Source organism: Ruegeria sp. N8, from assembly GCF_056531325.1.
This window is the reverse complement of sequence record NZ_JBQFLQ010000003.1, coordinates 219,905-276,903: the sequence shown is the minus strand read 5'-3', so window position 1 is coordinate 276,903 and position 56,999 is coordinate 219,905. Positions and strand designations below refer to the sequence as shown.

Genomic DNA, 56,999 nt, shown 5'->3' with positions numbered 1-56,999 from the left:
TGCGGGCGAGGGTCACATCAAAGGCGGTTCCATGTCCGACAACGCAACAGCAGCGCGACGCAGCGCGATCTATCTGTTGGATCAGATTCTGGGCGAAGGGCGGCTTTTGTCCGAATGCCTGGCGGCTGGCGCATTGGATCGGTTGGACCGCGAAGACCGCGCGCGGGCGCAACGCCTGACGCTGGAAACCCTGCGCGGGTTGGAACGCGCCGACCGTCTGCTGGACAATCACCTGAACCGCACGCCCGCGCTGACCGTCCACAATGCTCTGCGTCTCGGCGCGGTTGAGTTGTGCCACGGAGAGGCCGCGCATGGTGTAGTGAACTCGATGGTCGAGATCGTCGGCCGGTCCCGCAAGCATGGTCGCCTCAAGGGGTTGGTCAATGCGGTGCTGCGCAAAGTGGCCGCCGAAGGGCCGGATGCGTGGCCCAAGATGCGCGTGCCGCGCCTGCCCGAATGGCTGCGCGACCCGCTGACTATGGCCTGGGGCGCGGATGCGATCACGGGTATTGAACAAGCCCATTTCGCAGGTGCGCCGCTGGATATTACCGTCAAACCCGGTGCCAATGGTCCTGGCGAGGCGCTGCCTACGGGCTCGCGCCGGGTGCAGGATGCGGGGCAGGTCTCGGCCCTGCCGGGATTCGATGCGGGCGATTGGTGGGTGCAAGACGCGGCGGCGGCGCTGCCGGTGCAGGTGCTGGCCCCGAAGGCCGGAGAGAAGATACTCGACCTCTGTGCCGCACCGGGGGGCAAGACGCTGCAACTGGCGGCCGCCGGAGCACAGGTCACGGCGTTGGACATCTCGGAATCGCGGCTGGAACGGGTGCGCGAGAACCTTGCTCGCACGGGGCTGACGGCGCAGGTCATCGCAGGCGACGCATTGGACCATCAAGGCCAATACGACGCCATCCTGCTGGACGCGCCCTGTTCGGCCACGGGCACTATTCGCCGCCACCCGGACCTGCCCTATGCCAAGGATGGCGCGGAATTTGGCGGGTTGATCGAATTGCAGGCGCAGATGCTGGCCCATGCGTGGGGTCTGCTTAAACCTGGCGGGCGGCTGGTCTATTGCACCTGTTCCTTGCTGCCGGATGAGGGCGAAGTGCAGATCGAAGAGGCGCTGATTATGTTCCCCGACATGCAGGTAAACCGGCAGGCTCTGGCCGTGACCGGCGTTGAAAAGGGCTGGATCACTGAAGAGGGCGGGTTGCGGCTGCGGCCCGATTATTGGTCTGATCGCGGTGGTATGGATGGCTTCTACATCGCCTGTCTGAACAAATCGGAATAATCCAACGCTTTTCGGTGACTTGACGTGCGGCGCGGTCTATCGTTGGGTCTCAGGCGCCAACAGAGCGCAAGGGGCAGAGTAACGAGCGCAATGTCTAACTCCGATTCCATGACAAGCCGGTGGACCCGGTTCCAGAACCGTCTTTATGCGCGGCTGAGCCAGCGTCGCAAGGCGGCAGCGGGATTCGTGAAAGAGCCCGAGCCGCGCACGGTTGGTTCATTCGCACGTGGGCGGCAGTTGGTGGCGGGAAATCTGCTGTTTGCCGGGTTTCTGGTCGAGGCGCAGGATACCGGCCTTTGGGACGTGACTGCCCCGAGCGCCGGTTTTGACCACGAACGCCACGGCTTTGCCTGGCTGGACGATCTGGCCGCTGTTGGTGATATGCGCGCACGCGACAAGGCCCAGCGATGGGTCTGGGGCTGGATCGAGGCGCATGGCCGCGGGCAGGGGCCGGGCTGGGTGCCCGATCTGACCGGACGGCGGGTGATGCGCTGGATCAATCACGCGTCCTTTTTGCTGCGCGGAATGGATGAAAAGCAGTCTCAGCTCTTCTTTCGTTCGCTGGCGCAGCAGACATGGTTTCTGTCCAAGCGGTGGAAAGCTGCCACTCCCGGCTTGCCCCGGTTCGAGGCACTGGCTGGTCTGGTGCAGGCCGGTCTGGCGTTGCAGGGGCTCGAACAATTGGCCGAGCCGGCCCTGCGTGCTTTGGCCCGCGAATGCGACAGCCAAATCGACGCACAAGGCGGCATTCCCACGCGCAATCCCGAAGAACTGCTGGAAGTTTTCACCTTGTTGGCCTGGACGTCGGCTGCGCTCAGCGATCTGGGGCGGGGGACGCCCGGCGCGCAGGCCAATGCGATCAAGCGCATCGCCCCGGCGCTGCGCAGTTTGCGCCACACGGATGGCGGTTTGGCCCGGTTTCACGGCGGCGGACGCGGAGTTGAAGGGCGGCTGGATCAGGCCCTTGCCCAAAGCGGGGTAAAACCGCAACGCGCCAAGGGGTTGTCGATGGGGTTCGGGCGTCTTTACGCGGCCCGGACCAGTGTGATTATCGACGCCGCTACGCCGCCGAAGGGGGCCAATTCTTACAACGCCCACGCATCGACGCTGGCTTTCGAGCTGACCTCGGGGCGGCGGCCATTGGTCGTGAATTGCGGATCGGGTGAGACATTCGGGGTCGAGTGGCGTCGGGCAGGGCGGGCAACCCCATCGCATTCGACCCTGTGCCTGGACGGTTATTCCAGCGCGCGGCTGGCGGACCCGGTTCCGGGGACTGAGAAAGAGGCGCTGATGGATGCCCCGCGCGAGGTACCCAATGAGTTTGAAGAGGCGTTCGAAGGCGCGCGCTTCATGGCTGGGCATGACGGCTATGCCAAGGTTTTCGGTCTGACGCATGCCCGTACCTTCGAACTGCGCTTTGATGGCCGTGAACTGACCGGCGAAGATATTCTGCTGGCCACAAGTGACAAGGCCAAGCGGCAGTTTGACCGGGCGATGGATGCCTCGGGGTTAAAAGGTCTGGGCTTTGATATCCGCTTTCACCTGCATCCTGACGTGGATGCGGCGCTGGATTTGGGCGGTGCGGCGGTGTCGATGGCGCTCAAAAGCGGTGAAATCTGGGTGTTTCGCCATGATGGCGTTGGAAAATTGGGTGTCGAGCCAAGCGTTTACCTTGAAAAAGGGCGGCTAAAGCCGCGCGCGACAAAACAGATCGTTCTATCTGGCCGCGCAATGGAGTATGCGACGCGCATCCAGTGGACGTTGAGCAAGGCGCAGGATACAGCCTATGCCGTGCGCGATGTGCACCGGGACGAGCCCGATTTCGACTGACGCCAAAAGGACCTTTGGACCCATGACCGACTTTCACCCCGTGCGCCGCGCGCTGCTTTCCGTATCCGACAAGACCGGATTGATCGACTTGGGCAAGGCGCTGGCCGAGCGCGGGGTCGAGCTGTTGTCCACAGGTGGTACCGCAAAGGCGCTGCGCGAGGCGGGGCTGGATGTGAAGGATGTCAGCGAGATTACCGGTTTTCCCGAAATGATGGACGGCCGGGTCAAGACCCTGCACCCCATGGTGCATGGTGGCCTGTTGGCGCTGCGTGACAACGACACTCACGTTGCCGCAATGACCGAACATGGCATCGGCGCGATCGACCTTCTGGTGGTGAACCTCTACCCGTTCGAGGCCACAGTCGCCAAAGGTGCAAGCTATGACGAATGCATCGAGAATATCGACATCGGTGGCCCGGCGATGATCCGGGCGGCGTCCAAGAACCACGCCTTTGTAAACGTAGTGGTGGATGTCGAAGACTACTCCTCACTGCTGGACCAGTTGGAGGAGAATTACGGAAAGACGTCGTATGGTTTCCGCCAATGGCTTGCCCAAAAGGCGTATGCTCGCACCGCGGCCTACGACACGGCTGTGTCGAATTGGATGGCTGACGCGCTGCAGCTAGAGGCTCCGAAGCGTTGCGCTTTTGCAGGAGAGTTGAAACAGACCCTGCGCTATGGTGAGAACAGCCACCAGCAGGCAGCGTTCTATACCGATGGCACAAATCGTCCGGGTGTCGCCACCGCCGTGCAGCATCAGGGCAAAGAACTGAGCTACAACAACATCAACGACACCGACGCCGCGTTTGAGTTGGTGGCCGAGTTCGATCCGGCGCAGGGTGCTGCCTGTGCCATCATCAAACACGCCAACCCCTGCGGTGTAGCGACAGGTGCCACGCTGATCGAGGCCTATAAGGCGGCGTTCGACTGCGATCGCACCTCGGCATTTGGCGGGATCGTGGCGCTGAACCAACCGTTGGATGCCGAAACCGCGCAGGAAATCACTGGCATCTTCACCGAGGTCGTGATCGCCCCAGGCGCGTCCGATGAGGCGAAAGCCATTTTCGCCGCCAAGAAAAACCTGCGCCTGCTGACCACCGACAGCTTACCTGATGTAATGGCCGGTGGTAAAACCGTCCGTCAGGTTGCCGGAGGTTTGTTGGTACAGGACAAGGACAATGGTTTTATCGGTATGGATGACCTGAAGGTCGTCACCAAAAAGGCTCCGACCGAAGATCAAATGCGCGATTTGCTGTTCGCGTGGAAAGTGGCGAAACACGTCAAGTCCAATGCCATCGTCTACGTCAAAGATGGCGCGACCGTAGGCGTGGGTGCTGGACAGATGAGCCGCGTGGACTCTGCGCTGATCGCAGCCAAGAAAGCCGAACGTATGGCCGATGTGTTGGGCTTGGCTCAACCGTTGACCATCGGCTCGGCCGTAGCATCGGACGCGTTCTTCCCCTTCCCCGACGGTCTGATGGAGGCCGCTGAGGCCGGTGCCACCTGTGTGATCCAGCCCGGTGGTTCAATGCGTGATGACGAAGTGATCGCAGCGGCGGACGAGGCCGGTCTGGCCATGGTCTTCACCGGCATACGGCACTTCCGCCACTGATGCGCTATCGGTTGCTCATTTGGGCTGCACTAGCGGCGTTTGCGATCGACCAGATCAGCAAAGTTCTGGTCGTTCACGTCATGCGCGTGGCCGACGGCGATATCGACGTCCTGCCGCCCTTGCTTATGTTCAAATATGGCGAGAATCGCGGCATCAACTTCGGCTTGTTTCAGGGCAATACCGAAGCGGCACGCTGGGCGTTGATCGGCGTTTCCATTGCGATCTCGGCTGCTGTGCTAGTCTGGCTGATGCGGTCAGCGCCCTCGAAAATCATGCTGCTTTCGGGCGGGCTTTTGATCGGCGGCGCGCTGGGTAATGTGCTGGACCGGGTGCTTTACGGCTATGTTCTGGATTTCCTGAACATGTCCTGTTGCGGTATCAACAACCCGTTTGTCTTCAATCTGGCCGATGTGTTTATTTTCGCCGGTGCCATCGGGTTGATCCTATTCGACGGCAAAAAGCCCTCGTGACGCGCCGGTGGAAATGCGATAAAAGCGCCTCAAACAGGCTGGAGACTACGATGCGGTTGCCGCGTTCCATTTTTGCAGTGACGCTTGCCTTCACGGTGGCGGGATGTTCCGATATCGGTCTGCGCCACCTTCAGGCGCCGGGTCCGGGACCGGATGAATTCTCGGTCCTGCCGGTCAAGCCGCTGACACAGCCCGAAGATTATCAATTCCTGCCCGCGCCGACACCGGGCGCAGGGAATCTAACCGACCCGACCCCCAAGGGGGATGCGATTGCGGCACTGGGCGGCAACCCGGATGCACTGAATCCTAACACGGCGATTCCCGCGGCGGATGGCGCATTGGTGACGGCCTCGAGCCGGTATGGCGTGACCGAGAATGCTCGTCAGGTGGTCGATGCCGAAGACGCTGAGTTCCGCCGCAAGCAAAGCCGTTTTACCCGACTGCGTCTGTTTAACGTGGACCGCTATTCGCAAGTTTACAAACGATGGGCGCTGGATTCGTCGCAGGTAAATGAACAGGCACGGCAGGCTGGGGTCGAAACTCCGTCGGCTCCGCCGCCAGGTGAATAATCCTTAACTTTTCGTCATCACACTTGAACCTGCGCCGCGCCACCGTAGTTTGAAACTCAGACAACAAACGGAGGATGCCCCATGGTTCGGGCCCTTGCCCTGTCGGCTGCCCTGATTGCTGCCACCCCGGTCTTTGCCGAAGATGGCCAGGAGGCGGTCACAACCTTCACGCTGGAAAACGGCATGGATGTCGTCGTGGTCGAGGATCACCGCGCCCCTGTCGTGCAGCATATGGTCTGGTATCGCGCAGGTTCGGCGGATGAACCCGTCGGATCGTCCGGTGTGGCGCATTTTCTGGAACACTTGCTGTTCAAAGGAACCGATACGCTGGCACCGGGTGAGTTCTCGGCCACGGTGGCGGCCAATGGCGGCAATGACAACGCATTCACTTCGTATGACTACACCGCCTATTTCCAACGCGTCGCCGCCGACCGGCTGGAACTGATGATGCGAATGGAGGCGGACCGGATGCGCAATATCCGCCTGTCCGAGGATGATATCGTGACCGAGCGTGATGTGATCCTTGAGGAACGCAACCAGCGCACCGACAATAACCCCCGCGCCCTGTTCGGCGAACAGATGAACGCGTCGCAATACCTCAACCACCGCTACGGGGTTCCGATCATCGGCTGGCGGCACGAGATGGAGACGCTGGACATGGAGGACGCTCTTTCCTTCTACCAGACGCACTACGCGCCCAATAACGCCATTCTGGTTGTGACAGGCGATGTCGAGCCCGATGAGGTCAAGGCGCTGGCCGAAAAATACTATGGCGTGATCCCCGCCAACCCGGACCTGCCCGAGCGCATCCGTTCGCAAGAGCCGCCGCAGACGGCCGCGCGGAGGCTGACCTTCAAGGACGCACGCGTATCGCAGCCCTACGTGCAGCGCAGCTATCTGGCGCCTGAACGCAACGCGGGCGAACAGGAAAAGGCCGCAGCCCTGTTCATGTTGGCCGAATTGCTGGGTGGTGGGAACACGTCATACCTGACCGAAAAACTGCAATTCGAGCAACAGAAAGCCGTTTACACCGGGGCGTTCTATCGCGGCGTGTCGTTGGATGACACGACCTTTGATCTATTTATCGTTCCGGCGCAGGGCGTTTCCCTGCAAGAGGCCGAAGAAGCCATGGATGCAGCCGTGGCCGGGTTCATTGCCGACGGTGTTAACCAAGAGGATCTGGACCGGATCAAGATGCAGCTTCGCGCTTCGCAAACCTATGCGCGCGACAATGTGGACGGGATCGGCAATCGCTATGGCCGGGCCCTGACCAGCGGATTGACGGTCGAGGACGTGCAGGCCTGGCCGGATGTCCTGCAGGCCGTAACCGGAGAAGAAATCATCGCTGCCGCCCGCGAGGTTCTGCAACCGGAAACCTCGGTAACGGGCTGGCTGATGCGCGACGATGAGGTGACGCAATGAAACGGATTTTCGCGACCCTGATTGCATTCGTGATCGCATTGCCCGCTTGGGCCGAGATCGAAATTCAGGAGGTGACATCGCCTGGTGGTATCACCGCGTGGCTGGTTGAGGATCACTCGATCCCGTTCACCGCATTGGAATTGCGGTTCCGTGGTGGAACTTCACTGGACGACCCTGACAAGCGGGGGGCCGTTTATCTGATGAGCGGCCTGATCGAGGAAGGCGCGGGCGACATGGATTCCCGAACCTATGCGCGTGAGCTTGAATCGCTGGCAGCATCGTTTGGCTATAACGCCAGTGACGATACCGTCTCGGTCTCGGCGCAGTTCCTGACTGAAAACCGGGACGAAGTGATCGACCTGCTGCGTGTGACCCTGCACGAGCCGCGTTTCGATCAGGACGCGGTGGATCGTGTGCGGGCGCAGGTTCTGTCCGGCTTGCGGTCGGATCAGACCAGCCCGAACGATATCGCCGGACGCAATTTTGCGCGAATGGCTTATGGGGATCACCCCTATGGAACCGAGGGCAAGGGAACGATCGAAAGCGTGACCGCCCTGACCCGAGACGACGTGGTTGATGCCTATGAGAACGTCTTTGCCAAAGATCGGCTCTATGTAGGGGCTGTGGGCGATATCACGCCCGAAGAACTCGGCAGGTTGCTGGATCACCTGCTGGCCGGTCTGCCCGAAACAGGCAAACCGATCCCCGGACCGGCGCAAGTCAACATCCCCGGCGGGGTCAGTGTTGTCGAGTTTGACACGCCGCAATCTGTGGCTCTGTTTGGTCATGCGGGTATCGATCGTGACGATCCCGATTTCTTTGCAGCCTTCATCCTCAATCACATGCTGGGCGGCGGTGGGTTCGAAAGCCGTCTGATGCAGGAAGTGCGCGAAAAACGCGGGTTGACCTATGGGGTGTCGACCTTCTTGGTGCCCAAGGATCTGGCCTCGGTCTATCTGGGTTCGGTCTCATCTTCGAATGACCGGATCGCGGACGCGGTGTCCGTCATCCGGGATGAATGGGCACGTGCGGCCAATGAAGGCTTCACCCAGAAAGAGCTGGACGATGCCAAGACCTATCTGACGGGCGCCTATCCTTTGCGGTTCGATGGCAATAGCCAGATCGCCGGGATCATGGTCGGGATGCAGATGGAGGATTTGCCCATCGACTATATCGCCACCCGCAACGATCAGGTGAACGCGGTCACGCTTGAGGATGTGAATCGTGTTGCCTCGGAACTGCTGGACCCGGAGGGGCTGCATTTCACCATCGTTGGTAAGCCCGAAGGGCTGGATGGCTAACGCCTAGGCTGCGACCGAGCTGTTCTGCGCCCGAAGGGTGTGTTTGTTGCTGCTCAGCAGTTTTTGCCGCGCATGTCTGAAATGCGCGGCCTTCAACGCATCGTCGATATGGCGATTCCGGCGCAGCAAGCGCGTGAGTTGGATATTGTCGAATACCAGGCAGGTGGTGGGCTCGGTGGCCTTTACCGTGGCCGTTGCGGGCAATCCCAGGCTAAATGTCAACTCGCCCAGTATTTCGTCAGCCCCGCAGCGGTTGATCACCTGATCGTCCTTCAGGATGGTTGTTTGTCCGCTGAGGACGAAACCCAGAAAATCGGTGGTCTTGCCCTCTTCGATCAGCTTGCTGCCCGCCGGGAACTCCTGAATAGTTGCGGTGTTCAGCAGCCGCCGGGCTTGATGCGGTTTCAACGTCTCCAGATGATGCGCGATGAACTGTCGTTCGGCGTTGGAAAAACGCACCAGATGACGTGACAGGTACCCGCGCAGCAAGCCTAGAACTGAGATCGAGATATAGGCCATCTGGATGATCGAGCCTGCCAGATTGAACTCGCGCATCATACTGATCAGCACGCAACTGGCAGCGACAATCACCAGCACCGGATAGGTCACACCAGTGCCGCGCACGATGCCCATCTGAAGCAGAAAATAGTTCAGGATATAAAGCCCCGCGCCGAAGACACCGACCATTGTGGTCAGTTGTATGTAGTCAGGAATTTCAAACGGGATATTCAGCATGATCGGGCCCACCCTCATCTGGAATGGGTCCACGCTGAGGGACGTGGGGTTATCTGTATATGAACGAATTCACATGTTAATAGGCGATATGCGCGTGTTTTCGCGCATATGCACCACTGGGTTTGGTTCTGGGGGCCTATTCCCCGTAGGGTACCCAGATGTTTTTGACTTCCGTCGAGGCTTGCAGGAAGCGGCGCGTCTGATCCGCGTTCCAGTCTGTCGCGGCCCCATTGTTGACCCATGTCCGCTTGAGATTCCCCGCCGAGGCTTTCTGAATCTCGGCCGACAGATCGGTCGATGAGAATGACCAGACCGCATCCACATTCAGATGCGCGGCCAGGGGTTTGGCCAGCTCCGCGTGGCTGCCGGTCAGGATATTGACCACGCCCGCAGGCACGTCCGAAGTTTCGAGGATCTGGTAGAAATCCGTTGCTGCCAGCGGATAGGGCTCGGAGGCCGCCAGCACCACCCGGTTGCCCATCGCAATCGCCGGGGCCATGGCCGAGATCAGGCCCAGCAAAGGCGCCTCATCCGCGCACAGCGCGCCAATCACACCAACGGGTTCCTTCATCGCAAGGGCAACACCCCGGATCGGAACGCCATGCACCTGACCGTCATATTTGTCGGCCCATGCAGCGGCGGTGAACAGGCGCTGGATCGAGGTCTCAATCTCAGCCGCGCCGGTCTTGCCGCCGGTCATGGCGTCGATCCGCGCGGCGAATTCATCTGCGCGGGCCGAGAGGTTTTCGCCGATATAATACAGGATCTGCGCCCGCAGATGGCCGGTGGTCTTGGCCCAGCCTTTCGCGCCCGCCGCGGCTTCTACCGCGTTGCGCACGTCTTTGCGGTTGGCCAGACCCACATGACCCAGAAGGCCTGATTTGCCCCAGACGGGTTTTGAATATCCGCTGTCCGGTCGCGCCTGCTTGCCGCCAACATACATTTTGGCGGTGCGGTCAATGGGATCAACCGGCGCGCCTTCACCCGTCGCGGCCTCGACCTTGGTCAGAGGCTTGGTCTTGCCTTTGGGTTTGGTATAGGCGGCCAGGCCTTCCCATCCGCCCTCACGGCCAAAGCCGCTTTCGCGTACTCCGCCGAACCCGGCGGCGGCGTCGAACAGGTTGGTGGCATTCACCCAGACCACGCCCGCAACCAGCTTGGGCGCGATATCGAGCGCGAGGTTCACATTCTCGGTCCAGACTGTCGCGGCCAGCCCGTAGCGGGTGTTATTGGCCAGTTCGACCGCCTCAGTAGGCGTACGGAATGTCGAGGAGACCAGAACCGGGCCAAAGATTTCCTCCTGCATCAGAGGGTCCGAGGTTTCGAGGCCGGAAATCAGTGTAGGCGGGTAAAAACAGCCATTTTCGGGCAGCGCGCAGGCCGCCTGATAAACCTCACCTAGGGTGTTGCTGTCGACCATGCCTTTGATCGTCTGCAACTGGATCGGGTCCACAACTGCGCCCACGTCGATGCATTTGTCCAGCGGATTGCCAATGCGTAAGCCGTCCATCCGCGCGCGCAGCTTGGCGTGGAAGCGATCGGCGATGCCTTCCTGCACCAGCAGGCGCGAACCCGCGCAACAGACCTGACCCTGATTGAACCAGATCGCATCGACCAGCCCCTCGATAGCTGAATCGATATCGGCATCGTCGAACACGATATAGGCGGACTTGCCGCCCAGCTCCAACGTCAGTTCCTTGCCGGATCCAGCGGTTGCCTCGCGGATGTGCCGCCCCACGGCGGTCGAGCCGGTAAAGGCAATCTTGTCCACGTCAGCGTTTACGATCATCTCACCCACCGCGCCATCACCGGTGACGATATTGACCACACCCTTGGGCAACCCAGCCTGCGTGCAGATATCGGCAAACAGCAGGGCTGTCAGCGAGGTATACTCTGCAGGTTTCAGAACCACCGTATTTCCCATCGCCAGCGCAGGTGCGATCTTCCACGCCAGCATCAGCAGCGGGAAGTTCCACGGGATGATCTGTCCGCACACGCCCAAAGCTTGTGCATCAGGCAACTCGCTCTCCATCAACTGCGCCATGCCTGCGTGGTAATAGAAATGCCGCTGGGCTAAGGGGATGTCGATGTCCCGCGATTCACGGATCGGTTTGCCGTTGTCGAGGCTTTCCAGCACCGCAAACAAACGCGAATGTTTCTGCAGCAGGCGCGCAATGGCATAGAGATACCGCGCACGTCCCGCGCCGCCCAGTTTCTCCCACTTGGGTTGTGCTTTGCGGGCGGCCGCCACGGCGGCGTCCACATCGGCCTGTTTGGCTTGGGTCAGCTTTGCCAACACCTCTCCGGTCGCAGGGTTGCGGCTGTCAAAGCCTTTGCCGGGCTTGGTGAAGGCCCCGTCGATATAGTGGCCGAATTTGTCACCCTGATCGACCAGCCAAGCCAGCGCCTCGGCGGCGCTTTCGGGGGCAGGGCCGTAGTCCATGGTTTCGAAAATCTCTTTGACTGTCATTGTTCTTTCCTTTTCCCGGGGCTTCGCCCGTTCGGCACTGAAATCGCTCTACCAGAGCGATTTCCGGGCGTGCCTCACCCCATAGAATGACGGTAGCCAGCCGAGTACGCCCCGGTGACATAATGTTCCAACTGCCGCTCGATATCGCCCAGCAGTGACGAGGCGCCGAACCGGAACAGGTCCGGCTCCAGCCAGCGATCGCCCAACTCGTCCTTGATCAGCGACAGATAGACCAGCGCATCCTTGGCCTTGGAAATCCCGCCCGCAGGTTTGTAGCCGACGCGGTATCCTGTGCGGTCATAGTAATCGCGGATCGCACGGATCATCACCAGCGACACGGGCAGTGTGGCGTTGACGCTTTCCTTGCCGGTCGAGGTCTTGATGAAATCCGCCCCCGCCATCATGCACACGACCGAGGCGCGAGCGACATTGCGCAGGCTGCCCAATTCTCCGGTCGCCAGAATGGCTTTGACATGGGCGTCGCCACAGGCGGCACGGAAAGCCTTCATCTCGTCATATAGAGCCTGCCAGTCGCCTGACAGCACGTGACGGCGCGAGATCACGATGTCGATTTCCTCGGCCCCGGCCTTTACGCTTTCTTCGATCTCGGCCACGCGCAGATGGAAGGGGGACAGACCCGCAGGGAACCCGGTTGAGACAGCAGCCACCGGAATGCCAGTGCCTTTTAGCGCCGCAACAGCTGGTTCGATCATGTCGTGATAGACACAAACCGCACCCGTGGTGATCGGCGGCATGTCCATCGCTTGCAATAGCGCGGGGGCTACAGGCTGACGCGCCTTGGCGCACAAGCGGCGCACGCGGCCCACCGTGTCATCGCCCGACAAAGTGGTCAGGTCGATCATCGTGATTGCCTTCAGCAGCCAAGCGGCCTGATAATCTTTCTTTACCGAACGACGACCGGGCAGGGTGGCGGCACGGCGTTCAATGGCTGAGGTGTTGGCCTGCACGGCGCGCACCCAGTCCAAATCCAGATCCATACCCGGATTGCGGGGTTCGGTCACTTGCGGCAGATGCGCGGTGCGCATGGGGCTCTGCGTTTCCATCATCGCGTCCTTTGGGAGATTTGCGCCAAAATCGCATGGGTTGCGTCTAAAGAAAAGGGCAAGCGAGTGCGTTTCAGTCATTTTTTTGACCAAATGGACAAATATTGCCGCCTTTTTTGCGAATAATTCGCAATAGCATTGACTAAGTTGCGAATGGTTCGCATATTAACGGTCATGGGGATATCAGATCGGGGTCTGACATGATTCGTCGTAGCTTTCTTGCAGCGCTGGCATTTGCCGTTGCTCTGCCTATCTCGGCGCTGGCCGAAGCGCCGCTTAAAGTGGTGGCGACAACCGGTATGATTGCAGATGCCGTGCGTCAGGTCGGTGGGGACCAGGTCGAGGTCAAGGGCCTGATGGGCCCCGGTGTAGACCCGCACGCTTATCGCCAGACCCGCAGCGATATCGTCGCGATGACCCGCGCAGATCTTATCCTATGGCACGGCCTGTATCTTGAAGCGCAAATGGAGGATTTCTTCCACGACCTTTCTCGCAAGCGCAACGTGGTGGCCGTTGCCGAAGGGATCGACACGTCCAAGCTGCGCGCCCATGATGATTACGCCGACAAATTCGACCCGCATGTGTGGATGAGCCCGGCCCTGTGGCGCGACATTGTAGTTCAGGTGCAAAATGCGCTGACTGACACCCGCCCCGAAGCGGCCAAGTTTTTCGCCGCCAATGCGCAGGCCCATCTTGCCGAGATTGCCCAGTTGGAAGCCTATGGGAAACGGATGCTGGCCGCCGTCCCGAAGGACAACCGCATTCTGGTGACGGCCCACGACGCATTTGGCTATTTCGGTGCGGAATACGGCTATGCGGTGCTGGGCATTCAGGGCATCTCGACCCAGTCCGAGGCTGGTCTGAACCGGATCGGCGAACTGGTCGATACGCTGGTTGATCAGAAATTGACGGCGGTGTTCGTGGAAAGCTCGGTTTCGGACCGATCCATTCGTGCGCTGATCGAAGGTGCCGCGGCCAAGGGGCATCAGGTGGATGTGGGCGGAGAGCTGTATTCCGACGCCATGGGCGAGCCGGGCACCTATGAGGGCACCTATATCGGAATGCTGGATCACAATATCACCGTCATTGCCACTGCATTGGGTGCGGATGCGCCGGCGCTGGGCATGAACGGCAAACTGTCGGCGGGGTTTTGAGCGATGCTGGAGCTTGCAGCACATCAGGGCGTATCCGTTCAGGACAACGGGATTGAACGAAGTCCGCTGGCCATTCGCGGTCTGACTGTGTCCTACGGTCAGAAACCCGCTGTGTTCTCGGTGGATATGACGGTGCAGCCCGGCGCGATGACAGCCATTATCGGGCCAAACGGCGCGGGCAAGTCGACTTTGTTGAAAGCCGCGCTGGGGATCGTGTCGCCGCTTTCGGGGCTGGTAACGGTCAACGGTCAACCGCTCGAGTCCCAACGCGCCCACATCGCCTATGTCCCGCAGCGCGCCAGCGTGGATTGGGATTTCCCGACCCGCGTGATCGACGTGGTCCTGATGGGTCTGTCGCGTCAGTTGGGTCTGTTGGGCCGTGTTCGTGCTCGGCATATGGCTTGTGCGATGGATTGCCTGAACCGTGTCGGCATGCGTGATTTCGCGGACCGTCAGATCGGTCAGCTTTCGGGCGGTCAGCAACAGCGGGTGTTTCTGGCGCGCGCTCTGGCGCAGGATGCTGATCTGTACCTACTGGACGAACCCTTTGCCGGGGTCGATGCGGCCACCGAAAAGGCCATCATTGCAGTGCTGAAAACGCTGAAAGAGGCTGGGAAGACCGTGGTCGTCGTGCATCACGATCTGGCCACCGTCACCGACTATTTCGACCATGTCTTCCTGATCAATACCAGCAAGGTGGCGGAAGGTCCTGTGAATCAGGCTTTCACAGCCGAGACTTTGCAGGCCGCCTATGGGGGCCGTCTGGCCACCGCTCAGATCGACCAGATTTCGCGCGCGCTGGGATAATCCATGCTTTGGGACGCTCTGACCCTTCAGCTGGGCTATAACGCCTCGCTTGTTGCCATTGGGGCTGCGCTGCTGGGCGTGTCGGCGGGGGTGACGGGCACGTTCCTGTTTCTTCGCAAACGCGCGCTGGTCAGCGATGCGATCAGCCATGCAACGCTGCCCGGTGTGTGTCTGGCCTTCATGGTGCTGGTTGCCTTTGGCGGCGACGGACGCAACCTGCTGGGACTGCTGGCTGGTTCGGCCCTGTCGGCTTGGGTGGGCCTGCTGTGCATGAACTGGCTGACCCGCCACACGCGGTTGGCCGAGGATGCCGCGATCGGCGCGGTTCTGTCGGTGTTCTTTGGCTTCGGTATCGTACTGCTGACTGTGATCCAGACTATGGGCGTGGGTCGTCAGGCGGGGTTGGAAGGGTTCCTGTTGGGCTCGACCGCCGGGATGCTGTGGGCGGATGCACTGATCATCGCTGTCGGAGGCGCTGCGACGCTGGTACTGGTGATGATCCTGCGCCGACCCATGACGATGGTGGCCTTTGACCCTGAATATGCTGCCGCCCTAGGGCTGCCGGTGCATCGCATCGACCTTGCGATGATGGGGCTGGTGATGGCCGTCACCGTGGTCGGCCTGAAAATCGTCGGACTGATCCTGATCGTGGCATTGTTGATCATCCCTGCCGTCACGGCACGGTTCTGGACTGAACGGTCCGACCGGGTGGTCCTGTTGGCAGGGGTCGCCGGAGGTGTCTCGGGCTATGCCGGCGCGGCGCTGTCGGCCTCGGCCCCGAACCTGCCGACGGGTCCGATCATCGTGCTGGTCAGCTTTGCCCTGTTTGCCCTGTCGCTGTTGCTTGCTCCGGTGCGTGGCGTTCTGGCCGCCGTTCTGCGTCATCTGCGCTTTCAGCGCCGGGTTCATATTCGTCAAGGCCTGCTGGCGTTGGCGCAGGGGCAGAAGATCTACGAACCCCTGACCCTGCGCCTGTTGAAACGCGCAGGCCTGGCCCGCGCCGATGGGGTCGCGACCGAGGCTGGCAAGGCCCGCGCGGCCAAGGCCCTGCGGGATGAAAAACGCTGGGAAATCGTCCGCGCCGATCAGGCGCATGAGGCGACAGCCGCGCTTTATGACGGGTTGCGCGATATTGAGACCGTCCTGACCCGCGACCAGATCGCTGAGATCGATCGCCAGATCGGCGGCCCGCAGGGGGTGGTGGCATGAGCGGTGAAGAGTTTGTACCCCTGTCCTTAACGCCCTTGCTGATTGGCACTATTGCGGCGATTGCCTGCGCGTTACCGGGCAACTTTCTGGTGCTGCGCAAACAGGCGCTGATTGGCGATGCGATCAGCCATGTGGTGCTGCCGGGAATTGTGGTGGCCTTTATCCTGACCGGGGCGATCTCGACCTGGCCCATGATGCTGGGTGCGGCAGGGGCCGCGGTGGTCGCCGTGGTGATGATCGAGGCGATCCGGAGGCTGGGCCAGATCGAATCCGGTGCCGCGATGGGTGTGGTCTTTACCACTATGTTCGCCGCCGGGGTGCTATTGCTGGAGCAGACCGATACTTCGACCGTGCATCTGGACGTGGAACATGCGCTTTACGGCAATCTGGAAAGCCTGATCTGGCTGGACGCAGTGGGTTGGTCGTCGCTTTTGGATATTGACGCACTGGCGGGCCTGCCGCCTGAACTGTTGCGCATCGCACTGACGCTGGCTGCGGTGTCTGCGTTTACATGGCTGTTCTGGCGGCCGCTCAAGGTCTCTACCTTCGACGAGGGCTTTGCCCGCACCATCGGTATCCGGACCGGCCCGCTTGGGTTTGCGCTGGTGATCACCGCTGCCATCGCTGCCGTAGCAGCGTTTGATGCGGTGGGGTCGATCATCGTGATCGCCATGTTTATCTGCCCACCCGCAGCCGCACGGATGATGACCAATCGGCTGGAAACGCAAATCGCCTGGTCCGTCGCCTTTGCAGTGACCTCGGCCGTGCTGGGCTATGTGCTGGCCGGATATGGCCCCCTGTGGTTGGGCATGGCGGATGCCGTCAGTGCGGCGGGTATGATCGCAACAGTAGCTGGGCTGATCCTGGCCGTGGCGGCAATCTGGGGGCCATGCCGGACGCGCGCCGGGGCACCGGGATCGGCGTAAACGCGCGCTTATGTCGGCTGAACTTTGCCCAACACCACTGACTGGCCAGAGTTCGCAAGCCTCAATAGCCTTTTCGTGCTACGAACGCCGCATCAAGCGAACGACCACCGCTCACATTGGACCGTTCGGACAATCGTTGCCTCTGTGTTGCTTTTCTCGGTGACACGACGATTGTCCGAACGCCCCCTCAATCAGAAAATTGACCTCTGCAAACCAGTGGTAGAATCGTGCGCGTCTGTGCTAGGTCTGGGGGTATGGCGCAGGCAAACCCCAATATCAGCGATTCCCGTCCCGTAATTCGGCAATTGGACGACGCTGCGATCAACCGTATCGCGGCGGGTGAGGTTGTTGAACGCCCCGCTTCGGCTGTGAAAGAGCTGGTCGAGAATGCGATTGATGCAGGATCGACCCGAATTGCCATTGATATTGCCGATGGCGGCAAGACGCTGATTCGCGTCACAGATGATGGCTGCGGGATTGCGGCAGATGATCTGCCGCTGGCCTTGTCGCGGCACGCGACCTCGAAAATCGACGGCTCGGACCTGCTGAACATCAACACATTTGGGTTCCGGGGCGAGGCGCTGCCCTCGCTGGGGGCCGTAGGTCGACTAACCATTACCAGTCGCGTGCCGGGGGCCGAGGCCGCGTTGGTTCACGTCTCGGGTGGCAGAATGGAGGCGGTGAAACCCGCAGCCTTGCGCGCGGGCACGGTGGTCGAGCTGCGCGACTTGTTCTTTGCCACGCCCGCCCGGCTGAAATTCATGCGCACCGACCGGGCCGAGGCACAGGCGATCACCGACACCGTGAAACGTCTGGCGATGGCAGAGCCCGCGATCACCTTCACCCTGCGCGATGTCTCGGGCGGGGGAGAGGGGCGCGTGACCTTCCGCGCCGACCGAGAGAATGGCGATCTGTTCGATGCCTTGCACGCCCGTCTGGCTCACGTGATCGGGCGCGAGTTTGCCGAGAACGCGTTGCAGATCGACGCTACGCGTGAGGGGATCAGGCTGTACGGATACGCCGCCTTGCCGACCTATTCGCGCGGTGCTGCGGTGGCGCAGTACCTGTTCGTCAATGGCCGTCCGGTGCGGGACAAGATGCTGACCGGGGCGCTGCGGGCGGCGTATTTCGATTTCCTGAGCCGTGACCGCCACCCGGCGGCGGCGCTGTTCATAGACTGTGACCCGACACTGGTGGATGTGAACGTGCATCCGGCGAAGTCCGAGGTCCGGTTTCGCGATCCCGGCGTAGCGCGGGGGCTGATCGTCTCGGCCCTGCGCCACGCGCTGGCCGAGGCAGGGCATCGTGCTTCCTCGACCGTGGCAAACGCGACTTTGGGCGCGATGCGGCCGGAAGCGGCGCAGCCTGCGCAGCCCGCTCCGGCGCGGGTGTATCAAATGGATCGACCCTCAGCAGCGGCGCGGCACACGGCCTACCGGGCCCAGGCGCCGGGCTTTGCGGAACTGTCGCAGGATTACAGCGGCAGCATTGTCGAACCCGCTCCGGTCGCCGCGGAGGAACCTCCGGCACAGGACTTGCCCTTGGGCGCGGCCCGCGGGCAGGTGCACGAAAATTACATCATCGCCCAAACCGCCGATGGCATGGTGATCGTCGATCAACACGCGGCGCATGAACGCTTGGTCTATGAGAAGCTCAAACACCAGATGGCTGAGAACGGCGTCGCCGCGCAGGCGCTGCTGATCCCCGAGATCGTGGAACTGTCCGACGGCGACTGCGCGCGGCTGCTGGCCGTGGCCGACGACCTGACCCGACTTGGCCTGACGTTGGAACCCTTCGGCGGCGGGGCCATCGCCGTGCGTGAAACCCCGGCCATTCTGGGCGAAGTCGACGCCCGCGCGATGATCTTGGATATCCTTGATGAACTGGCTGATCAGGGCGAAAGCCAGACTGTGCAGGCGCGGATCGAGGCGATCCTCAGCCGGGTGGCCTGTCATGGCTCGGTCCGGTCGGGCCGTCGGATGCGAGCCGAGGAAATGAACGCCTTGCTGCGCGAGATGGAGGCGACGCCCCATTCCGGTCAATGCAACCATGGGCGGCCGACTTATGTGGAACTGAAACTGTCAGATATCGAACGTCTGTTCGGGCGCAGTTGATCCCGCCGCGTGCGCGCGATATGAAGAATAAAACAAGAACACCCGAGGCGACATGATCGAGATTGCTGGCACCCAAATCGCCCTGAACGACCCCGTGATCCTGATTGGGGGCGGCGTGGTGGCGCTGATCCTGCTGCTGCTGTTTCTGTCACTGCGGGCGGCGCAGCGGTCGGCACGCATGGCCGAGCCGCTGGCGCGGCAGATGGCGCATTTGGGTCAGCATGTGCAGCAATTGGGGCAGGGGCAGGAACAATTGCGCGGGGGGCTCCAGCATGTGTCAGACACGCAGGCCAATGCGCAGGTGCAGGTGATTCAAACGGTTGAGTCGCGCCTGTCCTCAGTCCAGCAGCAGATGAATGATCGGCTGGCGGATAACGCGATGAAATCTGCCCGTGCGCTGGCCGAAATGCAGGAGCGGATGAAGGAGTCGCTGCATGGCTCGTCGAAACAGACCGCTACATCGCTGACGCAATTGCAGGAGCGCCTCGCCGCCATCGACAAGGCGCAGGACAATATCACCAAACTGTCGGGCGATGTGTTGAGCTTGCAGGATATCCTGTCGAACAAGCAGACCCGCGGCGCGTTTGGGGAAATTCAGCTGAATGACATCGTGTCGAAGGCGCTGCCCTCGGACAGTTTCCAATTGCAGGCCACGCTGTCGAACGGGCGGCGCGCCGATTGCCTGATAAACCTGCCGAACCCGCCGGGTCCCATCGTGATCGACAGCAAATTCCCGCTTGAGGCTTATGAGGCGCTGATCGGGTCCACCAATGATGCCGAGTTAAAAGCGGCGGTGCAGATGTTCCGAAGCACCGTGCGCAAACATATCAACGACATTGCCGAGAAATACATCTTGGACGGCGAAACCGCAGATGGCGCGCTGATGTTCCTGCCGTCCGAGGCAGTCTATGCCGAGTTGCACGCAAAGTTCCCCGAATTGGTGCAGGAGAGTTTCAGCAAACGGGTCTGGATCGTGTCACCTACCACCTGCATGGCCACGCTGAACACCATGCGCGCGATCCTGAAAGACGCCAGGATGCGCGAACAGGCCGGTGCCATTCGCAAGGAACTGGGCATGCTACACAAGGATGTCGAACGTCTGGGCGACCGCGTCTCGAACCTTGATCGACACTTCGGGCAGGCCGCCAAGGATATCTCAGATATCAAAATAAGCGCCGAAAAGGCTGGCCGCCGGGCGCAGCGGCTGGACAATTTCGATTTCGAGGAACTGGCCCCGGACGATCACACCAACGTGGTGCCCCTGGGTAAGACCGAGGGGTAGGCGCTACTGGATCGACAGATCCAGATTATAGCCAACTGCCTTGCCGGTATCGCGGTCATTGCCCATCAGGTAGACCCGGATCGTATAGTTTCCGTTTTGAGGCAGATTGATACGCGCCGTGTTGCCGTCGATGGAACCGATATAAATTGCCTCGCCCTCGCTGCCCGGCGGCAGGATGTTGAAATAGATCACACCGTTGCCATTTGTGTCGCTGACATTGAGTTCGGCAAACATCTCCTGCCCGGCCTGCGCGCCGAGCAAATAGTCGAAATATTCATTCCCGGTGATGGTGCCGCTGACCATCGTGCCATAGTTGCCGGGTTGGAATTTGACCTCGGCGACACTCTGGGCCGAGACCGGGAAGGTCAGCCCCAAGGTCGCTGCGACAAAGATCAGGTGTTTCATCATGCAAGAACCCTCCGTTCAGCAAGGTCAGTTGAGCAAGATGCACACCTATCTTCAGATCCGTAGAAACGGCTGGAACAGGCGCGGCATCAGCTTGTTGAATTTCAGTGGCGCATCGGTCACGGCCAGACAAATGCAATCCTCAGAAATATCTGCAGTCGGCGTGTGGTGCAGGTCTTCATCTGCGATTTCCACGTCGCCACGTGCGAAATGGTCGACCTCATCCGAAAATGCGCCCTGCAGCACCATCGTCAATTCCATTCCATTGTGGCTGTGATCCGGCACGGCAGCCCCGGCGGGAATGAACAACAAACGCGCAGTCGCCTCATGGGTGGTCGGCAGAATCGCCTGTTTCACGCCCATGCCGATCGGTCGCCATTTGATATCATTGACGTCGCCGCCCACATAATCCTGCAACGGAGTCGGTAGGACTGAACAGCCCGCACGCACCGGTTTGGCAACAGGGGCACCTTGGGCGATCATCGCCATAGTCGCGGCCAGCGACCCGTCGTTCATGCTGACGGTGGCGTCCTGTTCCTGCAACACGCACCCGCCCACCGCATCAAAGCTTTCAGCCCGCGCGCGGCAATGGTCGCACAGGGTCAGATGCGTGGCGACCATCAGGTCGAACGCCTCGGGAAGGGTGCCTGCGGCATAGGCCATCAGCAGGTCGTCAGTCAGGTGATGTTTGATCTTGTTGCTCATCATCGTAATCTCAGTTCATAGCATGGCGCAAGCGGTCCAGCGCCAGCCGAATACGTGATTTGATCGTGCCCAACGGCAATCCGGTCTGCGAGGCGATCTCGCGATGACTCAGGTCGCCAAAATAGGCCTTTTCAATCAACTCTCTTTGCGCCTCGGGCAACGCGGTCAACGCGTCGCGCAGCTGCGCGGTTTCCTGTTGCAGCGCCATGACGTCGTGCTGATCCGGCTCGGCCTCGGGACCCCATCCCAGATCTTCGGGCTCGGGGCGGCGTTGCCTGCGCAGCACATCGATGCGCTTATTCCGTGCAATCGTGAACACCCATGTGGCCACGGTCGCCCGAGTTGGGTCGAACAGATGCGCCTTGTGCCACAAGGTCGCCATCACCTCTTGCGCGCATTCCTCAGCCATGGCCGCATCCGACCCCGACTTGATCAGGAACGCTTTGACCCGAGGCGCAAAATGCTGAAACAGTTCGGCAAAAGCCGCCTGATCCTGCGCGTCCCGGATGCGGGCCACATGGCCCACCCATTCGGTTCTGGTCTCACAACTGCCGTTTGCGTGGTTCACCGGTCGTCCCTTGATGCGTCGCTTGACGCGCAATGGCCTCACTACGGGCCCGTCGGCCACCGGTTCATCCAAGCGCGCGGTATCGCTCTCGGTAAACATAACCATATTACGTAGAAGGTCCCAAGTCGGATCACTCTCACAGATAATTTTAATCCGTTGCAGTGTTTTCAGCGTAATGTGAATATCCAAGGACAGGCGAAAACAGCGCCGATTGAACGGTTTACAGGCAGATTGGAAAAAGTGGCATGAACCGGATCGACCATATCGCAGGCCACACTTATCATGGTCGGAAGGGGGCGATTGAAAATGCCTTCCGGTATTCGGTCGACTATATCCTCCTGAACCCCGAGGCCGAGGTTCAGACGCCACGTTTGTTTTCTTTGGACCGCGCGAACATCGTCAACTGGCGCAAACGCGATCACGGCGGTGTGCCGGGGAAAGGCCGGGGCGCGGCATGGCTGCGCGATCAGTTCACACAGTTGGGTGTGTCACAACCCGCAACCCTGACCCTGCTGACGCAGCCGCGCGTGCTGGGTCACGTATTCAACCCGGTCAGCTTCTGGTTCTGTTTCGATGAGGATGATCAGCTTTACGCTGTCGTGGCCGAGGTAACGAATACCTTTGGCACGCGGCACAGTTATCTGTGCCACAACCCGAATTTCGCGCCCATTCAGCCCTCGGACCGGATCGTGGCGGACAAGTTGATGCACGTATCACCGTTCCAGAAAATCGAAGGATCTTATACATTTCGCTTCGACTATCGGCCTGACAAGGTAGGTGTCTGGATCGATTATGGCCGCGAGAAAGGCGGGTTGATTGCGACCCTCAGCGGCCCACGCGCACCGCTGTCGGATCGGACAATCCTATGGTCCTTGGTCCGGCGTCCCTTCGGCGCGCGGCGCGCGTTTTTCCTGATCCTTTGGCAGGCGTTGAAGCTTAAGTTGAAGAAGGCGCGTTTTCGTCCGTTCCGCCATGCACCCGTGCCCGATCATCCGGTTTCGCGCATCCGCGAGCCCTAGGGTCAGGAGCCATTAATCTTGCGCCACTGGCGCGCGAACGGCAAAAAAGCAGTGCTTTTGGGTGCGCAGGGACTGGCGGTGTCAATTTCAAGCGATCAAAGCCGCTGCTTTGCAGCTGTTCATGCGTCCGAAGGATTTGACTGATTTTGCCTCTGAACTGCGTTACATCCTTTAGAAATAGAACCACTATTCCAGCAAGGATGTGCCTTGTCAGAACCAAAATCGGTCAAACCAATGGCGCAAGATTAATGGCTCCTGGCCCTGGTTTGCGTAAGATCAAAGACTCAGCCCGGCGAGGGTGGTTGTGGTACTATAGAGACCGCGAACACGAGGAGTTGGGACATGTTGGAAATCTCGGCAAGAAAAATCGCTCAGGTCGCCATGATGGGACGTGAGTTGGACCGGGCCGAGGGCGAGCTGCGCGCTTTCATCGACCGGATGGGTGAAGATGAGCAGGCCGAATTGGTTGCGGTCATGTGGATCGGGCGCGAAAGCTTTTTCGCCGAAGATCTGGCCGAAGCCATCGCCACCGCCAAGTCCGAGGCCTCGACCCCCTGCGCGGATTACCTGATCGGAACGCCACATCTGTCGGATCATCTGGAAAACGGTTTGGACGCTTTGGGCATTTCCGCCGAGGATGTGGAAAACGACCTGATGTAACCAGGTCGGATCTAAGCCGAAGGCAGGTTCGCCTGTGCGCGGTGGCTGAACATGATCTGGTCCGATTGTACATCTGACCGGAAATCAGCCGCCCGACCCGGAACAGCTTGATAGAACGGGCGAAGCCCCGGTTCGACCTCGGTCGCCAGCGTTGCGCACAGGTTGCAGTGCTTCTTGATCTGCACATAGGATTGCCGCTGTCGAATGGCTGCGATCATATCGCCATGCGCCGCCGCGAGTTCCATAAACCCAGGCGAAGTGCGCAGCGTAGTGTTACCAACCAGAAGAAAAACAGCCTCAAGCTCGGACTTGCCCTTCAGATCGACAAATCCAGCTTCGAGCATCGCCAGATCCTGCCGCGCGGCCTTGTAGACGGAGCTGGAAACGAGGATGTCATATTCCACGTGGCGGCAGCTTTGTTCGATCCGAGCGGCCACATTCACCACATCGCCAATGACCGTATAGTTGAACCGGCTGCGCGATCCGATATTGCCCACACAAGCCAGACCGGTGGCGCATCCTGTCGCCAATGCGATCGGTGGGCGACCCTTCATGACATCGGAGGCGTTGAACCGGATCAAGGCCTGCCGCATCAACAGCGCTGAATGGGCGGCGCGGCAGGGATGATCCTCGACTGGCAGCGGCGCGTTCCAAAACGCCATGACCGCATCGCCAATGAACTTGTCGATGGTTCCCCGTTCGTGCAGGATCTGATCTCCGACCTGTGAGAACAGCTCATTCAGCAATGCCACCAGATCAGTGGCCGACACGGATTCAGACAGCGGCGTAAACCCCCTGATGTCCGAGAACATGACGGTGATTTCCTGCGTCTCGCCACCCAGTTGCAGGCGATGGCCCGAAACCTCCATCTCATCCAGAATTTCCGGGGCAACGTAGTGTGAGAACACCTGCCGGATTTCCCGCTTTTCCCGCTCGGTCGTGACAAATAGGTACCCCGCCAGTAAGCCGAAATTGGCCATTCCACCCAGCAGCGGAAAGGTCACGTCAAACAGGGTGAGCTGGTTCTGAAAAGCAAGCCAGCTGGTGCCCAAAACCGCGGCCGCTGCCACCCCGCCAGCAACGAATGAGGCGACCGCGCCAAAACTGGACATCACTGCAATCACGATCAGGCCTAGCAATACGAAAGACACCAGCTCCAGTGCTGCCGTCACATCCGACCGGTTTAGCATTTCACCTGTAAAAATCTGCTCCAGCAACTGCGCGTGGATCGACACGCCCGGCACCGACTCGCCCAGCGCGGTCTGATGCATGTCGAACAGACCCGCCGCCGAGGTACCGACAAGGATAATCCGTCCTTCGATCTCCGCCCTGAGTGCGGGATCACCTGGGGTTTGCATGACCCTGTCGGCCGATAGGTAAAGGTCCGGCTGGTCATGTCGATACCTGACCCAGACCTCACCGTTTTCGGTGGTCGGCAGGCGGAAATCTCCCAGCTCAACCGCGAGCATGATCCCTTCCTCATCTGCCGAGCCCTCGGTCAGAATGAACGGTGCGTCCAGCGCGACCCTCAGCGCTTCGATCCCCAAACCGGGCATCGGACCGTTCGGACCGCCCCACAAAACTGGGACGCGTCTAATGATCCCGGTACCACCCAGTGGCGAGACGTTTACCCCGCCAATCCCCGCAGCGCTGCGATCCAAGGGAGGCGCGATCGGGGTCCAATGAGGGACCGAGATCAATCCGGAGGTCGGTGCTTCTCCGATCTCGATGATCCCGGCCTTGGGGGCAACATTGCTGCCCTCCTGCGAGATACGAGCCGCCGTGCCCATCACCACCGGCCAATGGGCGGCTTCGAGCCCGAAAAGCACGTCATAGTCCACCTTCTGTGCATGACGTTCCACGGTCAGAACGCCGTCCAGCGCAGGGTCGTTGAGCAACCGGGCGGGTGAGTATCGGTCCGGTTCGACAAACAGCATGTCAAAAGCAATAGCCGCTGCGCCATTCTCACCCAGGTTCTGGACCATCTGCGCCAGCAATGTGCGTGGCCAGGGCCATTGGCCCCAATTGGCCAGAGACTCTTCGTCAATATCCACGACTCGCACCGGCAGGTCAGGTGTGTATTCGCGGGGCGACATCCGTTGCAGCAAATCGAAATAGATCATCCGCGACATCCGCACTGGGTAAGGGTCCATGATCCGGATGAAGCATCCAAACAGAATCAGGCCAAGCCCGACCAGGCGAAACGCCCGTCGCCGTCCCGTTCTCTCTTTGGATTTCAAACGCAAGTCGGCCTCCGACTAAATCTGGCGTCGTTTCTATTCAGGCGCGTTTGCCCTTGCCTCGGCCTTTACCTTTACCTTTGGCTTTCCCCGGATTGTCAAACCCATCCGTGTTGCCGCTCTGCCCGCCGGGATTGGAACCGTCGGCCTGACCGGAACGGTTGCCTTTCACGTCGGGTTCAGGTTCCGGTTCAGGTTCCGGTTCAGGCTCTGGATCCGGTTCTGGATCCGGGACGGGTGGCTCGGGAGCCGGGGGTTCAGGCAGCACAACCGGTTGAGGCGTTGATTCTTGCACGAATTGTGGTGGCTGCGGCGGATCGGATTTGGGCACGGGCAAGGGGGCCGCTTCGCCCGCGCACCCACCAATACCGACCTGCAGAGGGCTCAGCAGGTCCAGTTGAGATTGGATAAAGGGAAATCCGGTTTGTAGCGCCAGATCATATTGTGCCTGATCCACCGGACGCCCGACTCCACCCCGCTGGTTGGTTGCAAACAAACTGCACTGTCTGCCTGCCGAGTGGCAAAAACCGCCATTTCCGCACATGCGGACCGTGCCTTCGAGCACCAACATGGCGCTCTGAGCGCCCGGAATGACCCACATGTCAAACGTTGTCCCGCGCACGGCCATCGTCGCCGTCGGGGTCTTGATCGAATAGGCCCGCTTTTTGCTTTTGCCTGAAATGAAGCGGAAACTGCCGCCCAATGCCTGCACCGCAAATGATTTTGCCTTGCGATTGCCGCGCAGCATCGTCACGTCCAGGACCATACTGGCATTCGGCCCGATGGCTATTTTGGTTTCATCGACAAAGACCAGTTGCACCAGCCCGTTCCCGTCGGTCGAGATCGAATCCCCCGACGCGACATCCATTCCGGCTAGCAACGGTTGTGATTTTCCACCTCGGGTGATTTCCGCGCCTGGCTTGACACCAATCACCTTTCCAATATTGGCCAGCACCTGTGCAGGCACCAGCAATAGACACATTAAAACGAATAGCACTCTTAACCAGGCCAAGCTTCCATTCCCCCATAGCTCGTATGGTGAGCAAATTGCTCACTGCCCGGTTTTGTGCCCCCTATATATTCAAAATATTAAATTTATTAAGTTTATGTCTGATCAAATATGCCTTAAACAGCACATGTTTGGCAAGTTTTCTAAAATTGATGTTGGTGAGGGGGGGATCCTGGGTCGTCTGTGCACCCACCCCAACCCCAGAGCGGTTGGGTTTTCGTCGTCGTTCCCGGCAATCGGATGGTGCTGGGAAGAAAAATGCGAAACCCTTTGAAAATCGCCTTGTATCTGGCCGTCCGGCAAGGATATACCGGCCAGCGGAGACGTGGCCGAGTGGTCGAAGGCGCTCCCCTGCTAAGGGAGTAGGCGGGAAACCGTCTCGAGGGTTCGAATCCCTTCGTCTCCGCCATTTGTTTACATTGGGGCCAAAAATACCTTTGGTCAGCGATTTGGGGTTGCACCGGATTACCGGAGTCCGGTTACGCGTTGGTGCGCGGCACACAAAACATCTTACTGAGAAAAGAGTCATTTAATTCCGTCAAGTTGCCCGACCCAATCCACCACAGTTTGCGCCGTTTTGTTCCATTGAGCGTCAAACTGTATATAGTGGCAGGCCCCCTCGACGGGCATGAACTCGGCTGTGTCATAGCGGTTCGCCATCGCCTGGGCCGTGCTGGTCGCCACGGCCTTGTCTTCCGTGCCAGAAACGAACAAGAGCGGGCATGTCACATTGTGCGGGTCGATCAGGGTCGTTTGCGCGCTGTCATACATCCAGAACACGAATTCGAACAGCACCCGACCGGACTCGGTGCCTAACCGCTGGTGGATGTCGTGTTGCAGCGCCTCTGGCAGAGTGTTCAACCCGTAGGTTGCCAAAAGCTCGAAATCCTGACCCAAGGCTTGATCCCAGAAAGCTCCGGCAGAGATGAACAGTTTTCCAAGATCGCGCTCTCTGTCGGTGGTGGGCAGGACACCATCGACGATACTGCTGTTCAGCAGAACTCCGGCACGTATCAGACCTTGTGCCGCCAAAAGCTGAGCGACCACGCCTCCGAGCGAATGGCCAACGACAATCGGGGTTTGTCCGATCTCATTGATGGCGCGTCGTGCATCTTCGACATAGTCGGCAATGCTAAGCCCGATCAGCTTGGCGTCCCGATCCGGGCCCGGAGGCAGATCGTGGTGGCGATAGGTCAGGCTGTGACAGCTATAACCCGCTTGTTCGAAGACTTGGCGGACGGGCGCCATCGTCCAGGCAGCGGCATTTGTTCCGGTCAGCAAAAGGACGGGTGGCAGGGGTTCGTCGGTCATCGCGTGCTCGGATCCGCATGGGCTTGGGGCGTGATTTACGTATGCCCCAGAACTTTGCGCGCCACGCGGAAACATTCAAGGGCTTGGGGTACGCCACAGTAGATTCCGATCACATGGATGATGGCGCGGATCTCTTCGGGCGTAACGCCGTTGTTGATCGCGCCTTTGCAGTGAATCTCCCATTCATGCATCTTGCCCAAGGCGCCGATCATCGACAGGTTCATCATCGACCGTGTTTTGGCGTCGATGACATCATCGCCCCATCCAAAGCCCCAGCACCAGGCTGTCATCGCTTCTTGGAACGGGCGGGTGAAGTCGTCAGCAGCCGCGAGGTTCTTTTCCACATATTCTGCGCCAAGAGTGCTCTTGCGTTGTTCCAGTCCTTTTAGAAACAAGTTTTCGTTGAACAGGTCTGACATTTTCACCTCGGGAGTCGTGGACAATTGTTGTGTGTTGAGCCGAGAAAATTCGTCGAATTTTCTTCGCCTTCGGGTAGGTCAGTCGTCAATGGCTTCGCGCATCCAGTGTTGCAAGCGCGCGATTGAATGTTCCGACATCACGCCGCAACCGGGGTCCAACACCAGCGGGCCGGGGCGGTATCCGCGGGACTTCAGGCCGCGGTGGACGGATTCGACCAGACGGATATCCTCTTCGACCGTTGTCTCGCGGTCTTGCACGGCCAGTTGGCGGATGACGGCGCTTTCCGATCCGCCCTCGGTATACCATCCGCGCCAGACAGTGCAGCGATCGGCGTCGTGGGCGCGCCAGTGATAGGTGTTCAGCACGTTGCCAGGATAGCACTGGAACGAGAACATGGGCCACAGGAACCACGACTGGTAGTCGCCCGCGTGGGGCACTGACAGGTCGATGGGGTAGGTCATCTTGTCGAGGCTCTGGCACTCGGTCGTGTGGCGCAGGACATAGCCGCCGCTGGCATCGGGCTGGATGTCGTAGGTCTCGGGCTTGACCACACCTTCGGCAAAGGTCGGGTGGTTGGTTGGGCAGTGATAGCATTCCGAGTAATTCTCGATACTGACCTTCCAGTTGCAGTTTTCCGGAATTTCTACCCATTCCAGCGGTTCCAAATCGTCGATATGCGGTACAAACGCACCGATTTCCTCGCGCACGCCGGGATACCAATCGTCCATGGGGGCTGCATCATCGTCGAGGTTGACGAAGATGAAGCCGTTGAACACTTCGGTCCGAACCGAGGTAAGGCAGATCGCGCTGCGGTCGAAACCGGGAACCGATTTGATATTCGGGCCGGCGCGCAATTGGCCCGTCAGTTCATAGGTCCAAGAATGATAGGGGCAGACGACCACGCGGGTATTACCCGCGCCACTGACCATCTCGTGCGCGCGGTGTTGGCACACATTGTAGAATGTGCGGATTTCCCCGTCGCGACCCCGAATGCAGAAGAGGTTTTGCCCCGCGATCTCGAACGCAAAGTAATCACCCGGTTCGCGCACCTGCGCCACGTGGCCCGCGAATTGCCAGGTTCGGGCCAGCAGCCCCTGCATCTCCTGCGCGAAAATCGCGGGGTCGGTATAGTATCGCGCGTCCAGTGAATGGGTCAGGGGGGCGTTCATTCGGGCTCCTCCGCGTAGAGGCCAAGTTGGTGTCTGCGTTGATGAAACCGCTCAACCCTCTCGACGATTTCGTCGCTGGAGACGGCCACCACAAAGGACAGCAGCGTTTCCAGCAAGGCGATGGTCGAGACGGAGGAGGGGAAGAATTGCGGTGTATCAGCTGCCACGACAAAGCCGTGCTGCGCGTTCAAAATGACCGGGCTGGCCGGGCTGTCCGAGATTCCTACGACAGTCATTCCCTGTTGCCGAGCCAGTTTGATGGCGTCGATCACCTCGGTCCGGTAGGGATGGCATGTGATGGCAATCAGCACGTCCTGTTCATCAGCCCAGGCTAGATCGTCCACAGGGGTTGATCCGGGGCGGGGAATAGCGTGGAATTGCTTCATCCCCGTTGACGCTAGATAGGTGAAGTTCCGTGCGTTCGCGTTATTAACGCCCACGCCCAGCGTGAAAATCTGGCGACAGGTCCAGATATCCTCGGCCGCCGCCTTTAGGTTGGCGGCGTCAATTCCGGCAAAGGTCTCTTCGATATTGCGGATCGCGGCACCGATCATGTCTGCATAGAGCCCGCCCAACTCGCCCGACTTGCCGATATCCTGCAGCCAACGTGCACGGTCGGGGAACGAGACGCCGCCCCGGCGAATCGCATCACGGAAGGGCGCGCGGAAATCTTCGTATCCTTCGAACCCCACCTGCCGGGCCATGCGGACAAAAGTGTTGGGCTTTACTTTTGCCGCCTCGGCGATCTCGCGCACGGTCGAAACCCCAACATCCGTGGGGTTTTCCAACACGTAGCGTGCGGCCTTTTGCGCCTCGGGCGTCAGGGCCTCCCATTCCTCCGTGAGGCGGTCGAGAACGATTGATGATACATTTGTGTCATTCATGATTGACGATGGTACAAATGTGGAATTAGCCTGTCGAGCAGAAAAGCGACTCGGGAAGAGGAAATGTCATGTCCGAGAAGAAATTACCCACCCACGCCCGCGTGGTCATTGTTGGAGGCGGCGTCATGGGGGTCGGTCTGGCCTATCATCTGGCGCATGAGGGGTGGGGCGATGACACCGTCCTGCTGGAAAAGGCCGAGCTGACCAGCGGCAGCACGTGGCACGCGGCGGGCCAGATCACGCATTCGACCTCAAGCTTTGGGCTGGGCAAATGCGTGGACTACAATATCGGTCTCTATTCCGGCGCGTTGGAGGCTGAAACCGGCCAGCCGGTCACATGGCACGGCTGCGGCTCGTTCCGCTTGGCCTATACCGAGGATGAGATGGACTGGCTGCGCCACACCCTGTCCGTGGGCCGCTCGCTTGGCTTCAACATCGAATTGGTGGGCCCCGAGAAGGTGGCCGAACTGCACCCGTTCTACAATCTCGACGGTGTGTTGGGCGCGCTGCACACACCAGATGACGGCCATGTGGACCCAACCAATGTGACAATGGCGATGGCGACGGGCGCGCGTCAAAAAGGCGTCCGCATCTTCCGCAACTGCCGCGCTACCAATATCACGCAGGCCGAGAATGGCGGGTGGGTAGTTGAGACCGAGTTGGGCACCATAACCTGCGAGCATGTGGTGAACGCAGGCGGCACTTACGCCCGTCAGATGGGTGAATGGTCGGGGCTGCAACTGCCAATGACCTCGATGACGCACCATTACTTCGTGACCGAGCCTGTGCCCGAGTTCCAGAATCTGGACAAGGAACTGCCGGTGATCCGCGACGACCGTAAGGTCTCTGGTTATATCCGGATGGAGCAACAGCGCGGGCTGATCGGGATTTACGAGAAAGAGAACCCAAACTCGGTCTGGCATGATCATTGCCCGTGGGAATACGAGAACTGGCTGTTCGACGCGGATTACGACCGGGTGATGCCGTGGCTTGAGGAAAGCCTGAACCGTATGCCGATCTTTGCCGAACTGGGCATTCAGCGTGACGTGCACGGCGCGATCTCGCACCCGCCGGACGGCAACCCGCTGATCGGGCCTGCGCCGGGTGTGCAGAACTACTGGTGCTGCTGCGGTACGCAGATCGGCATTGGTTGGGGGCCGGGTCTGACGCGTGAGTTGGCGCGCTGGATGGTGCATGGGGCCGCCGAAATCTCTATGCGCGAGTTCGATCCGCGCCGGTTCGGCAGCTATGCCACGAAGGACTGGCAGGTGATTAAGGCCGAGGAAGATTACTGCCTGCGCCACGAAATCCCCTTTCCGCATTTCAACCGTCTCGAAGGGCGTCCGATCAAGCCATCGCCCCTGTATGAATTGCTGAAATCCAAGGGCGCGGTGCATGAGGAAGTCTATGGGTTCGAGCGCCCCCGCTGGTTCGCCCGCGATGGGGTTGAACAGCGCGACCATTATTCCTTCCGCCGCACGCCCGCCGACGACATGGTCGCGGCCGAGGTCAAAGCGGTGCGCGAACGCGTCGGCATCATGGATGTCACCGCCTTTACTAAGGTCGAGGTTTCGGGGCCGGATGCCTACGCCCTGCTGGATCGGCTGACGGCCAACCGGATGCCGCAAAAAGTGGGCTCGATCACGCTGACCCATATGCTGAACCGCCGGGGCCGGATCGAGTTGGAGACCACGATTGTCCGCATGGCTGAAGATCGCTTCTATCTGGTATGCGCCGCGTTCTTCGAACAGCGCTTGCTGGATCACCTGACGCAACAGCGGGCGGATGAGGATGTTCAGATTACCGCCCTCTCGTCCGATTGGTCAGCCTTGTCGCTGAACGGTCCCCGATCGCGGGACGTACTGGCGCGCTGCACCGATGCCGACTTGACCAATGTCGGGTTCCGCTGGTTGTCCGCGCAGGAAATCACAATCGCAGGCCACAAGGTCTGGGCGTTCCGCATGTCCTATGCCGGGGAACTGGGCTGGGAGTTGCACATGTCCAACGCCGCTTGCCTCGACGTTTACACCGCACTTTGGGGTGCGGGTGAGCCGCATGGCATCGCCGACTACGGCAGCTTTGCCATGAACGTGATGCGGATGGAGAAAGGCTTCAAAGGCGCGGGTGAACTAACCAATGAAGTCACATTGGCCGAGGCGGACGTGCTGCGCTTTGCGCGCACCGACAAGGAGTATCTGGGCAAGGACATGACCCTGAACACCGACCTTCCGTGGATTTGCGCCTATCTGGAAATCGAACCGGATGGTGAGATCGACGGCCATGGCGGTGAGGCAGTGATGCTGGATGGTCGCGTGGTCGGCTCGACCGCTTCAGTGGTCTATGGGCATACCGTCGGCAAGATCCTCGCCTTTGCCTACATCAAGCCCGAGGCCGCCACGCCCGGCACCGCATTGCAGGTCGTGATCCACGGTCAATCCCGTGCAGCGCTAGTGCTGGGCGAACCGGCCTATGATCCGCAAAGCCTGCTGCCACGAACCGACGCCGTACTGGAGGCCGCACAATGACTCTGCCTGATAGAATGAAAGCCATGGTCACGATGGGTCATGGCGGGCTGGAGCAGATGGTACTGCACCCAGACTGGCCTCGCCCTGAACCTGCGGCTCATGAAGTATTGATCAAGGTCGCCGCCTGCGGTCTGAACAACACGGACGTCAACACGCGGTCGGGTTGGTATTCCAAGACAGTCACCGACGCGACAACCGGCGGCGCGTTTGCTGAGGTGGGTGAGGAAGACCCCACCTGGGGCGGCAACCCGATCACCTTCCCGCGCATCCAGGGGGCGGATATCTGTGGCTATATCGTAGCCGTGGGTGCAGGTGTCGACCCCGCCCGTATCGGTCAGCGCGTAATCACCGATGGCTGGTTACGGGACCCGGATGATCCCGGCAACAAGGACAAAACCGGCTACTACGGCTCGGAACGGGACGGAGGGTTTGCCGAATACGCCACCACTCTGGCCGTGAATGCAGTGCCGATTACCTCTGATCTGTCGGATGCGGAACTGGCGACGTTTTCTTGCTCCTACTCAACCGCCGAAGGGATGCTGACCCGCGCCAATGTCACCGAGAAAGACACGGTTCTGGTGCCCGGAGCCTCGGGCGGTGTCGGCGGTGCCTTGGTGCAACTGGCCAAACGGCGCGGCGCGCGCGTTATCGCAATGGCGTCCGAGGCGAAACATGCCGACGTCACCGAGCTTGGTCCTGACATGATCCTGCCGCGCGCACCGGAAAACCTGCGCAAAGTGCTGGACGGTGAACAGATCACGGTGGTCGCAGATGTGGTCGGTGGCCCCTACTGGCCGACCCTGATCGACATCCTCGAGCGCGGCGGAAGGTACACCTGCTCCGGAGCCATCGCGGGCCCGATGGTTGAGTTCGACTTGCGCACCTTCTATTTGCGCGACCTGACCTTCACCGGCTCTACCGTGATTGATCCGCAAGTCATGCAGAACCTCGTCAAATACATCGAAGCGGGTGAGATCAAACCGGCTCTTGCCGCGACTTATCCTCTGGAGGAGCTGCGCGAGGCGCAAGCAGCTTTCATCGCCAAGCAGCACACGGGCAATATCGTGGTGATCCCATGACTTTGGATGATGTGCTGAACGCCGCGCGACAGCTGCACCAAACGCATCCTGATCTGGCTGCGTTCGGCGATTGGCCAGATGATCTGTGCGCCGTTGATGTGTCGCCAAACGCGATCCCGGCGGTTCCTCTCGTGCAGGCGATCCAGTCCGATGCGGGGCCGACCCAAGCCCTTACGAAGGCGATCTGCGCAACCGCGCATCTCGCCGATTGGAAGCTGACTTACACCGAAGACGAAGTCGGCGCCGACTTCCTGAACCGTTTTGGCTATTATGAACTGTTCGGTCCCACGGGCCATTTCCACTCGACAAAGCTGCGGGGCTACGTGGCTTTTTGGGGTGAGGGATTGGCCTATGATTGGCACAGCCACCAGGCCGAAGAACTGTACCTCATCGCCGCCGGCCGTGCGAGGTTTCACGTCGCTGGTAATGACGCCGAACTAACACCCAATCAAACCCGTCTGCACACCAGTTGGCAAAGCCACGCCATGACAACCACCGACAGCCCCATCCTGACCTACGTGCTGTGGCGCGGCGAAGGGCTGGACGCCTTGCCCCGAATGGACGCCGCATGAAAATCACCCGCATCCGCATCTATCAGACCGGGCTGCCCTATGTCGGCGGGGCCTATGTCTGGGGTGCGGGCAACGCGATTGAGACGGCCATCGCCTCGATTGTGGTGATCGACACCGATGCTGGGTTGCAGGGTTGCGGTGAGTTCACACCTTGCGGCGAAAACTACATGGTCGCGCATTCCCAAGGCGTGCCCGCGCTGGCGCGTTTGCTGGCCCCATCTCTGCTGGGTGAGGACCCGCGTCAGATTGGGCGGATCGAACGGTTGATGGACCATCTGGTGCAGGGGCACGGCTATGCCAAGGCGTCGTTTGATGCGGCGTGCTGGGATATTCTGGGGCAAGCCTGCGTGCAGCCCATCTGGATGTTGCTGGGTGGCAAGCTGACGGACGGTGCCCCGATGTATCGGGTGGCACCTCAGAAACCGGTCGATGAAACCGTGGACGAGATGAACACCTATCGTGATCACGGCTACCGTCAGTTCCAGATCAAGGTGGGCGCAGATTGGGCCACGGATATCGACCGCATCAGGGCCACGGTCCCTTTGCTGCAACCGGGTGAGATCGCCATGGCCGACGCCAATCAGGGTTGGCGCGTGGATAACGCGATCCAGGTGGCTCGGGCGACGCGCGACCTGGACTTTATCCTCGAACAACCCTGCAGAACGTACGAGGAATGCCAACAGGTCCGCCGCGTGGCCGAACAGCCGATGAAGCTGGATGAATGCCTGACAGGAATGCACATGGCGCAGCGCATCGTCGCGGACCGGGGGGCCGAGATCTGCTGCCTGAAGCTTTCCAATCTCGGCGGGCTCAGCAAGGCTCGGCGGGTGCGCGATTTTCTGATTGAAAACCGTATTCCAGTGGTGGCCGAGGATACATGGGGCGGTGAAATCACCACTGCCACCGTCGCCCATTTTGCCGCCTCTACGCCCGAGGAATACCTGCAAAACACCACAGACCTGATGAACTACAACACCCGCTCGACCGGATGCGGCGGGGCTGTGTCGCGAAACGGCAAACTCTACGCGCCAGATGCGCCAGGTTTGGGTGTCACCCCGGATTTCAAAAGCCTCGGCGCGCCCGTGGCGGAGTACACTCTATGAAGATCAAAACCATCACCGTCTACCAAATCGACCTGCCGCTTGAGCATCCCTATTGGTTGTCTGGCGGGCGTTTGAAATTCGAAACGCTGGACGCAACGCTGGTGAAGATTGAAACCGATACTGGCTTGATCGGCTGGGGCGAGGGCACGCCCTGGGGCCATACCTACGTCCCCGCCCACGGCCCAGGCATCCGTGCCGGGATTGAAACCATGGCCCCCTTTATTATGGGCCTCGATCCACGTCGCGTGTTGGATGTGGAACGCGCCATGGATACGGCGCTCCCCGGCCATCTCTATGCCAAAAGCCCTATCGACATGGCCTGTTGGGATATTGCCGGGCAGGCTGCGGGCCTGCCAATTGCCGACCTGATGGGCGGCGGGTCCCGTACCCCGCGCCCGATTGCCTCCTCCGTCGGCGCCAAAACTGCTGAAGAAACGCGCGAGGTGATGACCCGCTACCGCGCCCGTGGTTACATCGCCCATTCGGTCAAAATCGGTGGAGACGTCGAACGCGACATCGCCCGCGTCCAAGATGTTGAAAGCTTCCGCCGCCCCGGCGAAATTGTCCTTTATGACGTGAACCGGGGCTGGACTCGCCAACAGGCGCTGCGCGTGATGAAGGCCTGCGAGCCTTTGCAGGTGATCTTCGAACAGCCTTGCGAATCCCTCGATGACATCGCTGCGATCGCACCCCGCCACGCGTCGCCGGTGTCGGTGGACGAAAGCCTCGTCACTCTGCAAGACGCCGCCCGCATCGCCCGCGACGGGCTGGCCGAGGTCTTTGGCATCAAGCTCAACCGCGTCGGCGGCCTGACCAAGGCAGCCCGAATGCGCGATATCGCCCTGGCCCACGGGATCGACATGTTCGTCATGGCCACCGGAGGCACCGTTCTTGCCGATACCGAGGCCCTGCATTTGGCCGCCACCATCCCACATCAGAATTGCCATGCCGTCTGGGCCTGCCAGGATATGATCACCGTCGACATCGCCAACGGTCGCGGTCCCCGTAACAATAACGGACATCTCCACCTGCCCGAAACCCCGGGCCTTGGCGTCCACCCCGACGAAGATACCCTCGGTCTCCCAATCGCAACCTACGAGGCCCCGCGATGATCCGCCCCTTCATCTGGCTAGAAATATCTCGGGGTGTGAATTGGCCGAAGGCCAAGAGAGGGGCTGGCCCCTCAGACTGCACGACATCAACACCCCAAGGACGGCCTGAATGAAAATCACCGCCATCACCCTCTGGTCCGTCGACCTCACCAGCCACGAAACCTACCACATGGCCGAGGGCAAAACCTGCGCCACCGTCAAAACCCATGTGCTTTGCCTTGAAACCGATACTGGCCTTAAAGGATGGGGCGAGGTCTGCCCGATTCCCCACTATCTGCCCGCCTATGCCGATGGCGTCCCAGCTGCGATCACCGAAATGGCCCCGGAAATCCTCGGAATGTCGCCCTTCGGGGCCGATGCCCCGATGCGCAAGCTCGACGGGTTTCTACAGGGCCACAGCTACGCAAAATCCGCCGTCGATCTTGCCATATGGGACCTATTCGGCCAGGCCACAGGCCAGCCGGTCTATGCGCTGCTGGGCGGGCGCACGCGCAAGGACATGCCGCTCTATCACTCGATTACCTGCATAGACCCCGATGAGATGGCCCGCATCGCGCAGACCGCCTATCAGACCGGTATTCGCCAGTTTCAGGTCAAGCTGGGGGTTGAAGCCGACTGGCAGGCCGATGCCGAACGCCTGACCAAAGTGCGCGAGGCTGTGGGGCCAGGGCCTATCGTTTACGGAGACTGGAACTGCGGCGCATCGCGCTTGCAGGCCACACGCACGGGCCGCGCCGTGGCGCATCTGGATGTGATGTTGGAGCAGCCTTGCAAAACGCTGGAGGATTGCGCCGCCGTCCGGCAAGCCACTGGCCTGCCGATGAAGATCGACGAAAACGCGCATGATTTGGCCTCGCTGCTCCGCGCGCATGAACTGGGCTGCATGGATGCGGTGGCGTTGAAACTGTCCAAGTTCGGCGGTCTGTCAGCAATGCGCCGCGCACGCGATCTGACCGTGCATCTGGGGGCCGAGATCTGCGCCGAATGCACTTGGGGGTCCGATATCGTCACCGCCGCCGCGTTGCATTTCGCGGCTTCGACCCCGAATGGCTCGCTGATGAACACCTGCGATCTGTCCTCATACGTGGGCCCGCGCCTCTGCCCGGATGCCCCCAGTCGCAAAGACGGTCGCATCGCCTCGCCCGAAGGCCCCGGATTGGGCGTGACGCCTGACCTGGAAATCCTTGGTTCCCCGATATTGGAGATCGCCTGAGATGCTCAAGATCAACACCCAATCCGAATGGATCGCCCGCGCCAACGCTGTTCTGCCCGCAGGGGGTTTTGGTAATTTCGACCCGGGTATCATCATCGCCCGTGGCGAAGGCAGCCGTGTCTGGGATGAGGATGGCAATGAATATGTCGACTATCTGATCGGATCCGGCCCCATGCTGTTGGGCCATGGCCACCCCGAGGTGATGGAGGCGGTGCTGGAACAATTGCCCAAGGGCATGACTTTTTTCGCCAACAACGCCAAAGGCATCGAACTGGCCGAGGCGATCATCGACGCCGTGCCGTGTTGCGAACAGGTGCGCTTTGTCGCTTCGGGCGGTGAGGCGGATATGTACGCCATCCGTTTGGCCCGTGCCTATACCGGGCGCGACAAGATCCTGAAATTCGAGGGCGGCTATCACGGCATGAGCGCCGAGGCGCAAATGAGCCTCGCCCCCAGCCGACAGGTCAACTTCCCGCAAGCAGTGCCCGACAGCGCGGGTATTCCTGCTGGCGTGGCCGAGCAGATGCTGATCGCGCCCTTCAACGACTTGGACGCTGTCGCGGCGTTGCTGGGCGAACATGATGACATCGCCGCTATAATGGTCGAGCCGCTGCAACGGATCATCCCGCCTCTACCGGGCTATCTGCAAGGGCTGCGCGACCTGTGTGACAAACACAATGTCCTGCTGATCTTTGATGAGATCGTCACCGGTTTTCGTCTAGCCTACGGCGGCGCGCAGGAGAGATATGGCGTCACCCCCGACATCTGCACCATGGGCAAGATCATCGGCGGCGGCTTCCCCCTGGCCGCGCTGGGTGCAAGCACCGAGATCATGAAGCATTTCGACAAGGATCAGGTGGGCGAGGGTGGCTGGCTGATGCAGTTGGGCACGCTGTCGGGCAACCCGGTGGCCTCGGTTGCAGGGTTGAAAACGATGGAGGTACTGCGGCGCGACGGCGTCTATGACCAACTGCGCGCGACCGGTGCTGTCCTGCAGCAAATGCAGACAGATGCCCTGACCGACGCGGGGATTCCACATCAGATCTGCGGGGATGAAACCCTTTTCGACATCTATTTCACCGATAGCCCCTGCCGTGATTATCGCAGTGCCCGTCACGATGACCCCCAGCGCAACGCGCTCTACAATAACAGTTTAAGGGCGAGTGGTGTCTTCAAGTCACCGGGTAAGCTTTACCCGTCTTTGGCCGTGACAGATGCCGATCTTGAGCTGACACGCGATGCGGTGCGAAAGGCGGTCGAGGTGATCATTCGCGCGGGTTAATGGAACGGAAACGGGCCGCTGTCATCGCTGACAACGGCCCTAACTGATCGGATATCAGGGTTGCGTCTCGCCCCCTCGAATACCACTTAAAATGGACAGACTTACAAAAAACTTCGACTTATTCGAGACCAACCCGACCTCTCAATCGGTGTGATCCCAATATGCGCGGATTTCTGCGCGCTGGCAGTGAACTAGATCACATACCGCTATTTTTCCTCAATTTTTCCAGTCGAAGAAACCAGGGCCAGCCCTTTGAAGCAGCGTACTTGCCATGGCGCGGCCCATTTCGGCCCCGTCCTCCACCGCGCCGGAGATCTCCTCGGCAATTGCCTCGGATCCATCGGGGCGCAGCACCTCGCCGCGCAGGCGCAATTGGCCGCCTTGAAGTTCGGCCAGACCCGCGATGGGCGTTTCGCAGGACCCGTCCAACGCCGCGAGTAGCGCGCGCTCAGCCGCCAGACGTTGTCCGGTTTCGGCGTCGTGGATCGCCTCAAGCATACACGCTGTGCGGGAATCGTCGCTGCGACGCTCGATACCGATCGTGCCTTGGGCGATGGCAGGCAGCATGTCCTCGGGCGCGATGGCGGTGGCGGGGACGTCCTCCATGTTCAGGCGGCGGATGCCGGCCATGGCCAGAAAGGTGCAATCAGCCACGCCGTCTGCCAGTTTTTTCAGTCGCGTTTGCACGTTGCCTCGGAATTCAACCACGTTCAGGTCGGGGCGGCGGTTCAGCAATTGGGCCCGGCGGCGCAGGGACGAGGTGCCGACGGTCGCACCCTGCGGCAGGTCGTGAATTGAATTCAAACTTGGCGAGATGAAGGCGTCGCGCACATCCTCGCGCGGAAGGAACGTGTCCAGCACCAGACCTGCGGGCTGTTCCACCGGCATGTCCTTGGTGGAATGCACCGCGATGTCGATATCGCCGCGCAGCATTGCCTCTTCGATTTCCTTGGTGAACAGCCCCTTGTTGCCGATCTCTTTCAACGGGCGGTCCGCGTCGATCATGGCGCGGTTGTCGCCAGTGGTCTTGATCACCACGATCTCGAACGCCTCTTCGGACAGATCAAATGCGGTGCCCAGCCTTTGGCGGGTCTCATGGGCTTGCGCCAGCGCCAGCGGCGATCCGCGTGTTCCGATCTTGAGCGGTGAGTCGGGGGAGGGCAGGGTCAGTGTCATGGCGCAAGCTTTAATCGCGTCACATTGCCCTGACAATGGGGGCAGAGCTTGACAAATTGCCACTGAGGGTCGACCCGTGGCGCAAACCGGATGATTGGGGGCAAAGATGGCCGAGACAAAGAAGATACTGCGCGCATTGGCAGGTGAAGTGCAGGATGTGCCGCCGATCTGGATGATGCGTCAGGCCGGGCGGTACCTGCCCGAATACCGCGCGACGCGGGCGCAGGCGGGGGATTTCCTGTCGCTGTGCTATAACCCCGAACTGGCGGCCGAGGTCACGTTGCAGCCGATCCGCCGCTATGGGTTCGATGCGGCGATTCTGTTTGCCGATATTCTTCTAGTGCCACAGGCGCTGGGCGCGGATTTGTGGTTTGTCACCGGTGAGGGGCCGCGCTTGTCGACCATCACCCAGCAGGCCGAGTTTGATGCGTTGAAACCCGTGGATGCGATTCATGAGACTTTGTCGCCGGTCTATGAAACCGTGCGTATCCTGTCGCGGGAATTGCCGTCCGAGACGACTTTGATCGGTTTTGCAGGCGCGCCCTGGACGGTGGCCACCTATATGATCGCCGGGCGCGGCACGCCGGACCAAGGCCCGGCCCATGCGCTGCGCGAGGGGAATGTGGCATTGTTCGAGGCGGTGCTCGAGCGGATCACGCTGGCGACGATCGAGTATCTGTCGGCCCAGATCGAGGCCGGGGCCGAGGTGGTTAAGATATTTGACAGTTGGGCCGGGTCACTGAAGGGCGAGGCATTCCAGAAATATGCGGTTGAGCCCTGCCGAGTGATCACACAGGCCATCAAGGAGCGCCATCCCGGTATTCCGGTCATCGGTTTCCCGCGCGAGGCCGGAGAGGGCTATGTTGGGTTTGCCAAGGCCACCGGCGTGGATTGTGTGGCGCTGGACAACTCGGTCGCGCCAGATTGGGCGGCGGCCAATGTGCAAGTGGATGGCTGCGTGCAGGGCAATCTGGCCTCGTCTCATATGGTGACAGGTGGGCAGGCTTTGGTGGATGAGACGCGAAAGATCGTAGAGGCGTTTTCCAAGGGACCGCATATTTTCAACCTTGGGCATGGGATCACGCCGGATGCGGATCCCGAGAATGTTCAGTTGATGATTGATACGGTGCGCGCGCGGTAAGCCAGGATGGAGGTGGCCAGCCCCCTTCTTGACCTTTGGCCAATTCATCCCCTGGGATATTTTTGGCCAGATGAAGGGGCGGATGCGGGCTGTGTTTCGATCTCGGCGCGGATTTCGTCACTGTGTTCGCCGCGTCTGGGGCTGGGTCTGAGGCGCCAATCATGGGTTGAAAACCGTGGTGCGGCCGTGGCTTGCAGCGTGCCGTCTTGCGCCGTCCATGTTTGGCGGCTTTGGTTCATGGGATGGTCGAGCGCTTGTTCGGGACTGAGGACCGGGGCGACGCAGGCATCGGAGCCATGGAACAGGTGTGCCCAGTGATCGCGTGGGTGTTGGGCGAAAATGTCGGTCAGGCGATTGGTGAGCATTGGCCAGAGTTCGCTGTTGTATTGCTGTTGGAAATCCGGGTCGTCAGACAGGTTCAGTTTGCGCAAGAATTCGGCGTAGAATTTGGGCTCCAGGCATTGGACGGTGACGAATCCTGCGTCCGAGCACGCGTATGTGCGGCTCCAATGGGGGCCGTCCAGCAGGCTTTGCCCCCGCGTGTCATGCAGGTTGCCGGTCTGCCGTAAGCTCATGAGCAGGTTCATCATATGGGCCGAGCCGTCGTAGATGGCGGCGTCAACGACCGTGCCTTGCCCGGTTTTCTGCGCATTCAACAGCCCGGCCAGAATACCCGCTACCAGATACATGGCGCCGCCGCCGATATCGCCCAAAAGGGTGGCTGGTGTTTGCGGTGCGTCGCCGGGGGAGGATGCATACCAGAGCGCGCCGGACAGGGCGATGTAGTTCAGGTCGTGTCCGGCCGTCTGCGCTAGAGGGCTGTTCCGGCCCCAGCCGGTCATGCGACCATAGACCAGCTTAGGGTTCGTCTCGTGGCAGGGTTCGGGGCCGAGGCCCAGCTTCTCCATCACGCCGGGGCGGAAGCCTTCGATCAGGGCATCGGCCGTGGCAATCAGGCGTTTGGCGGTGCTCAGGTCGTTGGGGTCCTTTAAGTCCAGCGCAATGGATCGCTTGCCCCGATCCAAAAGCGATTGTTCGGGCATACCTGGCGTTACTGCGCCGCCTTTGCGGTGGATGGTGATGACGTCGGCGCCCAGATCGGCCAGAAGCATGGCGGCGAAAGGGGCGGGGCCGAGTCCTTCGATTTCGATGATGCGTGTTCCGGTCAGCATGGTGTTTTCCCTTTCAGGGCAGGGTTTCCGGGGCTGGGCAGAATTGCAAGGCGGATTTTGAGCGGGCAGGGTTGTACCTCGCTTGTGAAATGGCTCTGTTCTGTTCCGGCGCAGCGCGATACTGTCCCTGCCAGAACGGGGAATATGTATGACACCAATTCTGTCGATCCGGGATTTGCGGAAATCCTATGCCGGAGGGTTTGAGGCGCTGAAAGGCGTGTCACTGGATATCGAGCAGGGCGAGATTCTGGCGCTGTTGGGCCCCAACGGGGCCGGTAAGACGACGCTGATCTCCACCGTCTGTGGAATCACCACTCCAACCTCGGGCAGTGTGACGGTTGGCGGTCACGACATTCAAACGGATTTCCGCGCCGCGCGTCGGATGATTGGCCTTGTGCCGCAAGAGATCGCGCTGGAGCCGTTTGAAAAGGTTTGGAACACCGTGCGGTTTTCGCGCGGGCTGTTTGGCTATGGCACCGACAATGCCCGGATTGAGGAAATTCTGCGCAAGCTGTCGCTGTGGGACAAACGTAAAAGCGCCATCAAGGAATTATCGGGCGGTATGAAACGCCGGGTGCTGATCGCCAAGGCGCTGGCCCACGAGCCGCGCGTGCTGTTTCTGGACGAACCCACCGCAGGCGTCGATGTCGAGCTGCGCAAAGACATGTGGGAGATCGTGGCCGAGTTGAAGCAAGCGGGTGTGACAATCATCCTGACTACCCATTACATTGAAGAGGCTGAGGCCATTGCCGACCGTGTCGGTGTAATTGACAAGGGCGAGCTTCTGCTGGTGCAGGACAAGGCAACCTTGATGGCTCAGATGGGCAAGAAACAGATCGAGGTGATGCTGACCGCACCCATTGAGGCCATCCCAGATTGTCTGGCCGCGCATAACCTGACGCTGAATGGCAATGGGGACTCGCTGGTCTATACCTATGATACCAATGCCGACCGTACCGGGATCACTACATTGTTGAACGACGTGGCCGAGGCGGGGTTGGTGTTACGTGACGTGCAGACCCGGCAATCGAGCCTGGAAGAGATTTTCGTCAATCTTGTGTCAGGAGATCCTGCATGAACTGGACCGCCATCGCCGCCATCTACCGGTTCGAAATGGCCCGGTTTTTCCGCACTCTGGCGCAGAGTTTTCTGTCACCGGTCCTGTCGACCTCGTTGTATTTCGTGGTTTTCGGCACCGCCATCGGCAGTCGTATTCAAGAGGTCGAGGGCGTGTCCTACGGGGCGTTCATCGTGCCGGGGCTGATCATGCTGTCAGTGGTGATGCTTTGTATATCGAACGCGTCATTCGGCATCTACTTCCCCAAATTCCTTGGCACGATTTATGAGCTGCTCTCGGCCCCGGTGAATTTCATCGAGATCGTGATCGGATATGTGGGAGCGGCTGCAACCAAGGCGTTGTTCGTGGGTGTGGTGATTTTGATCACCGCGACGTTCTTTGTGGACTTACGGATCGAACACCCGCTGGCCATGGTGGCCTTTTTGGTGCTGACCTGCCTTAGTTTCTCGCTCTTGGGGTTCATCATCGGCATCTGGGCCAGTAACTTCGAGCAGATGTCGCTGGTGCCGCAACTGGTGGTTACGCCGCTGATCTTTCTGGGAGGGACGTTCTATTCGATCTCGATGCTGCCGCCGGTGTGGCAAACGATCACGTTGTTCAATCCGGTGGTCTATCTGATCTCGGGGTTCAGGTGGTCGTTCTACGGTTTGGCTGACGTTCCGATCGTGTTCAGTCTGCTGGCCATTCTTGCCTTCACAGGTATTTGCCTTGGCATCATTTGGTGGATTTTCAAAACCGGTTGGCGCATCCGGAGCTAGCCAATGATCGACGTTGCATTTTTGCCCATCGACGCCGAGAAATGTGACCCTCCCGCATCCAAGGTTCAAACCGTCCCTTGTTTACCGGTGGGCCGCACTCTACATCGGCTCCCATGAAACTCCGCCTGCCCTTTGTCAAAAAACAACCTTGCGTGGCCGTGGTTCGCCTGTCCGGCGCCATCGGAATGGCCGGCCGCGGTTCGATGTCCGACACCTCGCTTGCTCCGGTTCTTGAAAAAGCGTTTCGCAAAGGCAAACCGGCCGCTGTCGCGCTTGAGGTTAATTCGCCGGGCGGATCGCCCGTTCAAAGTTCGCTGATCGGGGCGCGGATTCGGCGGTTATCTGAGGAATTGAACGTTCCTGTCATAGCGTTTGTTGAAGATGTAGCCGCGTCGGGTGGCTATTGGCTGGCGGCTGCGGCGGACGAGATTTATGCCGACGACAGTTCGGTGCTGGGATCCATCGGAGTGATCTCGGCAGGGTTTGGTGCACATGTGCTGTTGAAACGACAGGGGATCGAGCGGCGGGTGCATACGGCCGGAGAGTCAAAATCCATGCTCGACCCGTTCTCGCCCGAAAAGAAAGAGGACGTTGCCCGGCTCGAGCGTCTTTTAGGCGATATTCACGAAAATTTCATCGCCCATGTCAAAGCCCGTCGTGATGGCAAGCTGGACGAAACACAGGACCTGTTCACCGGCGAAGTCTGGTTGGCGCGCCGTGCCCAAGAACTTGGTCTGATCGACGGCATCGCGCATCTGAAACCCAAAATGCAGGAGCGGTTTGGCGACAAGGTCAAATTCCGCCGCTATGGGCTTCGGAAACCGCTGTGGTCGCGGTTCGGCGCGTCTTTGGCGCAGGACGCGATTGCCGGGCTTGAGGAGCGCGCGGCCTTCGCGCGTTTTGGTCTGTGACGTGATTATCAAGATTGTCACCCTCTTCCTGATCGCCATGGGTGTGTTGGCGATGTTCGGAAAACTGCGCTTTCCGGGTCAGAAGAGGCTGCAATCATCCCGGTGTCCGCGCTGCGGGCGGTTCAGGATCGGCAAAGGCCCCTGCGCCTGCGAAAAAGGAGGCCGTACATGACGGCATGGCTGCTTTCGGGGCTCGGGCTGCTGATCCTGCTGCTGGCGGGTGATGCGCTTGTTCGTGGGGCCGTGAACCTCAGCCTGCGCTTGGGCGTGCCTGCTCTGATCGTTAGCCTGACCATTGTGGCCTTTGGCACTTCGGCGCCTGAATTGTTGATTGCGATCAGCGCGATTCAGGAAAACGCACCTGGGATCGCGCTTGGCAATGTGGTCGGGTCAAACACAGCCAATATCCTGTTGGTGCTGGGCTTGCCTGCGCTGCTGGCCACGTTGCACACCAGCGAATGTGACAGCCGCAAGAACTATGTCTTCATGATCATGGCAACGGTGCTGTTCATCGGGTTGGCCTTTTGCGGCGTGTTCAACTTGCTCAGCGGGGCCATCCTGTTGACGGCGCTGGCTTTAGTCTTGTGGAACGCGTTCCGCGAGGCGCATGCACACCGCAAAGCCTGTGGTGACGCCTGCGCAGACGATGATGATCTGGACGGCCTGGAAGAGGCTGATCCGAATATGCCCTATTGGAAAATCTCGATCTATCTTGTGCTGGGTCTGATCGGATTGCCGATGGGTGCGCATCTGCTGGTCGACAACGCGACGGTCATTGCCCGCACCTATGGGGTCAGCGAAACGGTGATCGGGTTGACGCTGGTGGCGGTCGGGACGTCTCTGCCCGAACTGGCGACGACCGTGATGGCGGCGCTGCGCCGTCAGGCGGATGTTGCTTTGGGGAACGTCATCGGGTCGAACATGTTCAACCTGCTGGCCATTGTGGGGATTGCCACGCTTGTCGGGCGCATCCCGGTCGATCCCGAATTCTTGCATTTCGATTTGTGGGTGATGCTGGCGGCCTCGCTGCTGCTGATCCCCTTCGTCTTTTTCAAGAAAGATATCACCCGCGGGTGGGGCCTGTTGTTGACCCTGCTGTATGTGGTCTACATCGTCACATTGCTGGCCTAACCTAACGGAGACCCAATCATGACTCGTGCCCTCGTAACCGGAGCAGGCATTCGCCTTGGTCGGGCTATGGCCCTGTATCTGGCACAGCGCGGGTATGATGTGGCCATCCACTATGCGACCTCGGAACAACCAGCGCTGGATGTTGTGGCCAAGGCTCAAGCCATGGGCCGCAGCGCGATCGCCCTACAGGCCGATGTTCTGGATGAGACGCAGGTTCAGACCTTGTTGCCCCGCGCGGCTGAGGCGCTGGGTGGACCGATAACATGTCTGGTCAACAATGCTTCGATCTTTGAATATGACAACATTCAGACGGCCACTCGAACAAGCTGGGACCGCCACATGGACAGCAACCTTCGCGCGCCCTTTGTTCTGACGCAGGCCATGGCTGAACAAGGGTTGGAACCTGAAAAAGACGATGCAGGAGAACCGGTGGCGACCGGCCTGATCGTCAACATGGTGGATATGCGCGTGCGTAAGCTGACGCCCGAATTTATGTCCTACACTATCGCTAAGATGGGTCTCTGGGCGCTGACTCGTACCGCTGCGCAGGCGCTGACCCCGGCTATCCGCGTCAATGCGATTGGTCCAGGCCCGACGATGCAGGGACATCGTCAAAGCGCCGATCACTTTAGCGCGCAGCGAAGAAACACAGTGTTGGAACGCGGCGCAAACCCGTCTGATATCACCGCTGCGCTGGGCTATTTTCTGGATGCCCACGCCGTCACCGGACAGCTTTTATGCGTGGATGGCGGGCAGCATCTTGGTTGGCAAACACCGGATGTTTTGGGCGTTGAATAGGTAATTCTCAGATAAGTTTTGCACCGCTCTCATTTCTGTTACCAACGCGTTACAAAAATGTATTGTTTTTCATGCACTTGTCCTGTGTATGAAAAAATATCAATTAAAAACAAGCAGTTAGTCTACTGCCTATTTTTTGTGCAAATCAAGGAATCCTTAATGAATTAAGGGAAAATCGCGATACCCGGAAACTTATCTTCATACTTATCCACAGAAACCGTGGATTTGTTTTCTCTTGATCTGAGGCGCTCAAGATTGCAGCCATGGTGAGGGAATCATATTTCAGGCACATGACCGTCCAGAACGAATCGAACTCCGAAACCCAAAGCGTTGGATACGAATGTATACAGCGATATGTGAAAACGCTGGACAGCTCGCCCGGTGTGTACCGGATGTTGGATGCGGACAGTCGGGTTCTGTACGTGGGCAAGGCGCGAAACCTGAAGGCGCGGGTATCGAACTATACGCGGCCCGGACATTCGGGGCGGATCGAGAAGATGATCGCCGCGACGGTTTCGATGATGTTTCTGACCACGCGGACCGAGACCGAGGCGCTGCTGCTGGAGCAGAACCTGATCAAGCAGCTCAAGCCCAAGTACAATGTGCTGCTGCGCGACGATAAGAGTTTTCCGAACATTCTGGTCGCCAAGGATCATGGGTTTCCGCAGATCAAGAAACATCGTGGGGCGAAGAAAGAAAAGGGCGCCTATTTTGGCCCATTCGCCAGCGCCGGTGCGGTGAACCGGACGCTGAACCAGCTGCAAAAAGCGTTCCTGCTGCGTAACTGCTCGGATTCCATGTTCGACAGCCGGACGCGGCCCTGTCTGCTGTATCAGATTAAGCGCTGTTCTGGGCCGTGTGTTGGGTTGATCTCGGAAAGCGATTACGGCGAAAGCGTCAAGGATGCGGAACGGTTCTTGTCGGGCCGGTCGACCAAGGTGCAGGAAGAACTGGCCGAACAGATGATGGCCGCGTCCGAGGCGATGGAGTTCGAACGCGCCGCCAGCCTACGCGACCGTATTCGCGCGCTGACGCAGGTGCAGACGTCCCAAGGCATCAACCCGCGCGGCGTGGCCGAGGCGGATGTGATTGGCCTCTATCTGGACAACGGGCAGGCCTGTGTGCAGGTGTTCTTTATCCGGGCCAACCAGAACTGGGGCAACAAGGACTTTTACCCTCGGGTCGGGGCGGATGTGTCACCGGCCGAGGTGATGGAGGCTTTCCTCGGTCAGTTCTACGACAACAAGGAACCGCCGCGTCAGTTGATCCTGTCAGATGGGATCGAGAACGCTGATCTGATGCAGGATGCGCTGTCGGAAAAAGCCGGGCGCAAGGTTGAAATTCTTGTCCCTCAACGGGGCGAGAAACAAGAACTGGTCGCCGGAACCCTGCGCAACGCACGCGAGTCACTGGCACGGCGCATGTCGGAAAGCGCCACGCAGGCCAAGCTGTTGCGCGGTGTGGCCGAGGCGTTTGATCTGGACACGCCACCCGAGCGGATCGAGGTCTACGATAACAGCCATATTCAGGGCACCAACGCGGTGGGCGGCATGATCGTGGCGGGCCCCGAGGGGTTCATGAAAAACGCCTATCGCAAGTTCAACATCCGGGGCGATGATCTGACCCCCGGCGACGATTTTGGCATGATGAAAGAGGTTCTGACTCGCCGTTTCACCCGCTTGCAAAAAGAAGACCCAGACCGAGACAAGGGTCATTGGCCCGACCTGCTGTTGATCGATGGCGGCGCGGGGCAGGTGAGTGCGGTGCATGAGATCATGGTCGAACATGGCGTCGAAGACATCCCGATGGTCGGTGTCGCCAAGGGTGTGGACCGCGACCACGGCAAAGAGGAATTCCACCGTATCGGCCAACGCGCCTTTGCGCTGAAGCGCAACGATCCGGTGCTGTACTTCATTCAACGCCTGCGGGATGAGGCGCACAGGTTCGCCATCGGCACCCATCGCGCCAAACGGGCCAAGGCGGTTGGGGCGACGCCTCTGGATGAAATCCCCGGCGTGGGCGCGGCGCGCAAACGCGCTTTGCTGACCCATTTCGGCAGCGCCAAGGCGGTCAGCCGGGCCAATCTGGCGGATCTGAAAGCGGTGGACGGGATCTCAGCCGGGTTGGCGCAGAAGGTCTATGATTTCTTCCACGACAAGGGCTAGGCCCGCCGCCCGCGCCACAGGATATACAGCCCCGAGGCCACGATCAGTGCTGACCCGATCCACATGGTCTGATCCAGCCGCTCACCGAATATAATCACGCCCAACCCGATGCCGAACAGCAGCCGGGAATAGCGGAAAGGCGTGACGGATGAGACCTCGCCCGTGCGCATCGCCTTCATCAGCGCGGCATAGGCCATGACGCCCATAACGATTGCGCCGGTCATATGCAGGCTGACATGGGCGGTCAGGGGCTGCATCGGTGTGCCCTCCCAGAACCGATAGGCCAGCCCGGCGACGATGATGCAGAGGAAACCGTAGAACCCCAGCACCTCGATCCCCAGTGAAGCGGGCGCGGCGCGGCTGGCCAGATCGCGGCCTGCGAACCCCAACATTCCCAGCACCGCAAGGATGGACAGGGCCGAGAAGCTGTCTCCGGTTGGTTGGATGATGATGACGACGCCGACAAGGCCGATCAGAATGGCGCTCCACCTGCGCCAGCCGACGGTTTCGCCAAAGACCAGAGCAGCGCCCGCAACAACGACCAGAGGCGTGGCCTGCAATATCACCGTGGCTGAGGATAGTGGGGTCAGCGCGATGGCCAGCACATAGAACAACCGCCCGAGGATTTCGAAAACCACGCGCACTTTCATTGGCCGCGACAACACATCCGGTTGAAACAGCCGTGTGCTGCGTAACTTGGCCACCACCGCATAGATCACTGCACCGCCTGCGCCGAACAGCACCAGCACCTGCCAGATCGGAATTGCAGCCGAGGCGGCCTTGATCAGCGCATCCTCAAGCGCGAACAGCGCCATCGCAGCGATCATCCACGCGCTGCCGACCAGGTTCGATCGGGGGTCGGTTTGAATGTGGGTTGTCATGTTTCGCTCTGTCTGAACCAGTCGCCAATCTGGCCGCAAACACTGTGCGCGCCAAGTCGCGGAAACGGGGTTGCGACCCTTTGACCGCAATCACTGCAACCGCCTGTGATCGGGGCAGATTTTCAACGGGCCATCTTTCATGTCCTGAACCGGCGATGTAAAGTTTTAACCATGAAGTGGAACCTGCCCAATATCCTGACCGTGCTTCGCCTATTGGCGGCGCCAGGTCTGGCCGTGATGTTTTTGTATTTCACCCGGCCCTATGCCGATTGGTTTGCCCTGATCCTGTTCATGTCCGCCGCCATCACCGACTGGTTCGATGGCTACTTGGCCCGTGCTTGGAAGCAGGAAACAAAGATTGGCGCGATGCTGGATCCGATTGCCGACAAAGCGATGGTGGTGATCGCGCTGATGATCCTTGTGGGCTATTCGACAGAACACTGGACGCCTTGGCTGGTTTTGCCCGCTACCGTGATCCTGTTCCGCGAGGTTTTTGTCTCGGGCCTGCGGGAGTATCTGGGCGATGTAGCCGGAACTTTGAAAGTGACCAAGTTGGCCAAGTGGAAGACCACGGCGCAGATGGTGGCGATTGCCATCCTGTTCTCGCAGGGGATATTCGAGCACTATTTCGTCATGGCCACTTTCGGCATGGACCCCACGATCATAGATCAGGTCCTGACTGGCGAGGTCGAGGACCACAACCACCTCCGCTGGCATTTGGAAGGCATGTTCTGGTCGGGCCGTATTGGGCTGTGGCTGCTGTGGATTGCTGCGACGCTGACATTGATCACGGGCTATGACTACCTACGTAAAGCCATGCCCCATCTGAAGGAGAGCTAAGCGATGGACGTGCTGTATTTCGCCTGGGTGCGCGAACGCATCGGCCTGCCCAAGGAAAAGGTCGAAACGCAGGCCGCGACGGTCAGCGATCTGGTCGCTGAACTCAGCGCGCGCGAAGACCGCTATGCTGCTGCCTTCGCTGATCTGTCGGCCCTGCGCGTGGCGCTGGATCAGGAACTGTCGGACTTTGACGCCCCGCTGTCGGGCGTGCGCGAGGTTGCGTTCTTTCCGCCCATGACAGGCGGCTGAGATGCGGATCGTCGTACAGGAAGCCCCGTTTGACATGGGGGCAGAAGCCAACGCCTTTGCTGCTGGGGATGATGCTGCCAACGGGGCCATCGTGACCTTTACCGGCGTTGTGCGCGACCTGGCCACGGGCGATCTGGACGTGATGGAGATCGAACACTACCCCGGCATGACCGAACGCGCCCTGACCAAGATCGCGACCGAGGCGCAATCGCGCTGGTCGCTGGGCGATGTGCTGGTGATCCACCGCCACGGACGGTTGGCTCCGGGGGATCGGATCATGATGGTGGCCACCGCCTCGCCCCACCGCAAAGATGCGTTCGAGGCGGCCGAGTACCTGATGGACTACCTCAAATCCCGCGCGCCGTTCTGGAAGAAAGAGATCACCAACGCAGGCGCCGATTGGGTCGCCGCCAAGGACGAAGACGAAGACGCGCTGAGCCGGTGGTGACTTAATCCGCGTTGTTGATGCGTCCGCGCAGTTCCTCGGCCTCTTGCCGGGCGGCGCGTAGGCCTTCCATTGCGGCGGACAGCTCGGCCTCGGTCTGGGTCAGTTGATTGGTCAACTCGGCCTCGCGTTGCTGCAGATAGGTTATGGCCTGATCGCGGGTTTCCTCGGCCTCGTGCAGCTCTTGGCTCATGCGGTCAAGATCGGCCACGTCGCTTTGGCGCACGCGGGACAGACGGTGGGCCAGCCAATTGGCGAACCACCCCATACAGAACGCGCCGAACAGGATGATGGCCGTGGCGATGATGAATTCCAGTCTGTTCAACTTATTGGTCCCCCGCGCCGGTATCTACGGCGTCTTCTGTCGGTTCGGCGTCCGTTTCCATTGCCTCAAGCCCGGTTTCCGTCGCAGCGACGGTTTCAGGACGGATCAGGCGAAACTCGATCCGGCGGTTTTCCTCGCGGCCTTCTTCGGTGTCATTATCGGAGATGGGTTGCGTTTCGCCATAGCCCACAGCGGTATAGCTTGAGGTTGGGACCCGGCGGCCGCGCAACTCGTTCAGGATGGATTGCGCCCGTGCCTGGCTAAGCTGCTGGTTCATTTCCTCGCGGCCCTGGCTGTCGGTATGGCCCTGAATCTCCATCCGGATTGGGCCGCAGTCCCGCAGGATTTCGGCGATCTGGTTGACCGTATCACGCGAGTCAGCGGCGACAGTGGCAGACCCAGGTTCAAAGGCGATTTTGCTGGAGGACTGGACCTGCGCGATCTGTTCTTCGCACTGTTCGGGGTCAGGAAGTGTGTCCTCGGGTTCGGGTGGGGCCTGATAGGTGATCGACAGGTTAAATTCCTGGGCGTCGCCCAACTTGTCCGACAAAAGGCTGGTGATCCCGGCCCGTGTGTCGGGGTCATGGGTGACGCCGCTCAGGGCGACGTCATCAGGTGTCACCGTCAGAACGCCGTTGTGTAGTTGCGCCAATGCTTCCAGCCCAGCCAGCACGCGCACGGGCCAGTCGGCAGGCAGGTCCGGTGCGATCCTTGTGGCGGTATAAACCTGTTCCGAGCCAAAGGCCGCGCGGGCAAAGCTGTCGACCATGTCGCGCAGGGTTTCGTCACCCAGACGTCCGCGCATCTGGACCAAACCTTCGGGGCTGCGCGTGGCCGAGAATTCGGGCGGGCCAGCAGGGGCGTCTTCTTCGGGTTCGGGCAGCACGGCATGCAGGGCAAAGACGTCGGGAAGGGCTGTCTCAAGCTCGCCTACTACCCGATCAAAAGTGCCTGGGTCTGTGCCCATTGCGGCCACAAGCGTGATATCTGCGTCGGACATGGTGACAGACCCCTGACCGATCTGTGCCAGCGCCCGAATGCTAAGAATCGCTGCTTCGGACCACCGAGGAGACGGCTCACCCAGTCCGATCGTACAACTATAGGGCCCAGTCATGCCGGTTTCCTGCGCGGCGGCGATGATGGTGGTACGGGCATCTTCATCCTGCGCCGAGCAGGCATCGAACTGACCACCCTCGGCTCCGATCAAATAGCGCAGGGTAAAGGGCGTGATCACCGGGCGCGGGGCCGAGATTGCAAGCCCTATCCGCAAGCTGGGTGGGGCTGCGCGCGTCAGCTCTTGTTCCAGCCGCTCTTTTTCATGGCGACTATCCGCGATGGCGGTGATCTTGACCAGCCCCGGACTGGCCGAGATCTTGGCACGGGGCAGGCGGCCCAGCGCTTCGATGGCAAAATCCAGCGCGTCGTCCCAACCTTTAGGGGTGGGATATTCGGCCGTTTCCATCAGGTCCGATACGTTGTCGGCATCCAGGCGGCGCAACCGCTCGATCAGCGCATCGCGATCTTGGGTGGCGGGGATTAGGCCGATAACCGAGATGCCACTGTCATTGCGCAAAATCTCGGCTGAGAATTTCGGTGGGGCCAGCTGCGTTGTCGGCGCCACCTCCATGTCATCAATGACGCGCGAGGTATCAACCTCGGTCCCGGCGGCGGTCAGGGCGCTGAACCGGGTGGCCTCGTCCTGCGCGGTACCGGTCAGCACCACGCGCAACCCGTCCGATTCGACCTCGGCCCAGTCATGGCCTTTCAGGTCCAGCGCGCGGCGGACGGCAAATTCCGATGCTTCCTCGACCGCGGTCACCGCATAGCTAGCGGCCAGCAGGGACAACCCGGCCGAAACGAGGAAAATCAGGGCAGCAGCTAAGAAATAGGGCAGGCGCATGTGCGGGCAGACGACTCCTCGGGTGGTTGGGGGGACTCTTACAGAGCCCCGCGCCGAGGTGCAATCAAACCAACAGTGCCACGCACAGGAAGATCAGCGGAATAAGGCCGGTGTCGCGGTTGGCGCGGAACAGCTGCAGCAGCTTGGCGTTGTCCTCGGTGTCCAGCCCGCGCAATTGCCACGCCATGTGCCAGCCCATTGCCCACGGTCCGGCCAGCGCAACAAACAGCGCCATGATCGAGGCCTGCGTGGTTATTGCGTCAATAATTGCCAGACCCATCAGGGAAACGGTGGCCACAAGGAAGTATTTCAGCCACTTGGCCGTGTCCTCTCCGAACAGACGCGCGGTGGATTTGATGCCGATCAATTCGTCATCTTCGGTATCCTGATGGGCATAGATCGTGTCATAGAACAGCGTCCACGCAATCCCCGCCAGATAGAGCAAAATCGCAGGCACGCCGATGGATCCGGTATGCGCGGCCCAGGCCAACAGAACACCCCAATTGAAGGCCAGCCCCAGAAACACCTGCGGCCACCACGTGAACCGTTTGGCGAAGGGATAGATCGTGACCGGCAGCAGCGACAGGACGCCCATTGCTATGGCCGTCTGATTGAAGCTGAGCAGAATGCCCAAAGCCAACAGGCATTGCAGCCCCATCCAGACCACCGCCTGCCGCACCGTGACCTGACCCGAGGGGATGGGCCGCGAGCGGGTACGCTCAACCTGCGCATCGAATTCGCGGTCGGTGATGTCATTCCATGTGCAGCCCGCGCCGCGCATCAGGAAGGCGCCGATGGCGCATCCGGCGGCGATCCACAGATCCTCCCACCGGGGCGAGCCGTCGCTGAGGACAGCCAGCACAAGGCCCCACCAGCAAGGGATCAGCAGCAGCCAAGTGCCGATGGGTCGATCCGCGCGGCTGAGGCGCAGATAGGGGCGGGTAAAGGCGGGCGCGTGAGTGTCGACCCAGTTGCCACTGACGGCATCAGCGACCTGACCATCTGGTGTTGGGGCATTGCCTTGCATATTAAGGTCTCATGAGTGCAAAGATCAGACTGTATGTAGAGCACCCTTTGGGTGCGGGGCAATCGGTTCCTTTGACGCGTGATCAGGCCCACTACCTGTTCGGCGTCATGCGGCTGGCCGTCGGCGGACAAGTGTCCTTGTTCAACGGCCAAGATGGCGAGTGGCTGGCCGACGTTGCCGAGGCGGGCAAGCGTGGCGGTGTGCTGACTTGCGCCCGCCAGACCAAGCCGCTGCAACTGCCGCCCGATCTGTGGTTCCTATTCGCGCCGATCAAAAAGGCCCGTACTGATTTCATCGTTGAAAAAGCGGCCGAGATGGGGGCTGCGCGCATTCTGCCGGTACAAACCGAATTCACCAATTCCGAGCGTATCCGGCAAGACCGTCTTCAGGCCCACGCGGTCGAAGCAGCCGAGCAATGCGGCGGCACCTACGTGCCAGAGGTTGCCGATCTGCAACGTTTGGACCGACTGTTGGACGCATGGCCCGAGGACCGTCAGCTGATGTTCTGTGATGAGGCCGAGGTCGGCTCGGCCTTGCGTCTGGCTGCCCATGAGTCGGGCCAGCCCTGGGCTATTTTGATCGGGCCCGAGGGTGGGTTTTCGGATCGAGAGCGCGCGCGCCTGGCCGGGTTGTCCTTTTCCCATGTCGTCAGTCTTGGGCCGCGCATCCTGCGGGCCGATACGGCGGCGGTGGCGGCCTTGACCATGTGGCAGCAGGCCTTGGGGGATTGGTCATGAACTGGCGACCGGCTGATACGACGGACGTGCCTGCGATCCGCCGGTTTCTGTCGCGGCATGTCCAGACCTCGATGTTTCCGCTGGCCAATCTGCGCGAATACGGCTTGGGCGGAACCAGCCCGCGCGCGCTGAGTGCCTGGGTGTTGGGTGACGATCCGTGGGCCGTTTTTGCCATCACCAACGAAGGTATGATTCTGCCACAATGCCCCGATTGTTCCGACGCCGATCTGCTGGCCGCGATCGACCTGATCCGCGGCAGGCCGCTGTTCGGGATTGCAGCCGAGGCGACCCAAGCGCGGCGGATCATGCAGCTTGCGGGCTGGGCGGGCCGTCCCGCGACACTCAATAGTGACGAGCCGGGGTTCACTCTGGACCTGACCCAACTTGTGGTGCCCGATACCACCGGTGCGATGCTTGAGCCTTTGGGTGGGTTCAACGGAGACATCACCGAAGAATGGCGACGCGACTATTTGATAGAGGCGATGGATTTCGCTCCTGACCGCGCGCGGAAGCAAGCGCGTAAGGACTATGTGACCTATCTGGACCTAAATTCGCACCGGGTACTTGTGGTCGATGGTCAGCCCGTGGCGATGACAGGGTTCAATGCGCGCCTGCCCGATGTGGTTCAGATCGGCGGGGTCTATACCCCGCCCAAGCTGCGCGGGCGCGGCTATGCGCGGTTGGCTGTTTCCTTGCATCTGCTCGAGGCAAATGCCAGCGGCGTGTCGCGCGCGGT

The 56,999-nt window shown here is 60.2% G+C and carries 52 protein-coding genes and 1 tRNA gene (1 of these 53 cut by a window edge); 35 read left to right on the top strand and 18 right to left on the bottom strand.

Annotation, left to right across the window (positions count from 1 at the left end; genetic code table 11):
• Positions 1-31: 31 nt before the first annotated feature.
• The 7 genes from ACR0C5_RS09040 (at position 32) to ACR0C5_RS09010 (ending at position 8,492) form a co-directional block, all read left to right on the top strand.
• On the top strand, positions 32-1,288 hold the full coding sequence (locus ACR0C5_RS09040; RefSeq protein ID WP_480876067.1) for an RsmB/NOP family class I SAM-dependent RNA methyltransferase: 1,257 nt from the start codon (positions 32-34) through the stop codon (positions 1,286-1,288).
• A 90-nt stretch (positions 1,289-1,378) separates the two neighbouring features.
• Positions 1,379-3,118 (top strand): heparinase II/III family protein, encoded by a 1,740-nt coding sequence (locus ACR0C5_RS09035; protein ID WP_480876065.1) that lies wholly within the window; start codon positions 1,379-1,381, stop codon positions 3,116-3,118.
• Between the two features lie 22 nt (positions 3,119-3,140).
• Positions 3,141-4,730 (top strand): bifunctional phosphoribosylaminoimidazolecarboxamide formyltransferase/IMP cyclohydrolase, encoded by a 1,590-nt coding sequence (purH, locus tag ACR0C5_RS09030; protein WP_480876063.1) that lies wholly within the window; start codon positions 3,141-3,143, stop codon positions 4,728-4,730.
• Positions 4,730-5,200: a signal peptidase II gene (gene lspA / locus ACR0C5_RS09025; protein WP_480876062.1), complete on the top strand. Its 471-nt coding sequence runs from the start codon at positions 4,730-4,732 to the stop codon at positions 5,198-5,200. The genes purH and lspA overlap by 1 nt, the downstream gene beginning before the upstream one ends.
• A 50-nt stretch (positions 5,201-5,250) precedes the next feature.
• A complete protein-coding gene (locus ACR0C5_RS09020) occupies positions 5,251-5,769 on the top strand; it encodes a DUF3035 domain-containing protein (RefSeq protein WP_170789574.1) in 519 nt (172 codons plus the stop codon).
• A gap of 81 nt (positions 5,770-5,850) precedes the next feature.
• Complete coding sequence (locus ACR0C5_RS09015; protein ID WP_480876059.1) at positions 5,851-7,191, top strand: M16 family metallopeptidase; 1,341 nt, start codon at positions 5,851-5,853, stop codon at positions 7,189-7,191.
• A complete protein-coding gene (locus ACR0C5_RS09010; protein ID WP_480876057.1) occupies positions 7,188-8,492 on the top strand; it encodes a M16 family metallopeptidase in 1,305 nt (434 codons plus the stop codon). Before ACR0C5_RS09015 ends, ACR0C5_RS09010 begins: the two co-directional genes overlap by 4 nt.
• A gap of 3 nt (positions 8,493-8,495) precedes the next feature.
• Here ACR0C5_RS09010 and ACR0C5_RS09005 read toward each other — a convergent pair whose 3' ends face one another.
• From ACR0C5_RS09005 to deoC, 3 genes are all read right to left on the bottom strand, one after another.
• Positions 8,496-9,227, bottom strand: a complete 732-nt coding sequence (locus tag ACR0C5_RS09005) for a cyclic nucleotide-binding domain-containing protein (protein WP_480876055.1) — start codon at positions 9,225-9,227, stop codon at positions 8,496-8,498.
• A gap of 136 nt (positions 9,228-9,363) precedes the next feature.
• Complete coding sequence (locus ACR0C5_RS09000; RefSeq protein WP_480876053.1) at positions 9,364-11,697, bottom strand: aldehyde dehydrogenase family protein; 2,334 nt, start codon at positions 11,695-11,697, stop codon at positions 9,364-9,366.
• Between the two features lie 74 nt (positions 11,698-11,771).
• Positions 11,772-12,761 (bottom strand): deoxyribose-phosphate aldolase, encoded by a 990-nt coding sequence (deoC, locus tag ACR0C5_RS08995; protein WP_480876051.1) that lies wholly within the window; start codon positions 12,759-12,761, stop codon positions 11,772-11,774.
• 200 nt (positions 12,762-12,961) lie between these two features.
• On the opposite strand from deoC, the gene ACR0C5_RS08990 reads away from it, so the two are divergent.
• From ACR0C5_RS08990 to ACR0C5_RS08965, 6 genes are all read left to right on the top strand, one after another.
• Positions 12,962-13,915, top strand: a complete 954-nt coding sequence (locus ACR0C5_RS08990) for a metal ABC transporter solute-binding protein, Zn/Mn family (RefSeq protein ID WP_480876050.1) — start codon at positions 12,962-12,964, stop codon at positions 13,913-13,915.
• A 3-nt stretch (positions 13,916-13,918) separates the two neighbouring features.
• Positions 13,919-14,722, top strand: a complete 804-nt coding sequence (locus ACR0C5_RS08985) for a metal ABC transporter ATP-binding protein (protein WP_480876048.1) — start codon at positions 13,919-13,921, stop codon at positions 14,720-14,722.
• A 3-nt stretch (positions 14,723-14,725) separates the two neighbouring features.
• Positions 14,726-15,931: a metal ABC transporter permease gene (locus ACR0C5_RS08980; RefSeq protein ID WP_480876046.1), complete on the top strand. Its 1,206-nt coding sequence runs from the start codon at positions 14,726-14,728 to the stop codon at positions 15,929-15,931.
• On the top strand, positions 15,928-16,857 hold the full coding sequence (locus tag ACR0C5_RS08975; protein WP_480876044.1) for a metal ABC transporter permease: 930 nt from the start codon (positions 15,928-15,930) through the stop codon (positions 16,855-16,857). Before ACR0C5_RS08980 ends, ACR0C5_RS08975 begins: the two co-directional genes overlap by 4 nt.
• A gap of 254 nt (positions 16,858-17,111) precedes the next feature.
• A complete protein-coding gene (gene mutL / locus ACR0C5_RS08970) occupies positions 17,112-18,971 on the top strand; it encodes a DNA mismatch repair endonuclease MutL (protein WP_480876042.1) in 1,860 nt (619 codons plus the stop codon).
• Between the two features lie 52 nt (positions 18,972-19,023).
• A complete protein-coding gene (locus ACR0C5_RS08965) occupies positions 19,024-20,253 on the top strand; it encodes a DNA recombination protein RmuC (protein ID WP_480876040.1) in 1,230 nt (409 codons plus the stop codon).
• A gap of 3 nt (positions 20,254-20,256) precedes the next feature.
• On the opposite strand, the gene ACR0C5_RS08960 is transcribed toward ACR0C5_RS08965, so the two are convergent.
• Genes ACR0C5_RS08960 through ACR0C5_RS08950 form a run of 3 tightly spaced genes read right to left on the bottom strand, consistent with a single transcriptional unit; the run spans position 20,257 to position 22,030 of the window.
• Entirely contained in the window at positions 20,257-20,661 is a 405-nt protein-coding gene (locus tag ACR0C5_RS08960) for a hypothetical protein (RefSeq protein ID WP_480876038.1), read from the bottom strand.
• A 51-nt stretch (positions 20,662-20,712) separates the two neighbouring features.
• Entirely contained in the window at positions 20,713-21,363 is a 651-nt protein-coding gene (locus tag ACR0C5_RS08955; RefSeq protein ID WP_170772765.1) for a ChrR family anti-sigma-E factor, read from the bottom strand.
• A gap of 10 nt (positions 21,364-21,373) precedes the next feature.
• Positions 21,374-22,030, bottom strand: a complete 657-nt coding sequence (locus ACR0C5_RS08950) for a sigma-70 family RNA polymerase sigma factor (RefSeq protein ID WP_170773067.1) — start codon at positions 22,028-22,030, stop codon at positions 21,374-21,376.
• 146 nt (positions 22,031-22,176) lie between these two features.
• On the opposite strand from ACR0C5_RS08950, the gene ACR0C5_RS08945 reads away from it, so the two are divergent.
• Together ACR0C5_RS08945 and ACR0C5_RS08940 are read left to right on the top strand one after the other, a co-directional pair.
• Entirely contained in the window at positions 22,177-22,950 is a 774-nt protein-coding gene (locus ACR0C5_RS08945) for a DUF1365 domain-containing protein (protein ID WP_480550214.1), read from the top strand.
• Between the two features lie 342 nt (positions 22,951-23,292).
• Positions 23,293-23,610: a DUF3775 domain-containing protein gene (locus ACR0C5_RS08940; protein WP_170408475.1), complete on the top strand. Its 318-nt coding sequence runs from the start codon at positions 23,293-23,295 to the stop codon at positions 23,608-23,610.
• 11 nt (positions 23,611-23,621) lie between these two features.
• Here the strand turns inward: ACR0C5_RS08940 and ACR0C5_RS08935 are convergent, their stop codons facing one another.
• Together ACR0C5_RS08935 and ACR0C5_RS08930 are read right to left on the bottom strand one after the other, a co-directional pair.
• Positions 23,622-25,856, bottom strand: coding sequence for a CHASE2 domain-containing protein (locus tag ACR0C5_RS08935; RefSeq protein WP_480876036.1), 2,235 nt, complete (start codon positions 25,854-25,856; stop codon positions 23,622-23,624).
• A 34-nt stretch (positions 25,857-25,890) separates the two neighbouring features.
• Positions 25,891-26,832 carry a FecR family protein gene (locus ACR0C5_RS08930; RefSeq protein ID WP_480876034.1) on the bottom strand — a complete coding sequence of 314 codons (942 nt, stop codon included), beginning with the start codon at positions 26,830-26,832 and terminating at the stop codon, positions 25,891-25,893.
• A 346-nt stretch (positions 26,833-27,178) separates the two neighbouring features.
• On the opposite strand from ACR0C5_RS08930, the gene ACR0C5_RS08925 reads away from it, so the two are divergent.
• A tRNA-Ser gene (locus tag ACR0C5_RS08925) sits at positions 27,179-27,268 on the top strand.
• Positions 27,269-27,384: 116 nt separating this feature from the next.
• Here ACR0C5_RS08925 and ACR0C5_RS08920 read toward each other — a convergent pair.
• From ACR0C5_RS08920 to ACR0C5_RS08905, 4 genes are all read right to left on the bottom strand, one after another.
• Positions 27,385-28,170 carry an alpha/beta hydrolase gene (locus tag ACR0C5_RS08920; protein WP_480876033.1) on the bottom strand — a complete coding sequence of 262 codons (786 nt, stop codon included), beginning with the start codon at positions 28,168-28,170 and terminating at the stop codon, positions 27,385-27,387.
• Between the two features lie 35 nt (positions 28,171-28,205).
• Positions 28,206-28,589 carry a carboxymuconolactone decarboxylase family protein gene (locus ACR0C5_RS08915; RefSeq protein WP_170789624.1) on the bottom strand — a complete coding sequence of 128 codons (384 nt, stop codon included), beginning with the start codon at positions 28,587-28,589 and terminating at the stop codon, positions 28,206-28,208.
• Positions 28,590-28,667: 78 nt separating this feature from the next.
• Positions 28,668-29,759: an aromatic ring-hydroxylating oxygenase subunit alpha gene (locus ACR0C5_RS08910; protein ID WP_170772751.1), complete on the bottom strand. Its 1,092-nt coding sequence runs from the start codon at positions 29,757-29,759 to the stop codon at positions 28,668-28,670.
• Complete coding sequence (locus ACR0C5_RS08905; protein WP_170772749.1) at positions 29,756-30,643, bottom strand: MurR/RpiR family transcriptional regulator; 888 nt, start codon at positions 30,641-30,643, stop codon at positions 29,756-29,758. The genes ACR0C5_RS08910 and ACR0C5_RS08905 overlap by 4 nt, the downstream gene beginning before the upstream one ends.
• Positions 30,644-30,711: 68 nt before the next feature.
• On the opposite strand from ACR0C5_RS08905, the gene ACR0C5_RS08900 reads away from it, so the two are divergent.
• From ACR0C5_RS08900 to ACR0C5_RS08870, 7 genes are all read left to right on the top strand, one after another.
• A complete protein-coding gene (locus ACR0C5_RS08900) occupies positions 30,712-33,168 on the top strand; it encodes an FAD-dependent oxidoreductase (RefSeq protein ID WP_480876031.1) in 2,457 nt (818 codons plus the stop codon).
• Positions 33,165-34,247, top strand: a complete 1,083-nt coding sequence (locus ACR0C5_RS08895; RefSeq protein ID WP_480876029.1) for an alcohol dehydrogenase family protein — start codon at positions 33,165-33,167, stop codon at positions 34,245-34,247. The genes ACR0C5_RS08900 and ACR0C5_RS08895 overlap by 4 nt, the downstream gene beginning before the upstream one ends.
• Positions 34,244-34,819 carry a dimethylsulfonioproprionate lyase family protein gene (locus ACR0C5_RS08890; protein ID WP_480876027.1) on the top strand — a complete coding sequence of 192 codons (576 nt, stop codon included), beginning with the start codon at positions 34,244-34,246 and terminating at the stop codon, positions 34,817-34,819. Before ACR0C5_RS08895 ends, ACR0C5_RS08890 begins: the two co-directional genes overlap by 4 nt.
• The gene (locus tag ACR0C5_RS08885) at positions 34,816-35,922 is read left to right on the top strand and encodes a mandelate racemase/muconate lactonizing enzyme family protein (RefSeq protein WP_480876025.1); all 1,107 of its coding nucleotides are present in this window, start codon (positions 34,816-34,818) and stop codon (positions 35,920-35,922) included. The genes ACR0C5_RS08890 and ACR0C5_RS08885 overlap by 4 nt, the downstream gene beginning before the upstream one ends.
• Complete coding sequence (locus ACR0C5_RS08880) at positions 35,919-37,034, top strand: mandelate racemase/muconate lactonizing enzyme family protein (protein ID WP_480876023.1); 1,116 nt, start codon at positions 35,919-35,921, stop codon at positions 37,032-37,034. Before ACR0C5_RS08885 ends, ACR0C5_RS08880 begins: the two co-directional genes overlap by 4 nt.
• A gap of 109 nt (positions 37,035-37,143) precedes the next feature.
• Entirely contained in the window at positions 37,144-38,247 is a 1,104-nt protein-coding gene (locus ACR0C5_RS08875) for a mandelate racemase/muconate lactonizing enzyme family protein (RefSeq protein WP_170772740.1), read from the top strand.
• A 1-nt stretch (position 38,248) separates the two neighbouring features.
• Positions 38,249-39,529: an aspartate aminotransferase family protein gene (locus ACR0C5_RS08870; protein WP_480876021.1), complete on the top strand. Its 1,281-nt coding sequence runs from the start codon at positions 38,249-38,251 to the stop codon at positions 39,527-39,529.
• Positions 39,530-39,745: 216 nt separating this feature from the next.
• Here ACR0C5_RS08870 and hemC read toward each other — a convergent pair whose 3' ends face one another.
• Positions 39,746-40,705: a hydroxymethylbilane synthase gene (gene hemC, locus ACR0C5_RS08865; RefSeq protein WP_170772735.1), complete on the bottom strand. Its 960-nt coding sequence runs from the start codon at positions 40,703-40,705 to the stop codon at positions 39,746-39,748.
• 106 nt (positions 40,706-40,811) lie between these two features.
• On the opposite strand from hemC, the gene hemE reads away from it, so the two are divergent.
• Positions 40,812-41,846, top strand: coding sequence for a uroporphyrinogen decarboxylase (gene hemE, locus ACR0C5_RS08860; protein WP_170789633.1), 1,035 nt, complete (start codon positions 40,812-40,814; stop codon positions 41,844-41,846).
• Between the two features lie 44 nt (positions 41,847-41,890).
• Here hemE and ACR0C5_RS08855 read toward each other — a convergent pair whose 3' ends face one another.
• Entirely contained in the window at positions 41,891-43,018 is a 1,128-nt protein-coding gene (locus tag ACR0C5_RS08855; RefSeq protein ID WP_480876019.1) for a CaiB/BaiF CoA transferase family protein, read from the bottom strand.
• 148 nt (positions 43,019-43,166) lie between these two features.
• Between ACR0C5_RS08855 and ACR0C5_RS08850 the strand changes: the two genes are divergently transcribed.
• The 6 genes from ACR0C5_RS08850 (at position 43,167) to uvrC (ending at position 49,859) form a co-directional block, all read left to right on the top strand.
• Complete coding sequence (locus tag ACR0C5_RS08850) at positions 43,167-44,096, top strand: ABC transporter ATP-binding protein (RefSeq protein WP_480504430.1); 930 nt, start codon at positions 43,167-43,169, stop codon at positions 44,094-44,096.
• Positions 44,093-44,854 (top strand): ABC transporter permease, encoded by a 762-nt coding sequence (locus tag ACR0C5_RS08845; protein ID WP_170772727.1) that lies wholly within the window; start codon positions 44,093-44,095, stop codon positions 44,852-44,854. Before ACR0C5_RS08850 ends, ACR0C5_RS08845 begins: the two co-directional genes overlap by 4 nt.
• A 113-nt stretch (positions 44,855-44,967) precedes the next feature.
• Positions 44,968-45,765, top strand: a complete 798-nt coding sequence (locus tag ACR0C5_RS08840) for a S49 family peptidase (protein WP_480550308.1) — start codon at positions 44,968-44,970, stop codon at positions 45,763-45,765.
• A 168-nt stretch (positions 45,766-45,933) separates the two neighbouring features.
• Positions 45,934-46,896, top strand: a complete 963-nt coding sequence (locus tag ACR0C5_RS08835) for a calcium/sodium antiporter (RefSeq protein ID WP_170772722.1) — start codon at positions 45,934-45,936, stop codon at positions 46,894-46,896.
• Positions 46,897-46,914: 18 nt separating this feature from the next.
• Positions 46,915-47,694, top strand: coding sequence for an SDR family oxidoreductase (locus tag ACR0C5_RS08830; protein WP_170789637.1), 780 nt, complete (start codon positions 46,915-46,917; stop codon positions 47,692-47,694).
• 290 nt (positions 47,695-47,984) lie between these two features.
• Positions 47,985-49,859: an excinuclease ABC subunit UvrC gene (gene uvrC, locus ACR0C5_RS08825; protein WP_480876017.1), complete on the top strand. Its 1,875-nt coding sequence runs from the start codon at positions 47,985-47,987 to the stop codon at positions 49,857-49,859.
• On the opposite strand, the gene ACR0C5_RS08820 is transcribed toward uvrC, so the two are convergent.
• Positions 49,856-50,740, bottom strand: a complete 885-nt coding sequence (locus ACR0C5_RS08820) for a DMT family transporter (RefSeq protein WP_480876015.1) — start codon at positions 50,738-50,740, stop codon at positions 49,856-49,858. The genes uvrC and ACR0C5_RS08820 overlap by 4 nt on opposite strands.
• A 171-nt stretch (positions 50,741-50,911) precedes the next feature.
• On the opposite strand from ACR0C5_RS08820, the gene pgsA reads away from it, so the two are divergent.
• The 3 genes from pgsA to ACR0C5_RS08805 are packed head-to-tail and all read left to right on the top strand — an operon-like array spanning position 50,912 to position 52,277.
• On the top strand, positions 50,912-51,580 hold the full coding sequence (gene pgsA / locus ACR0C5_RS08815) for a CDP-diacylglycerol--glycerol-3-phosphate 3-phosphatidyltransferase (RefSeq protein WP_170772715.1): 669 nt from the start codon (positions 50,912-50,914) through the stop codon (positions 51,578-51,580).
• Positions 51,581-51,583: 3 nt separating this feature from the next.
• The gene (gene moaD, locus ACR0C5_RS08810; RefSeq protein WP_170772714.1) at positions 51,584-51,829 is read left to right on the top strand and encodes a molybdopterin converting factor subunit 1; all 246 of its coding nucleotides are present in this window, start codon (positions 51,584-51,586) and stop codon (positions 51,827-51,829) included.
• A gap of 1 nt (position 51,830) precedes the next feature.
• Positions 51,831-52,277 (top strand): molybdenum cofactor biosynthesis protein MoaE, encoded by a 447-nt coding sequence (locus ACR0C5_RS08805; RefSeq protein ID WP_170772713.1) that lies wholly within the window; start codon positions 51,831-51,833, stop codon positions 52,275-52,277.
• A 1-nt stretch (position 52,278) separates the two neighbouring features.
• Here the strand turns inward: ACR0C5_RS08805 and ACR0C5_RS08800 are convergent, their stop codons facing one another.
• The 3 genes from ACR0C5_RS08800 to ubiA form a co-directional block, all read right to left on the bottom strand.
• A complete protein-coding gene (locus ACR0C5_RS08800) occupies positions 52,279-52,599 on the bottom strand; it encodes a hypothetical protein (RefSeq protein WP_170772712.1) in 321 nt (106 codons plus the stop codon).
• Between the two features lies 1 nt (position 52,600).
• A complete protein-coding gene (locus tag ACR0C5_RS08795) occupies positions 52,601-54,499 on the bottom strand; it encodes an OmpA family protein (RefSeq protein WP_480876013.1) in 1,899 nt (632 codons plus the stop codon).
• A gap of 64 nt (positions 54,500-54,563) precedes the next feature.
• Positions 54,564-55,526, bottom strand: a complete 963-nt coding sequence (gene ubiA, locus ACR0C5_RS08790) for a 4-hydroxybenzoate octaprenyltransferase (protein WP_170772710.1) — start codon at positions 55,524-55,526, stop codon at positions 54,564-54,566.
• Positions 55,527-55,537: 11 nt separating this feature from the next.
• Between ubiA and ACR0C5_RS08785 the strand changes: the two genes are divergently transcribed.
• Together ACR0C5_RS08785 and ACR0C5_RS08780 are read left to right on the top strand one after the other, a co-directional pair.
• A complete protein-coding gene (locus ACR0C5_RS08785; RefSeq protein WP_170772709.1) occupies positions 55,538-56,263 on the top strand; it encodes a 16S rRNA (uracil(1498)-N(3))-methyltransferase in 726 nt (241 codons plus the stop codon).
• Positions 56,260-56,999 carry the 5' portion of a GNAT family N-acetyltransferase gene (locus tag ACR0C5_RS08780; RefSeq protein ID WP_170772707.1) on the top strand. It continues 109 nt past the right edge of the window, so the window shows 740 of its 849 coding nt (coding positions 1-740); its start codon is at positions 56,260-56,262; its stop codon lies off the right edge, out of view. The genes ACR0C5_RS08785 and ACR0C5_RS08780 overlap by 4 nt, the downstream gene beginning before the upstream one ends.

Bases quoted from the DNA above. Each gene is read 5' to 3' on its own strand.
- ACR0C5_RS09040 (WP_480876067.1), top strand. From the start codon at position 32: ATGTCCGACAACGCAACAGCAGCGCGACGCAGCGCGATCTATCTGTTG.
- ACR0C5_RS09035 (WP_480876065.1), top strand. From the start codon at position 1,379: ATGTCTAACTCCGATTCCATGACAAGCCGGTGGACCCGGTTCCAGAAC.
- purH (WP_480876063.1), top strand. From the start codon at position 3,141: ATGACCGACTTTCACCCCGTGCGCCGCGCGCTGCTTTCCGTATCCGAC.
- lspA (WP_480876062.1), top strand. From the start codon at position 4,730: ATGCGCTATCGGTTGCTCATTTGGGCTGCACTAGCGGCGTTTGCGATC.
- ACR0C5_RS09020 (WP_170789574.1), top strand. From the start codon at position 5,251: ATGCGGTTGCCGCGTTCCATTTTTGCAGTGACGCTTGCCTTCACGGTG.
- ACR0C5_RS09015 (WP_480876059.1), top strand. From the start codon at position 5,851: ATGGTTCGGGCCCTTGCCCTGTCGGCTGCCCTGATTGCTGCCACCCCG.
- ACR0C5_RS09010 (WP_480876057.1), top strand. From the start codon at position 7,188: ATGAAACGGATTTTCGCGACCCTGATTGCATTCGTGATCGCATTGCCC.
- ACR0C5_RS09005 (WP_480876055.1), bottom strand. From the start codon at position 9,227: ATGCTGAATATCCCGTTTGAAATTCCTGACTACATACAACTGACCACA.
- ACR0C5_RS09000 (WP_480876053.1), bottom strand. From the start codon at position 11,697: ATGACAGTCAAAGAGATTTTCGAAACCATGGACTACGGCCCTGCCCCC.
- deoC (WP_480876051.1), bottom strand. From the start codon at position 12,761: ATGGAAACGCAGAGCCCCATGCGCACCGCGCATCTGCCGCAAGTGACC.
- ACR0C5_RS08990 (WP_480876050.1), top strand. From the start codon at position 12,962: ATGATTCGTCGTAGCTTTCTTGCAGCGCTGGCATTTGCCGTTGCTCTG.
- ACR0C5_RS08985 (WP_480876048.1), top strand. From the start codon at position 13,919: ATGCTGGAGCTTGCAGCACATCAGGGCGTATCCGTTCAGGACAACGGG.
- ACR0C5_RS08980 (WP_480876046.1), top strand. From the start codon at position 14,726: ATGCTTTGGGACGCTCTGACCCTTCAGCTGGGCTATAACGCCTCGCTT.
- ACR0C5_RS08975 (WP_480876044.1), top strand. From the start codon at position 15,928: ATGAGCGGTGAAGAGTTTGTACCCCTGTCCTTAACGCCCTTGCTGATT.
- mutL (WP_480876042.1), top strand. From the start codon at position 17,112: ATGGCGCAGGCAAACCCCAATATCAGCGATTCCCGTCCCGTAATTCGG.
- ACR0C5_RS08965 (WP_480876040.1), top strand. From the start codon at position 19,024: ATGATCGAGATTGCTGGCACCCAAATCGCCCTGAACGACCCCGTGATC.
- ACR0C5_RS08960 (WP_480876038.1), bottom strand. From the start codon at position 20,661: ATGATGAAACACCTGATCTTTGTCGCAGCGACCTTGGGGCTGACCTTC.
- ACR0C5_RS08955 (WP_170772765.1), bottom strand. From the start codon at position 21,363: ATGAGCAACAAGATCAAACATCACCTGACTGACGACCTGCTGATGGCC.
- ACR0C5_RS08950 (WP_170773067.1), bottom strand. From the start codon at position 22,030: ATGTTTACCGAGAGCGATACCGCGCGCTTGGATGAACCGGTGGCCGAC.
- ACR0C5_RS08945 (WP_480550214.1), top strand. From the start codon at position 22,177: ATGAACCGGATCGACCATATCGCAGGCCACACTTATCATGGTCGGAAG.
- ACR0C5_RS08940 (WP_170408475.1), top strand. From the start codon at position 23,293: ATGTTGGAAATCTCGGCAAGAAAAATCGCTCAGGTCGCCATGATGGGA.
- ACR0C5_RS08930 (WP_480876034.1), bottom strand. From the start codon at position 26,832: ATGTGTCTATTGCTGGTGCCTGCACAGGTGCTGGCCAATATTGGAAAG.
- ACR0C5_RS08920 (WP_480876033.1), bottom strand. From the start codon at position 28,170: ATGACCGACGAACCCCTGCCACCCGTCCTTTTGCTGACCGGAACAAAT.
- ACR0C5_RS08915 (WP_170789624.1), bottom strand. From the start codon at position 28,589: ATGTCAGACCTGTTCAACGAAAACTTGTTTCTAAAAGGACTGGAACAA.
- ACR0C5_RS08910 (WP_170772751.1), bottom strand. From the start codon at position 29,759: ATGAACGCCCCCCTGACCCATTCACTGGACGCGCGATACTATACCGAC.
- ACR0C5_RS08905 (WP_170772749.1), bottom strand. From the start codon at position 30,643: ATGAATGACACAAATGTATCATCAATCGTTCTCGACCGCCTCACGGAG.
- ACR0C5_RS08900 (WP_480876031.1), top strand. From the start codon at position 30,712: ATGTCCGAGAAGAAATTACCCACCCACGCCCGCGTGGTCATTGTTGGA.
- ACR0C5_RS08895 (WP_480876029.1), top strand. From the start codon at position 33,165: ATGACTCTGCCTGATAGAATGAAAGCCATGGTCACGATGGGTCATGGC.
- ACR0C5_RS08890 (WP_480876027.1), top strand. From the start codon at position 34,244: ATGACTTTGGATGATGTGCTGAACGCCGCGCGACAGCTGCACCAAACG.
- ACR0C5_RS08885 (WP_480876025.1), top strand. From the start codon at position 34,816: ATGAAAATCACCCGCATCCGCATCTATCAGACCGGGCTGCCCTATGTC.
- ACR0C5_RS08880 (WP_480876023.1), top strand. From the start codon at position 35,919: ATGAAGATCAAAACCATCACCGTCTACCAAATCGACCTGCCGCTTGAG.
- ACR0C5_RS08875 (WP_170772740.1), top strand. From the start codon at position 37,144: ATGAAAATCACCGCCATCACCCTCTGGTCCGTCGACCTCACCAGCCAC.
- ACR0C5_RS08870 (WP_480876021.1), top strand. From the start codon at position 38,249: ATGCTCAAGATCAACACCCAATCCGAATGGATCGCCCGCGCCAACGCT.
- hemC (WP_170772735.1), bottom strand. From the start codon at position 40,705: ATGACACTGACCCTGCCCTCCCCCGACTCACCGCTCAAGATCGGAACA.
- hemE (WP_170789633.1), top strand. From the start codon at position 40,812: ATGGCCGAGACAAAGAAGATACTGCGCGCATTGGCAGGTGAAGTGCAG.
- ACR0C5_RS08855 (WP_480876019.1), bottom strand. From the start codon at position 43,018: ATGCTGACCGGAACACGCATCATCGAAATCGAAGGACTCGGCCCCGCC.
- ACR0C5_RS08850 (WP_480504430.1), top strand. From the start codon at position 43,167: ATGACACCAATTCTGTCGATCCGGGATTTGCGGAAATCCTATGCCGGA.
- ACR0C5_RS08845 (WP_170772727.1), top strand. From the start codon at position 44,093: ATGAACTGGACCGCCATCGCCGCCATCTACCGGTTCGAAATGGCCCGG.
- ACR0C5_RS08840 (WP_480550308.1), top strand. From the start codon at position 44,968: ATGAAACTCCGCCTGCCCTTTGTCAAAAAACAACCTTGCGTGGCCGTG.
- ACR0C5_RS08835 (WP_170772722.1), top strand. From the start codon at position 45,934: ATGACGGCATGGCTGCTTTCGGGGCTCGGGCTGCTGATCCTGCTGCTG.
- ACR0C5_RS08830 (WP_170789637.1), top strand. From the start codon at position 46,915: ATGACTCGTGCCCTCGTAACCGGAGCAGGCATTCGCCTTGGTCGGGCT.
- uvrC (WP_480876017.1), top strand. From the start codon at position 47,985: ATGACCGTCCAGAACGAATCGAACTCCGAAACCCAAAGCGTTGGATAC.
- ACR0C5_RS08820 (WP_480876015.1), bottom strand. From the start codon at position 50,740: ATGACAACCCACATTCAAACCGACCCCCGATCGAACCTGGTCGGCAGC.
- pgsA (WP_170772715.1), top strand. From the start codon at position 50,912: ATGAAGTGGAACCTGCCCAATATCCTGACCGTGCTTCGCCTATTGGCG.
- moaD (WP_170772714.1), top strand. From the start codon at position 51,584: ATGGACGTGCTGTATTTCGCCTGGGTGCGCGAACGCATCGGCCTGCCC.
- ACR0C5_RS08805 (WP_170772713.1), top strand. From the start codon at position 51,831: ATGCGGATCGTCGTACAGGAAGCCCCGTTTGACATGGGGGCAGAAGCC.
- ACR0C5_RS08795 (WP_480876013.1), bottom strand. From the start codon at position 54,499: ATGCGCCTGCCCTATTTCTTAGCTGCTGCCCTGATTTTCCTCGTTTCG.
- ubiA (WP_170772710.1), bottom strand. From the start codon at position 55,526: ATGCAAGGCAATGCCCCAACACCAGATGGTCAGGTCGCTGATGCCGTC.
- ACR0C5_RS08785 (WP_170772709.1), top strand. From the start codon at position 55,538: ATGAGTGCAAAGATCAGACTGTATGTAGAGCACCCTTTGGGTGCGGGG.